Origin of the sequence: Flavobacterium restrictum (assembly GCF_007097245.1) — a bacterium.
Taxonomy (GTDB): Bacteria; Bacteroidota; Bacteroidia; order Flavobacteriales; family Flavobacteriaceae; genus Flavobacterium; species Flavobacterium restrictum.
On sequence record NZ_VJZT01000002.1, the window covers coordinates 348544 to 406214 of the forward strand.

37 protein-coding genes (2 of these 37 only partly in view) are annotated in these 57671 nt (G+C 36.3%); 9 read left to right on the forward strand and 28 right to left on the reverse strand.

Annotated elements, in window-relative coordinates:
- Window positions 1–1211, forward strand: partial view of a PorV/PorQ family protein gene (locus tag FNW21_RS03675; RefSeq protein ID WP_144255377.1) — the 3' portion only. 25 nt of this gene lie to the left of the window's left edge; the window shows 1211 of its 1236 coding nt (coding positions 26–1236); the start codon falls outside the window, past its left edge; it ends in the stop codon at window positions 1209–1211.
- A 2-nt stretch (window positions 1212–1213) separates the two neighbouring features.
- Here the strand turns inward: FNW21_RS03675 and murI are convergent, their stop codons facing one another.
- The 27 genes from murI to FNW21_RS03810 form a co-directional block, all read right to left on the reverse strand.
- Window positions 1214–1993: a glutamate racemase gene (gene murI / locus FNW21_RS03680; RefSeq protein ID WP_144255378.1), complete on the reverse strand. Its 780-nt coding sequence runs from the start codon at window positions 1991–1993 to the stop codon at window positions 1214–1216.
- A gap of 97 nt (window positions 1994–2090) precedes the next feature.
- Window positions 2091–2366, reverse strand: coding sequence for a hypothetical protein (locus FNW21_RS03685; RefSeq protein ID WP_394344684.1), 276 nt, complete (start codon window positions 2364–2366; stop codon window positions 2091–2093).
- Window positions 2367–2376: 10 nt separating this feature from the next.
- Complete coding sequence (locus tag FNW21_RS03690) at window positions 2377–2922, reverse strand: DUF420 domain-containing protein (RefSeq protein ID WP_144255379.1); 546 nt, start codon at window positions 2920–2922, stop codon at window positions 2377–2379.
- Between the two features lie 2 nt (window positions 2923–2924).
- A complete protein-coding gene (locus tag FNW21_RS03695; protein ID WP_144255427.1) occupies window positions 2925–3611 on the reverse strand; it encodes an SCO family protein in 687 nt (228 codons plus the stop codon).
- Window positions 3612–3621: 10 nt separating this feature from the next.
- A complete protein-coding gene (locus FNW21_RS03700; RefSeq protein WP_144255380.1) occupies window positions 3622–4263 on the reverse strand; it encodes a hypothetical protein in 642 nt (213 codons plus the stop codon).
- A gap of 76 nt (window positions 4264–4339) precedes the next feature.
- The gene (locus tag FNW21_RS03705; RefSeq protein ID WP_144255381.1) at window positions 4340–4690 is read right to left on the reverse strand and encodes a cytochrome C oxidase subunit IV family protein; all 351 of its coding nucleotides are present in this window, start codon (window positions 4688–4690) and stop codon (window positions 4340–4342) included.
- Window positions 4691–4708: 18 nt separating this feature from the next.
- On the reverse strand, window positions 4709–5686 hold the full coding sequence (locus FNW21_RS03710) for a cytochrome c oxidase subunit 3 (protein ID WP_144255382.1): 978 nt from the start codon (window positions 5684–5686) through the stop codon (window positions 4709–4711).
- Window positions 5687–5728: 42 nt separating this feature from the next.
- Window positions 5729–6316, reverse strand: a complete 588-nt coding sequence (locus tag FNW21_RS03715; RefSeq protein WP_144255383.1) for a cytochrome c oxidase subunit 3 — start codon at window positions 6314–6316, stop codon at window positions 5729–5731.
- A gap of 2 nt (window positions 6317–6318) precedes the next feature.
- Complete coding sequence (gene cyoE / locus FNW21_RS03720; protein ID WP_144255384.1) at window positions 6319–7221, reverse strand: heme o synthase; 903 nt, start codon at window positions 7219–7221, stop codon at window positions 6319–6321.
- A gap of 217 nt (window positions 7222–7438) precedes the next feature.
- Entirely contained in the window at window positions 7439–9559 is a 2121-nt protein-coding gene (locus FNW21_RS03725; protein ID WP_144255385.1) for an energy transducer TonB, read from the reverse strand.
- Window positions 9560–9792: 233 nt separating this feature from the next.
- On the reverse strand, window positions 9793–10176 hold the full coding sequence (locus FNW21_RS03730) for a VanZ family protein (protein WP_144255386.1): 384 nt from the start codon (window positions 10174–10176) through the stop codon (window positions 9793–9795).
- Entirely contained in the window at window positions 10169–10549 is a 381-nt protein-coding gene (gcvH, locus tag FNW21_RS03735) for a glycine cleavage system protein GcvH (RefSeq protein ID WP_144255387.1), read from the reverse strand. Before gcvH ends, FNW21_RS03730 begins: the two co-directional genes overlap by 8 nt.
- 78 nt (window positions 10550–10627) lie before the next feature.
- Window positions 10628–17794, reverse strand: a complete 7167-nt coding sequence (gene sov / locus FNW21_RS03740) for a T9SS outer membrane translocon Sov/SprA (protein ID WP_144255388.1) — start codon at window positions 17792–17794, stop codon at window positions 10628–10630.
- A 25-nt stretch (window positions 17795–17819) separates the two neighbouring features.
- Window positions 17820–18401, reverse strand: coding sequence for a Holliday junction branch migration protein RuvA (gene ruvA / locus FNW21_RS03745; RefSeq protein WP_144255389.1), 582 nt, complete (start codon window positions 18399–18401; stop codon window positions 17820–17822).
- 78 nt (window positions 18402–18479) lie between these two features.
- Entirely contained in the window at window positions 18480–20771 is a 2292-nt protein-coding gene (locus FNW21_RS03750) for an NADP-dependent malic enzyme (protein WP_144255390.1), read from the reverse strand.
- 128 nt (window positions 20772–20899) lie between these two features.
- Window positions 20900–21325, reverse strand: coding sequence for a CBS domain-containing protein (locus FNW21_RS03755; protein ID WP_144255391.1), 426 nt, complete (start codon window positions 21323–21325; stop codon window positions 20900–20902).
- 74 nt (window positions 21326–21399) lie between these two features.
- Entirely contained in the window at window positions 21400–23265 is a 1866-nt protein-coding gene (locus FNW21_RS03760) for a trehalase family glycosidase (RefSeq protein WP_144255392.1), read from the reverse strand.
- Window positions 23262–24476: an MFS transporter gene (locus tag FNW21_RS03765; protein WP_144255393.1), complete on the reverse strand. Its 1215-nt coding sequence runs from the start codon at window positions 24474–24476 to the stop codon at window positions 23262–23264. The genes FNW21_RS03760 and FNW21_RS03765 overlap by 4 nt, the downstream gene beginning before the upstream one ends.
- A 27-nt stretch (window positions 24477–24503) precedes the next feature.
- Window positions 24504–25442 carry a carbohydrate kinase family protein gene (locus FNW21_RS03770; RefSeq protein ID WP_144255394.1) on the reverse strand — a complete coding sequence of 313 codons (939 nt, stop codon included), beginning with the start codon at window positions 25440–25442 and terminating at the stop codon, window positions 24504–24506.
- Between the two features lies 1 nt (window position 25443).
- The gene (locus tag FNW21_RS03775; RefSeq protein WP_144255395.1) at window positions 25444–26619 is read right to left on the reverse strand and encodes a glycoside hydrolase 100 family protein; all 1176 of its coding nucleotides are present in this window, start codon (window positions 26617–26619) and stop codon (window positions 25444–25446) included.
- On the reverse strand, window positions 26612–27916 hold the full coding sequence (locus FNW21_RS03780; protein ID WP_144255396.1) for an MFS transporter: 1305 nt from the start codon (window positions 27914–27916) through the stop codon (window positions 26612–26614). Before FNW21_RS03780 ends, FNW21_RS03775 begins: the two co-directional genes overlap by 8 nt.
- Window positions 27917–28054: 138 nt before the next feature.
- Window positions 28055–28972 carry a hypothetical protein gene (locus FNW21_RS03785; RefSeq protein ID WP_144255397.1) on the reverse strand — a complete coding sequence of 306 codons (918 nt, stop codon included), beginning with the start codon at window positions 28970–28972 and terminating at the stop codon, window positions 28055–28057.
- Entirely contained in the window at window positions 28972–30327 is a 1356-nt protein-coding gene (locus FNW21_RS03790; RefSeq protein ID WP_144255398.1) for a vanadium-dependent haloperoxidase, read from the reverse strand. Before FNW21_RS03790 ends, FNW21_RS03785 begins: the two co-directional genes overlap by 1 nt.
- Before the next feature lie 51 nt (window positions 30328–30378).
- Entirely contained in the window at window positions 30379–33630 is a 3252-nt protein-coding gene (locus FNW21_RS03795; RefSeq protein WP_144255399.1) for a VCBS repeat-containing protein, read from the reverse strand.
- Complete coding sequence (locus FNW21_RS03800) at window positions 33623–36940, reverse strand: FG-GAP-like repeat-containing protein (RefSeq protein WP_144255400.1); 3318 nt, start codon at window positions 36938–36940, stop codon at window positions 33623–33625. Before FNW21_RS03800 ends, FNW21_RS03795 begins: the two co-directional genes overlap by 8 nt.
- 168 nt (window positions 36941–37108) lie before the next feature.
- Window positions 37109–38548: a RagB/SusD family nutrient uptake outer membrane protein gene (locus tag FNW21_RS03805; RefSeq protein WP_235889583.1), complete on the reverse strand. Its 1440-nt coding sequence runs from the start codon at window positions 38546–38548 to the stop codon at window positions 37109–37111.
- Between the two features lie 107 nt (window positions 38549–38655).
- A complete protein-coding gene (locus tag FNW21_RS03810; RefSeq protein ID WP_235889584.1) occupies window positions 38656–41628 on the reverse strand; it encodes a SusC/RagA family TonB-linked outer membrane protein in 2973 nt (990 codons plus the stop codon).
- A gap of 618 nt (window positions 41629–42246) precedes the next feature.
- On the opposite strand from FNW21_RS03810, the gene FNW21_RS03815 reads away from it, so the two are divergent.
- Both FNW21_RS03815 and FNW21_RS03820 read left to right on the forward strand, forming a co-directional pair.
- Window positions 42247–45423, forward strand: coding sequence for a SusC/RagA family TonB-linked outer membrane protein (locus tag FNW21_RS03815; protein ID WP_144255402.1), 3177 nt, complete (start codon window positions 42247–42249; stop codon window positions 45421–45423).
- 13 nt (window positions 45424–45436) lie between these two features.
- A complete protein-coding gene (locus tag FNW21_RS03820) occupies window positions 45437–46981 on the forward strand; it encodes a RagB/SusD family nutrient uptake outer membrane protein (protein WP_144255403.1) in 1545 nt (514 codons plus the stop codon).
- Window positions 46982–47052: 71 nt separating this feature from the next.
- Here the strand turns inward: FNW21_RS03820 and FNW21_RS03825 are convergent, their stop codons facing one another.
- Entirely contained in the window at window positions 47053–49059 is a 2007-nt protein-coding gene (locus FNW21_RS03825; protein WP_144255404.1) for a glycosyl hydrolase family 95 catalytic domain-containing protein, read from the reverse strand.
- A gap of 190 nt (window positions 49060–49249) precedes the next feature.
- Here FNW21_RS03825 and FNW21_RS03830 point away from each other — a divergent pair, with 190 nt between their 5' ends.
- From FNW21_RS03830 to FNW21_RS03855, 6 genes are all read left to right on the forward strand, one after another.
- Complete coding sequence (locus tag FNW21_RS03830) at window positions 49250–50845, forward strand: glycoside hydrolase family 32 protein (RefSeq protein WP_144255405.1); 1596 nt, start codon at window positions 49250–49252, stop codon at window positions 50843–50845.
- 38 nt (window positions 50846–50883) lie between these two features.
- Window positions 50884–52212, forward strand: coding sequence for a sugar porter family MFS transporter (locus FNW21_RS03835; RefSeq protein WP_144255406.1), 1329 nt, complete (start codon window positions 50884–50886; stop codon window positions 52210–52212).
- Window positions 52209–53108, forward strand: a complete 900-nt coding sequence (locus FNW21_RS03840; protein WP_144255407.1) for a carbohydrate kinase family protein — start codon at window positions 52209–52211, stop codon at window positions 53106–53108. Before FNW21_RS03835 ends, FNW21_RS03840 begins: the two co-directional genes overlap by 4 nt.
- Before the next feature lie 311 nt (window positions 53109–53419).
- Window positions 53420–55069, forward strand: a complete 1650-nt coding sequence (locus FNW21_RS03845; RefSeq protein WP_144255408.1) for a DUF6377 domain-containing protein — start codon at window positions 53420–53422, stop codon at window positions 55067–55069.
- Window positions 55070–55305: 236 nt separating this feature from the next.
- A complete protein-coding gene (locus tag FNW21_RS03850; RefSeq protein ID WP_317129292.1) occupies window positions 55306–57078 on the forward strand; it encodes a glycoside hydrolase family 13 protein in 1773 nt (590 codons plus the stop codon).
- Between the two features lie 152 nt (window positions 57079–57230).
- Window positions 57231–57671, forward strand: the start of a protein-coding gene (locus FNW21_RS03855) for a glycoside hydrolase family 13 protein (RefSeq protein ID WP_144255409.1). 1308 nt of this gene lie beyond the right edge of the window; only the first 441 of its 1749 coding nucleotides appear in the window; the start codon lies at window positions 57231–57233; its stop codon lies beyond the right edge, outside the window.

Sequence of the window (57671 nt, forward strand, 5' to 3'; positions counted from 1 at the left end):
GCTTGTTTTTTTGCGTCATTTCGACTTCTTTTTCGCAAAGTATTTCGAGTTCTCCCTATTCGATATATGGATTAGGAACCTTGTACGACGCGGATTTGGGAACTATTCCTTCTATTGGTGGTTCTGGAATTGCGTTGCCTTCGACACAATTTATCAATAATTTGAATCCTGCGTCATTGGCCTTTATGTACCACAATCATTTCTTGTTTGATGTAGGCGGGAAATCCATATTTTCGACTTATCAAAATAGTGACAAAAAAGAAAGCCGCAACAACATCCAGTTTTCGCACATCGCTTTTGCATTTCCTATCACTTCAAAATCGGCCTTTAGTGCTACTTTGAAACCCTATTCGAGTACGGCTTACAAAATTTCAAATTTAACACTACCCATTTTAAACAGTGTCGAGAATTATAATTTAAGCGTTACTGGAACAGGCGGGTTGAATAATTTTGATTTATCCTATGGGTATTTAGTGAGTAAAAAACTAGCTCTTGGCCTTACTACCTCACTCCTTTTTGGGAATGCAACAGACAATCGCAGTTATACTATTGCCAATGCCGTTAGTTACATCAATAAAAAAACAAATTACAATGGTGTAAGAGCCACCTTGGGAGCACAATTTCAAGCCGATTCGACTTTGACAATAGGAATAATTGCCAAAACACCAACACGAATTAATGCTTCCAAAATACAAACCGTTGCCAGCACGAATAGCTCCTCAACAATTACTTTGGAATCTGATTTGGCTTCGAATGTGGATGATTTTTATATGCCTTTGGAGGCCGGAATAGGTTTTAGCAAAGCTTTCAAAAACAAATTGAATGTGACCTTGGATTATGAAAGAGGTTTTTGGCAAAGCACAAAACAATCTGATATTTACGGTAGCTTTGTAGATCGAGATAAAATTTCCCTGGGATTTACATACAAAAGACCCAAACTATTTGGTAGTTATTTCAACCGAATTCAATATGCAGCAGGATTGAATTACGATACCGGTTATTTAGAAGTCGACAGCCATAGGGTGATTAACAAATCCTTTTCGGTGGGGGTGTCGCTTCCTATAGACAATACTTTTTCGGCATTGAATATCTCATATTCCTATGGTCAAAAAGCCAAAATAAGCGATGGTCTCATCAAAGAGAATTACCATAAAATATCCATTAACTTGTGTTTAGATGGGATTTGGTTTGTCAAAAGAAAATTCGAATAAGACTAAAAATCTTTTGTAATAACAGGATACTTATTTTCTAAAATCTCCGAAAGTACTTTGGCATTGGCATTGGAATAAAAAATAGGAGAACTTTTGGTAACAGCTGTTGTGAGCCCTACTTTGTTTATCAAAACCTGAAGTGTTTGTTTGGCCACCGCTTCTCCAGAATCGATAATGTGAATGTGGTCGGGAAGTATTTTTTTTATTTGAGGAATTAAATAAGGGTAATGACTGCATCCTAAAACCAAATAATCAATATTGGCGGCAATCATTGGGGTGAGATACGAAAGTAACAATTGCGTCATTTCGGGAGAATTAATATTCCCGCTTTCTATCAATGGCACCAATCCGTGACCTACTTGCTCGATGATAGTGGTATCTTGAAACATTTCGAGCGTTTTATTAAAAAGTTCGCTGTTCAAAGTTCCCTGCGTAGCAAGAATGCCAATGGTTTGTGTTCTAGAATTGGTCGCAGCCGGTTTAATTGCAGGTTCAATACCTATAAAAGGAATGCTGTACTTGGCTCTTAATTCTCTAATTGCATTGGTCGTTGCGGTATTACAAGCAACAACTATGAGCTTGCACTGCTGTTGCAACAAGAAATCCGTATTTTTCATGCTTAAAGCAATGATTTCTTCTTTGGATTTTTGTCCATAAGGAGCGTTTTTGCTGTCGGCTAAATAAATCGTTTGTTCGTTAGGTAGTAACTGATGAATAGCACTCCAAATGGAAGTTCCTCCTATTCCTGAATCAAAAATTCCTATGGGTTTGTCGTTGCTCATAGCAACAAAGTTACGAGTTTTTATATTTTAAAATCAACTAAAAAAAAAAGGATTATCGTTTTAATATGAAATAATCCCCTCGTAAAACCAAGCTGAATTAATTTTTATTTTTTTTCATTCGATAAATATAATAACCCAATACTCCCACCAAAAGATAGGGGATGACCATTAAATAAACAATACCATCGTTTACAGCCGCTGCTTTGACTTGATTGTCTTTACCTGATAAAGCGGCACGACACATGGCACATTGCGCATTCGAAGAAAGGGTAAAGAACATAAAACATAAAATATAGAAAGCAATAAATGCTTTGTTAGCTTTCCATTTTTTACTTCTCACTTCCCACTCCCCTCTTTTTATTTCTAACTTCACTCTTCTCACTTTATTTGACATAATAAGGAGCAATCATAAAATATACAATTACGCCTGTAACGGCTACATACAACCAAATAGGAAATGTTATTTTGGCAATTTTTTTATGTTTGTCAAATTTCTCTGCCAATGCCCTAACGTACGTAATCAAAACCAAAGGAATAACGGCGATTGACAAAATGATATGGGTAATGAGTATAAAAAAGTACGTGCCCCTAATAATACCTTCTCCGCCAAATTTTGTAGAATCGGTTGTCATGTGATACGCCACATACATGACCAAGAAACCAACCGAAAGTACTATTGCAGTAGTCATTAATTGTTCGTGGCGTTTTCGATTTCCACTTTTTATTGCTAATACTGCAGCAATAAGAACCAAAGCGGTAATCCCGTTTATAGTAGCATATATTGGCGGCAAAAAATGCAAAGGGGTTACTGGAATACCAAAATCTTTAAGTTTAATACTAAAAAGTAGCGCAACAACAACCGGAATCAGTATTGAAATAGCTATTATAGGTTTACTGAATTTTTGTTCGAGTGAATTAGTTTGTTCCATTTTTATTCTTTTAATAGGATTTTAATATCTTGCTGAATGTCTCTTACACCTTTTTTATACAAACCATCATAATACAAAATTGGGTTTCCAAAATCGTCTTTTCGACAGCGAATAAATCCTTTTTTATCAATCAAAGCAAAGAGTCCAGAATGTTCAAAACCACCACTTACTTTCTTATTCTCGGCAGCATACAAATTGAATCCTTTATTGGCTAAATCCATAATAACCGCTGTATCGCCCGTCAAAAAATTCCAACTTGTAGATTTTACACCCAATAACTTGGCATGATCTTTCAAAACTTTTGGGGTGTCGTGTGCAGGATCGATTGAAATAGAAACAATTCCAAAGTTCGGATTCCCAAAAAAAGCATTCTCGATAGACAACATGCTGATATTCATTTTTGGACAAATTGAAGGGCAGGTTGTAAAAAAGAATTCTAACACATAGACTTTGCCAGCATAGGAAGCATTGTTTATTTTGATATTATCTTGATTCGTCAATTCAAATTTAGGTGCTTGACCAATTTTGACTAAATTCTTGTCTTCGCTAGTTTGCGCTGCTACTTTATCCAGACTACTGCCATTAACTACTTCGTTGTTTTGAATTCTATCAATGATTTTTGGAACGGCATAGATTCCAAAAATTAAAACAATAAACGAGATTCCGATATAGGATTTATTTTTAAACATACTCAAAAAATTAAAGTTCTTTGGTGGCATTATGATTTTTTTTAAGTGCAGCACGGTATTCATACAAAATCACTTTAAAATCATCTAACATTTCGTTACTCAATTCCGATGGGTGAAAGGTATCATACCCTTCTTTGTATCCTTTCTTTGCTTTTCGTCCTCGAAGATTTCTTTCTTTGTCAACAATATATACATCCGAAGTTCCTGCATATTGGTCTAATTTCCCCTTGAGTTGCAACTGGCTATAATAGGCATTAATTTGGTCTGGGGTTGCAAATACAAAATACCATTTAGAAACATCCGTAAATTGCGTAAAAGCATCTATAATCGCTTTAGCATCATTCTCGGTACCAATGGGGCAAATTACTACAAACTGTAAATCTTTAAAGTCGTGGTATTGTTGGTAAATTTTTTGATTCAAATTAAAAAAATTTCCTCTATTTTTTAAAAGATTCGAACCAGAAAACCCCAAAATAGTGATTTTATTATTCAAACTTACTTTTTCGTTTTTCAAGGATTTCCAATTTCCTAAATCAGCAACTTTATGAGTAATAATGGGCAACTTGGTAAAACTATTGATTCCTGATGCGAAAAAAAGATAGGCAACAATGGGCAATATAAATAGAATAAAAAGAACGATATTTTTTTTCATCGGAGTGGCGATATTTAGGGTACAAAAATAAAAAAAGCTCCGATATATCGGAGCTCTTTTTTGAATTAATATTTAGTTAAAAATTCCATTTAATAGTAGAATTTTTAAAAACCCCAAAAATATAATGCCCTTCGGTCAAAAGAATGAAAAGCAAATACAATACTAAAAATATAACTGGTGCAACAACAGCAGAACGTAAAGTAGATTTTTCACCTTCCATGTGCATAAAAGCCCAAACTATATAATACGCTTTATAGATAGTAAGCGAATAAAATATCCAGTTCAGCAAATTCATCCCTAGAAAATAGTTCATGTGCAAAAATTCTGGTTTGATAATTCCAAGAAAAACTTCAACTGTAGTTACAGCTGATAACAATCCAAAAACAAACCAAATTCTTTTAGTATTAGAAACGTGTTCGTGTGACATAATAATAACTTTAAAAAATTAAACTAGATAGAAAACTGTAAATACGAAAACCCAAACTAAATCTACAAAGTGCCAATACAATCCCACTTTTTCGACCATTTCATAACTTTTTCTTTTTTCGTAAGTACCCATTAAAACATTAAAAAAGATAATGATATTGATGATAATTCCAGAAAAAACGTGGAATCCGTGGAATCCAGTTATGAAGAAAAAGAAATCAGCAAACAATTTACTTCCATATTCATTGTGAGTTAAGTTAGCACCTTCTACTACTAAACTAGCTTGGGTCAATCTCAATTCCGATTCAGCTCTAGAAAGGACAGTTTTTTTCTTTTCGGCAGTGATTACTTCTGTACGAATTAAAAGATCTGGATGTGATTTGAATCCCGCTTGTACTTCGGCTACAGAGTAACTTGGCAAAGTAGGTTCATCCATAAACCATCTCCCTTTATTTCTAGTTAATTGCTCTCTTTCTTCTGGCAAAGTAGCTGCAAAATCAGCAAGTGCAACACGTTTACCATCTTTGTCTACAAATTGCAGTAAGCTACCACCTTTGGTTTCGATAGCACCGTACTCTCCTTTGATGAAGTTTTTCCACTCCCAAGCTTGAGAACCTACGAATATCATTCCTCCAATAATGGTTAGGAACATATAAATAGCGACTTTGTCTTTTTTCATTTGATGTCCAGCATCAACAGCCAAAACCATTGTCACCGATGAAAAAATCAAAATAAAAGTCATTAATGCCACATAATACATAGGCGCCGAAACCCCGTGCATGAACGGAAAGTGAGTAAATACCTCCTCGGCTAATGGCCATGTTTCAATAAATTTAAATCTAGAAAAACCATACGCGGCTAGAAATCCAGAGAATGTTAAAGCATCTGATACGATAAAAAACCACATCATCATTTTACCATAACTTGCTCCCATTGGCTCATTTCCGCCTCCCCAAGTTTTTGTTTCGTTATTTGCAGTAGTAACTGTCGCTCCCATAAAAGTTATTCGTTAAAAAGTTCCCAAATTTACATTTTTTTCTTATTTAAAGAAATATAAAAATAAAAATAAATAAACCCACAGAAAATCAAGAAAGTGCCAATACATTGCACCTAGTTCAATTCCAAGAGTTTGAGTTGAATTGTATTTGTGTTTAAAATGATTATAAATAATAATTAAAAGAGAAATCAATCCCCCAGCAAGGTGCAATAAGTGAACTACGGTCACAATGTACAAAAATGTTGTGGTAATAGAGCTTGATGCACCAGTAAAATAATACCCATTTGCTACTATTTGTCCAAACCCAACAAACTGTAAAATAACGAATAAAATCCCAAGTACTAAAGTAGCTAAAAGAAATTGAGTTGTCGCATTTTGATGGTTCTTTTGAATGGCTTTTTTAGCCAAATGAAAAGTGACGCTACAGCCTATGATAGCAAGTGTACTATAATAAAAAGCGGTTGGTAATTGAAAATCTTTCAACCAATCGACTCTTGATTTACTCACTACAAATGCACTTGTAAGTCCGGCAAACATCATAGTCATGCTGACCATTGCGAACAACAAAATCAATTTGTAAGACCGAGCCGTTCTTAATTTATTCTCTTCGGCGTTCATTGTTATTTCCATAATTATCTTAAAAATTTATCTACTATATAAACCAATTGCAATAACGTAATGTACGAAACGCTCACTAACATCAATGTTCTGGCGGCTTTTGCACTTCGTATTTGATACAACTTTACAGCATAAAGCAACATCCAAAGCCCCAATAAAAAAACCAAAACTGCCGCAACAGGTGATAAAAACAAGCGTCCTGTAAACCCAAACATAGGCAAAAGCGACGCAATGATAAGCCAAACGGTATATAAAATAATTTGCAAGGCGGTTCCTTTGTCTTTTTGACCCGTTGGAAGCATAAAAAAACCAGCTTTTTCATAATCTTCAAATAAGAACCAACCAATGGCCCAAAAATGAGGAAATTGCCAAAAAAACTGTATTAAAAACAACGTTCCTGCTTCGATACCAAAATTTCCCGTTGCCGCAACCCATCCTAACATAAACGGAATAGCACCGGGAAATGCACCCACAAAAACAGATAACGAGGTCATCGTTTTTAGTGGCGTGTAAACACTCGTATATAAAAATATAGAAATCGCACCAAACATAGCCGTTTTAGGATTGATGGTGTACAACAAAACGATTCCTATTATGGTAAGAACACTCGCAATAAGTAATGCTGTAGTGACGCTCATTCGTCCCGCAGGTACAGGACGGTTTTTGGTTCTATCCATCAAAGCGTCCAAATCTTTTTCGATAACTTGATTGAAAGCATTGGATGCGCCCACCATGCAATAGCCGCCAATAGCCAATTTAAACAAAACCATCCATTGAAAAGAATGCCAGTCGACAACGCCAAGCATAAATCCCGCCAAAGACGAAAAAACAACACTTATGGCTAAACCAGCCTTGGTAATTGCTTTAAAGTCGCCATAAAGTGACTGAAACGAAATAGTATTGGTCGATGTATTCAAGCTACTCTTTAAATTTGTTTTCTAAAACTTGTGCAAAAGTAGCGTATCAAAAGGGATTTGACAAAAAACAAGTCATAAAAAAACAAGAACGTTTTAAACCAATTCAAGGTTTATTAGATCTTCTAAATAAAAAAGTAAAGCGATGATTGAATTTGAGTTTGAGTTTGATTTGGATTATTTTTATAATAAATCAAGAAATTATGATTAAAATTTATTCTTAATAATCAAAATACCAATTAAACACATCGGAGCGAATTCCTATAGAAAACCAAGTCGTGCTTTCTTTGAAAGTGGTAGCAGTGTTTTGATTTGGATCAAAATTTCTAAAAATAAAACTTCCAAAAAGTTTCAAATTAGTCGATGGATTAACCAAATATCCCCCTTGAAGATCAGCTATAAAAACAGCCGTTTTGTTCCCCTGTCCTACTTTTACTCCCGTATCGTAGGGTCTATTTAAATCATAATCTTTATAAATATTACCTCCATAATTATAAGTATTGTCAAGCGTATCAAAATCCAAACCACGTGTGCCAATGGTAATTTTACCATCCGCATAATACCTGCCTTTGTGGTATCGGGCGATGGCGATCAACTCCTTGAAATTCCCACCCCATTGATGACCAATGCTTTGATTATTGTGCGCATAATTGGTAATGGGATCACTGTGCGAATACACATACGGACGAACGTGATTGTATTCTAGCTGCAACAATAGATTTTCGACGTGAAACGCATTGTAATACTTGGCACCAACTTGGTATCCAAATTTATTTTTCCAACTATTATCCCCTTTTTTAACATCGCCAAGTGAAAATTCATCCAACAGAAATTGCCCGTATAAATTAACTTGATTGTTCCATTTGTATTTGGAAGAAAAACCCAAAAGCGCATTTCCGCTTCGTCCCGAAGAAGCAAATTCCACCGACCGATAAAATATAATTGGGTTTACAAAATTCACATCGAATCCTCTGTTATTCGTATCCGTCCAAACCACCGATTCGAAAAAACCAAGATTCAATTTATTAGAAACATTCCAACTCAAATAATGATTTGCCATGAATTTTGTGGCATACGTTCTGTCTACTGTAACTTCTGGACGAACATCTTTGAGCCACATATAGGTGTTGGTGTATTTAATTTTCCAAAAACTAGTATTGATTTTAAAATACGGATACGGACTCGCTCCATCACTTTCAAAAAGAGAACGGTACCCATCCCCAATAAAATTGCGTCCATAACCCAATTGCAAATCAAAAAATTTACTCGGTGCAAAAGTAATGTTGGCTTCGGCCAAAGGAAAATCGTAGGCATCGGTTTTAAAATCTTTGGCAATTCCCATTCCAGGAATGATTGCTGGATTGCCACCTGCGGGCTTGATTGACTGGGCGTAGCGGTTAAAATAATCCGCAAAACGACCTTGACTTTCGTAAATAGTTGTCGTAAAATTCAATTGGCTGCCTAAACCACCTCTAAAATTAAGTCCTCTCGTATTGACAAAAGTACTTTTTGCAACACTAGGACTTGATTTTCCTGCTTGCAAATCCAGAATAGGATTCAATGTAAACCAATAGCCTTCGCCTTGAATCTCGACTGTATTTTCGTTCCATAATTTCCTTGCCCACCATCCGGAAGCATTCTTTTTTAACTTCTCATTTTCGGCATTCAAATTGTAATATTTAGCAACTTCTGCATAAGTATAGGGCTTTGAGGCAGTATGATTGTTGCTTCCCACTTGATTTAACGAGGCGTCAAATTGGGCATAGTAACTGTGTGAAAAAGGAATGTTCAAGTGACTTTCAAATTCTGGGTTATTGTATTTTTTATAAACCATACTGTCCAATTCCGATAATTTTGGTGTTGCTACCGGAAGCAATACGGTTTTAGCAGCAGCTTCGGAAACCATTTGTTCCGAACTTTTTAAGGGAATGGCAATGGTCAATGTATATTTGGCATATACTGGTTTTCCGTTGTAGGTTGAAGGCTGTATTTTTGGAAATTTGCCAAAAACTCTTTTGGTTTCTTGCATTAACGTAGCATCAACAGCGTCTACATAAATCAATTTGAAAGTTCCTGTAGCATCCACTTCAAAGAGAACTTTTACTTCTCCTTTAAAATTATTTTGTTTTATATTTTCTGGAACTTGAAAGTTTTGGAACACAAAATCTTGCACTTCGGTATAAAAACATTTTTTCAAATCGATGGCTTGTACAGTATCGCATTTTGAAAAAACTGGAAACCGTTCTGGCGAAACTAAACCTCCATTTACGGCAGTTTGAGCATTAGAATAGAAAGAGAGAGATGCAACTATTAAAGTAAAAAAGCTTTTTGTGATATTCATTTTAATTATGTTTTTGGTATTGAATTCGGTTGATTGCTTCCTGTTTGATTTCATTTTAAAAACCTATTACCACATCCAATCAACATTTCAACTTGTGAAGTTATCAATGGCAAAAATACATTTTAAATTAACATAAGTTTAGTATAAAAGTGTCTTTTTGAGTTAAGCAACAACTTTTTTTGAACCGGTATATTTCATAAAAAAATCCCACCAAAGTGGGATTTCATTTTAAATTATAGTTGTGCTTTGTACTTCCTTTTATTCCAAATATAAAACACAATAACAGCTAAAGTTGCTCCAGTTGTATTGGCCAAAACGTCAAACACATCAGCACTTCTGGTTGTGGTGCAAAACTCTTGCAATAACTCAATTGTTATTCCAAAAACAACTGACAAGCCAAATGAAAATAGTAGTATTTTATGGAATGAAGTCGCCGCAAATTGCTTTTTAAAAAAGAAAACCCAAAGAGTAGTAAAAACAAAATGCAAAAATGCGTGCACTACTTTATCTAGATTTTCAATAGGCACTACTGGAATACTTTTGGCTTTTATTAAACACAAAAAAAGAATCAGAAGTGTCCAAGCAAAAGCCAACAATAACGATACTTGTTTATGCACCAATAAGTTCTTTATAGGCAACATCAGAAAGTAAGCTGTCAATTTCCGAAAGGTCTGCAATTTTTATTTTAATCATCCACCCTGCACCATAAGGATCCGAATTTACGCTTTCGGGAGTGTTTTCTAAAGCATCGTTGAACGCAATAATTTCGCCTGATAAAGGTAAAAATAAATCCGAAACCGTTTTTACGGCTTCAACAGTTCCAAAAACTTCGTCTTTTGCTAGTGTTTGATCTAGTGTTTCCACCTCAACATATACAATATCTCCTAGTTCTTTTTGTGCAAAATGAGTAATTCCCACAGTTGCTATATCGCCATCGATGCTAACCCATTCGTGATCTTTTGTGTACTTTAAATTTGCTGGTATGCTCATATTACTAAATTATTTATTATTATTTTCTGGGTACAAATGTAACTATCTTCTATTAAAATTGAGTTTAGAATTCCAAAATTAATTTCCAAAATTATAGCGAATCGTAAATCCAGATCGAATGTTAGTTAACGGGAAAGCGGTTGATATTACTGCTTTGGAAAAAGAATGATCGTAATAGAATATCGCTGTTAGATTTTTGCTAAACGAATAATCCGCTGTCATTCGTAACGACCAAATGTTTTGTCCTGCCGCCAATTGATTGTTGTTGTAATCTAAATAGCGAACAATAGTTTGGTTGTTTCGATACGACAAATCGGCCTTGATGTTGATATCACTTTTGATAATTCCCGTAGGACTATCCGCCAAGGTCGAGGAGAAAATAACATCTTTTATGCGGTATCCAAGTCCTACAATATATTCTACTCCTTTTACTTCGGTCAATAAATTATTATCGAAACTCATAGACAAGGCACGGTCTTTTTTGATTTCGGTCAATACTTTCAAGGAACCTTTCAACTCAAAATCCACTCTAATCAGCGGACTAAATTGCTCCACCAAGTTGATATTTGACATAATGGTTTTGTTGAAAAAGTTTCCGCTGGCATCTACTCCATTAGGATCTTTGTCGTATTCGAAATTAGATCTAAATGAATTTACAGTATAGGAAGCTCTGTAATTGTGTTGTAAGGAAATGCGTTTGAAATTTTTTTTGAAAAAATTGTATCGCATTAATCCATTGTATTTTATGGACCAGTTTGGCACTGGAAAATTTCTAAAAATTCCGAGAGAAACTCCTCCAGCATCACTTCCAGTATAGGCTGCCAAAAAAGCGGGAAGCAAAACGGCTTGGTTGTTTTTTCCGTATCCTAGCGGAAAGCCTTCGGCATCTATATTAGCTGGATTGTTAATGTCTATTCCGCGTTGGGTTGCCAATCGATTGGCAACTGTTAGGCGGTTGGTTCTAAAATCATCAAATGCTGCCGAAGCATTCTCATTGCTACCCGAAAAGGACGTTTTTATCAAGACCGTTGAAACAGAGAAAATACCGTAACTATAGGGAGATCTTCGATGATAATTCAAAACCCCATTAAGATTCCCTTTATCATCTTTATCCGTCACATCATATTGTTCCGAGAAATTTTCGGAATAGGATCGATCAGCGGCTAAATCTATTTTTAAATCGGGCAACAAATCAATGTTAGCAGTTCCTTTGAACATTTTATTGGTCACTTGGGAAAAGTTTTGATTGAAATCTTGATAATTAGTCAACCATCCTTGCTTGGCCGCTTCGTAACGCACATCATCTTGACTACCAAAAATAAATCCTAATGAAGGTCTTGAGGAACCCAGAAAACCTACACTTGGCGTGTATCCTGGCAAAACGGTACCACTGTTACGAGTGAAATTCATTTGGACATTTTTTACACTCGTCAAAATACCTTTGAGCCCATCTAAAAATGGATTTGCTTTTGCGGCAGCTTGAAATGTAGTATTAACTACTTTTTCGCCCGGTTTAGGAGCGGCAGTTTTGGGTTTTATTGGTGCTTTGATACCGCTTTTGGTCAATCCCAAATATTTATACAACATATCCATATTGAAAGTTGCGTTCAAAGTACTTGAATTTGCGTTTTGAACCGTGTTTCCTAAATTGTAACTATTTCCGTCAATTTCTACTTGAGACAAAGCCTCGGAGGAACGCTGCCAGCTGTAGTCGCCTGTATAGGAATAGTTTGCTTTTACAAAACTAAAAACAGGAATCTTATTAATTGGAATTTCATAATTCAAAACCAACTGTTGCATGTGTTGGTTTGGCGTACCAATATTCCAGTAACTGTCCCAAATGGTAAAACTATCTATGGGTTTATTATCCTCATTCAAATAATTTTTTACAATATTACTCGATGATGCCGTGTAGTTTAATTTTAATGATTTTGTCAAATTAAAATTAAACCCATATTGATAATTGAACGCAAAATTACGTCTATACATAGGATCCAATCCTATTCCATCCACATCTACTTGTCGAAATTGTTGGCGATTGTATTGCCTGATGATATTTGTATTGAAAGTTACATTTGAGGGCAAATAATCAAAATTAAAGTCACTTAATAGTTTCCAATAACTACTTTTTTTCATGAATTTAGTTTGCTTAAAAGGCTCGACACTTTTGGGCTGAAAACTATAGGCATAATTTACAGTCGTATTACTGGTTTGATCCGTATAACTTTCTATTTCATAATCGTGGCGTAAAACTTCGTTGTAGGATTGCGAAAAAGTAAAGTTTTCCACATCGTAAATATGCGGCTTTTGGGTCGCACTACGTTCTTTTCGAACGCCTATAAAATTGATACTTTTACGTTTTGTGTAATCAATAGCTCTGTTTTTAAGATTGTCTTTCTCTGCCTGATCGGTTGTTTCTGCTAGCAGTTGGTCTAGTTTTATATCTTGATTAAAAGGATCGTATTGCGGCGTGATGGTTTCCTCACCTATAGCATAATTAAAAGGCAAGTTTACCCCCCATTTTTTAGGCAATAATTTTCCTAAATTCAAATTGGTGACAATATTATATTGCTGTACATCCTCACGATCTCTCTCGTTAGGGCCTTGTTCTAATGCGCCAAAACCAATGGTACTCTTTTTTCCAGTAGCCGAAACGGTAGCAAAATCAGCCATATTAGAATCTACATTCAACAATGCTGCCATACCGCCTTTGTTATCCATTCCTGCCAATCGAAGTTCGTTAAACCAAACTTCTCCAAAGGTATCAAACCGAGTTTCATTGCTTTTTACCCCAGTCATCAAGGTGCGTACGTAGCCAAAATTAGGATTCCCTTTAATCCCTATTCGTAATTTATTGGTTTTTCCCGAAAGGGACGGATCCAGTTCATCTTCGTTTTGATAATAAATTCCGTCAGCTGGCAAAGTGGTTGGGTCTATACTCATGGCTTGAATTTTCAGCTTGGTCAATAATGCCAAGGATAAATCCATTTCGTTTTCTTCTGGCCAAACCTCGGCCGCGGTCATTTTACAGTCGCCTGCGGGCTTGCTGACTTTTAATGGAATTTCTATTTGATAAAAATTTTGTGTAAAGTCATTTCCAAAACGAATAAAACCAACCATTTGATTGTCTTGCAAAACAACTTCGTTAGGAAGCGATTCCGCGTGCAAGAACATTTTTAGTTTGTTGTATTGACGCATATCAATGCTCACGTTTTTGAAAACGGCACGCGCATCATTAGGCTCTAAACCACCACCCGAAACTCTTAACGCTAGTGATTGCTCGTTCTGGTTGATAACCGTGTTGTTGTTATACAATTGTTCTCTCACCACTCCAGGAGGTGTTACGTAATTGATAGGGCATCGTTCGTTATTTTCTTGAATATTAACAGCTAGAACATCCAAATCGGTTTTATCATCGGTAACGTTCGTGTCATTTGGATCCAAAGTATTTGTGTACCGTCTCCATTCGCCTCGAACTAAATCCAAAGCACCAAAACGAACCGTAACTGCATCGTTAAAACCAGTCATGAACATTCGCATAAACCGAATGGATCTAAAATCCGAAATGTTTCCTATTACATTTTGAGGTTGAGAAACTGGGATTTTAAACTGAATCCATCGAGCATCAGTCGTAGCGCCATTTGGCAATGTTACTTGGGTGTTTCTAATATCGGTAATGTAGTTTTGACCAATAGCCATATTGGGTTGTACATCAATACTGTATTCATAATACGCATTAATAGTGTTCATGGTATTGTCACGATTAATGTCCTCCACATCGGGAACTGTTGTAGACCCTCTATTTGCATCACTTACATTAACGGCTGAATTGCCATCGACTCCATTAAATTTTTTGTAGCGTTCTAAAACATTTCCTGATGAATTCAAATAATACGTGTAATCATCGGCAGCGGGGTCGGTTTCGGAAGCGTAATTGGTATATACTTGTGCTTCTTGGTCGTTTTTTAATCCATCCAAACCAATATCTTGATTCCCTCGGTTTTCGACATTGGTATCAAAGGCGTATATTAAGGATTGCGAGGCGGGAACATCGCCCCAAATGGGTTTAGGAGTAACCAATATTTGATCTGGTCCTAAACCATTCTCATATTGTTTTCTTCCATCTTTCAACACATCCTCTGAAACTTCTCCTAAATTGAAATAAATTTTTCCTGAATTATCCAAATTGGTTTTTCCATTACCCACATAAGGATCTAAAACCCAAAACTGAATGTATTCTACGTTTCCTTGTTCAAAATTAGTAGAACTTATAGAACGCATAATTCCCCCAAAATTATCTTTGGGATTTGAAGCAAAATTAGAACCATTGTTATACGGCCCTCTTTCTGATGGATAGTAACTCAAATCCAAGGTACTAACCACTTGCGTTTGTCCTTGGGCAATATCTGTATTGGGGTACAATTCTTGACTATAAATTCTTCGAGTACTGTTTAATGACAAATCATCATTAGAAATTCCAGTAGGTTTTTGAACATAAAAAACAGGATCAATAGCGTACCAAGCGAGTTTTGCTCTTTTGAATCCGTAGCTTAAATCATTAGCACTTTCGTTAAAGTTATAGATGCTTTCGGCATCATTTACGGGCGTTGAAGCCAAACTCCACGAATATGGCGAACGCATATCGATGGTAGATTGCGAGCCTTCAAAATCATCTACATAAATAGTAGATTCGCCTTGAAACTGATCTGCTTTTGGAGAATCTGGTCTCAAAAAAGCAATTTCACCTCGCACCGAAAGATTTGATGGCACATCGGTATCGATATTAGGCAATTTATTGGCTAGGCGAGTCAAGAACGGTACTTCGGTAGCGAAGTTGGTATTGAATCCAAAAATAGTATTGTTTACAGATTCTTGTCCAAAACTTGATTTTTGTGTAAACGGTTTTTCGGTCATTTTCAAGAAAGTAGCGCCAACAACAAATTTTTCAGAAATTTGATGTTCCACGTTTACTCCCATAAATCGACGGGTTTGCTGCCCAAACACCGAATTATTTTCTAAAGAAACCTCAATTGGCGTGTTTGATGCTTGTAGTGAAGCGTCCAAAATTTGAACTCTACCTAATTGATAATTCACGCTATAATCAATCCCCTCTACTAATTTTCGCCCTCCTGCGGTAACTACAACTGAACCTTGTGGCACGTTGAAAGCCCCAATTGGGATTCCGTCCCCACTTGAGGATTTGTATTTTCCACGCAATAAAAACTTATTTTTGTCACTGTCTTGTAACGCACCTGATTGGGTACTTTTGTACATGCTTCTAAACACATATTTTTTTTGATTGGCATTGTAAGTGGTAGGATCGCTGTAGGTTTCTCCTGAATTTTGGTTCTTTAGTTTAGAAAAAAGAAGTTCCCCAAAAGGCTCTTTGGTCGTAAATATAATTCTTCCGTTTTGCGCATCGATAGTGAGTCCAGGCATAAAATCAAAAAAACCATCCCCGCCAGCCTGTGGATCGTTATTATAATTAAGTTTGTCTAAATTGAATACTTTGAGCAAAGGCGTTTCGGCTACTTTATTAGCATCTGTGGGATTGGAAGGAAAAGGTGTTCCAGAAACTTCTGTGATATAATTTAAAGGAGACGGATCTGTGTATAAAATATTGAATCTAAAATCTTCTTGTTTTAATTGATATCCGCCGGGTATTTGATAAATGTTTTTCATCATCAAATTCCAAATTGGGTTATTGACATTTGTCAGATTACTCTTCAACATTTTCAACACCAAACTTTGTGTAATAATCGCTTGCGTCGAATTGTTGCTTCCGCCAACAACCGTTGTGGCATCCACTCCATCATTACCAAATTCCCCTACTTGATACACTTTATCGCCTATGGTGTATTGATAAGCTACAGCAAGAACCTCATCATTAGACAACCGTTGTTGCAAGGAAATATATCCTAATTGCGCATTGTAAGTGTACTCGTTAGCGTTTAATTTTCGGGCATTCTCGAGTTTCGAATAATCTTGTCCTTCGCTAACTGTTGCGTTAAAACCTGAATTAGCAGTTGCAATTTCTCGTATTTTACTGTTCAACAAACCCGTTCCAGCAGTTATTTGTGCAGGATCATAATCATTGTTGGTATTGTCCGAAGGCGAATCGGCTGGGTTGTTAAAAATCCCAGTCGAAGGATTCAGAACTACAATTTCACTATCCGCAAGACCGTTCAATTGCGACTCTCCTAAATCCTGAAGTGCGATGATATTACGCAAGTTATTGGAGGTGGTGCTTACTCTATTTTGCTTATTGGTTACCCAAACTTCGATTCTAGAAATTTGAACCCTACTGTCAATAAAAGGATAATTTTTTATCGAAGCATCGTATTTATTTCTAAAATATTGGGATAGAAAAAAGTGGCGGTCATTGTCATAATCCAAAGCAAAAATATCAAAATTCTGAACTGTTCCACCGCCTTCAGCAACGACGCTTTTGGTTTTGGATTTTTGTTCAGAAAAAATGCCTGTAACTGTAGTTTTACCAAATTGCAATTTTGTTTTTACCCCAAATAAGCTTTGCGCACCCCGAATCAAAGTACTGTTCAAGGGCATACTTACGTTTCCAACTTCGATTTTTTGAATAATATCATCTTCGGTAGGGGCGTATTCTAACTTAATTAAATTTTGAAATGCAAATGTGGATTGGGTGTCATAATTAGCATTTACATTGAGTCGAGTCCCAAGTTTTCCCATCAAACTCATGCTAATTCTTTGATTAAAATCAAAAGATGTGCTGGCTCGATTTCTAGGTGATAAAGAAGGATTATCTTGTTTAGTGTACCGCATTCCCAGATCCATTTCTACGGAACCCGTTGGTTTTACATCGATGGTATTGCTTCCAAAAATAGATTCGAACAAACCTGATTTTATGTAATATCTTGGTAACAAATCCTTTTTGGCAACCTCGCTTCCTTCTTTTTTGCCATCAATTGCATCGCTTTTCTTCTTGAAATAATCCCGTCTAGCCTCTTTCAAAACTAAATTCTCGTATTCTTTTGGCGTTAAAATAATAGGATAATTAATAGACAAACCATCAACGGTATTAGTATACACATACCGATCCGTAACGGGATCATAGGTGTAACTAGATAGGATACTTTGTGGGTCTTTTATTTGGATTTTCCCAACGGAATAACCCGTTTTAATAGTATCCTGAACCTCTTGTTTTACTTGTGCTTGCGATACAAAACCGCCAAATAAAACCAGAAAAAAAATACAAATTTTACGCATACAATTCGTGTTTCTTGAGTGTTTTTTATAAGCTTTTCAATGCCTTTTTTATGATAGATTCCACCGTGGCTTCCGGATCTTCTTTGACAATTTTATCAATGACTTTTTCGGAAGTTTTTCGAACAAAACCTAAAACCTCCAAGGCAGATAACGCCTCATCTCTATTTGTATTGCTTTGAGACATAGAAACTTCGTCCAGATCATACAATTTTAAGACTTTATCTTTTAAATCAAGAATGACCCGTTGGGCAGTTTTAGTCCCAATTCCTTTAATGGATTGAATGGTAACCACATCGCCAGAAGCAATAGCATTGATAATTTGTTTGGGATCTAATGAAGAAAGCATTGTTCGTGCAATGCTCGCTCCAATCCCCGAAACAGATAACAATAATCTAAAAATTTCCCGCTCTGATTTTTCTATAAAACCAAATAACGTATGCGAATCCTCCTTGATTTGCAGGTGCGTAAATAATTTTATAAAATCAGTATTGGGAAGTAAAGAGTAGGTGTGCAACGAAATATTGACGTGATAGCCTACGCCACCGCAGTCAATGGTGACGTGCGTTGGTGTTTTTTCGGCTAATTTCCCTTGTAAATGTGCTATCATTTATTTTTTAATGTTTCAAATATACCCTAATTCGTATGAAATGGCGTTGCCTATTATAAAGCTATCGTTATCCTTTTCTTAAGTAATGGTATTGTTTTTTCTTTTCTCTTTTTCTTGTGCATCAATTACTGCAATTGCTGCCATATTGACCATTTCTTCGACACTAGCTCCCAATTGAAAAATGTGTACTGGTTTACCCATTCCTAACATTATTGGGCCAATCGAATCTACTTTATTCAATTCTTTCAACAATTTATAAGTAATATTTGCCGATTCTAAATTAGGAAAAATCAAGGTATTTACTTTTTTGCCCGCTAGTTTAGAAAACGGAAATTTAGCTTTGAGCATCTCTGGATTTAATGCAAAATCAGCTTGAATTTCACCATCAATCACCATATCAGGATGGTGTTCATGCAAATAAGCAACTGCATCCCTAACTTTGGCCGCACTTGCATTAGTAGAAGAGCCAAAATTAGAAAACGAAATCATCGCAATTACTGGCTCAACACCAAACATTCTGGCGGTTTTGGCGGTCATAATGGCAATTTTAGCCAAATCATCGACAGTTGGGTTGATGTTTATAGCAGTATCCGACAAAAACATAGGCCCACGAGCCGTCATCATAATATTAGTAGTAGCCACAATCGAAGCGCCTGCTGCTTTATCAATTAATTGCAACATGGGTTTCACCACAGAGGGATAACTTCTGGAATGTCCCGTTACTAGAGCATCGGCTTCAGACTCATTGACCATCATGGCGGCAAAATAATTTCTTTCGCGCATTAGTTTTTGAGCATCCAATAGGGAGATTCCTCTTCGTTTTCGGGTTTGCCAATAGGTAGTGGCAAATCTATTTCGTCTTGCTTCCTCTTCTTTTTCTTTGGGATCAATTATGGGTACTAGGGCATCAAAACCAATTTCGGCTTTTAACTCTAAAATTATCTCTTTGTTTCCTAATAAGATGGGATGACCTATGCCTTCCTCGAATACAATTTGTGCTGCTTTGAGCACGTCTAAATGATCGGCTTCGGCAAAAACGATTGTTTTAGGATCCATTTTGGCACGATTGGTTATCAATCGAACCATTTTGTTATCATTACCCAATCTATCTAATAATTCCTCTTCGTATTTTTTCCAATCAGTAATGGGATACAAAGCCACGCCAGAATCCATAGCCGCTTTGGCAACAGCCGGAGCAACAATAGTAATTAAGCGGGGATCAAATGGTTTTGGGATTATATAATCACGTCCAAAAGTCAATTTGGTAGCACCATAAGCCACATTTACTTGCTCTGGCACAGATTCTTTGGCCAATAAAGCGAGTGCTCTAACCGCTGCCATTTTCATAGCTTCATTAATTTTGGTGGCTCTAACATCCAAAGCGCCTCTAAAAATATACGGAAACCCAAGCACATTGTTGACTTGATTAGGATGATCCGATCGTCCCGTTGCCATAATAACATCTTTACGGGTTGCTATGGCCAAATTATAATCAATTTCAGGATCTGGATTTGCCATCGCAAAAACAATAGGATTATCAGCCATTGCCAATAACATTTGGGGCGACATAATATCGCCTGTAGACAATCCTAAAAATATATCTGCTCCAGTCAAGGCTTCTTCAAGGGACATTGACGGAATATCTTGGGCATATTTCAACTGCATTTGGGAGAGCGCAGGATTGTTTTTGGTCAACATCCCCTTGCTATTAAACATCAAAATATTTTCGGTTTTCACTCCTAATAAAACATATAAATCAGCACAAGCAATTGCTGCCGATCCCGCTCCAGAAACGACCATTTTTACGTCTTCGGCTTTCTTACCCGCTAATTCTAACGCATTGATCAAAGCAGCCGAAGATATAATTGCCGTTCCGTGTTGATCATCGTGCATAACTGGGATGTTCAACTCTTCGACCAATCGTCGTTCGATTTCAAATGATTCTGGGGCTTTTATATCTTCCAGATTAATTCCGCCAAAAGTAGGTGCGATATTTTTAACGGTTTGAATAAATTCTTCGATATCCTTGGTGCCAATTTCGATATCAAAAACATCAATATCGGCAAAAATTTTGAACAACAATCCTTTGCCTTCCATTACTGGTTTTGATGCTTCGGGACCAATATCACCAAGTCCCAAAACAGCGGTACCATTAGTAATTACAGCCACAAGATTGCCTTTGGCCGTATATTTATAAACATTATTGATGTCTTTTGCAATTTCCAAACAAGGCTCTGCAACACCCGGAGAGTAGGCCAATGACAAGTCTCTTTGGGTGGCATATTTTTTGGTTGGAACTACCTGAATTTTTCCTGGAGTTGGTTTTGCGTGGTATAGTAAGGCTTCTCTTCTTTTGCTATTCTTATCCATTTTTTTATGATTTATTCTGACTCACAAAGATATAAGTCTTGATTTAAAAAGGAAGCTTTTATACTATTCTTTTGTAAAAATGAAAATAGCCGCATAAAAGCAGCTATTTTTATAAAACTCTAAACTATTTATTGCGAGATGTAGGTATTGAGATGGTGTATGGTATCCTTTTGCATGGCCATAATGGCTTTTACCACATCACTTATAGAAATAATCCCAATGACAATATCGTTTTCTATTACTGGTAAATGGCGTACTCGCTTGCTGTTCATGACCTCCATACAATAGTCAAAAGTATCCGATGGTTTGACTGTGACCAACTCGCTTTCCATAATTTCGTGAACAAAAGTCTCCTTGGAAGACTTATCTTTCAAAACGATTTTACGGGCGTAATCTCTTTCAGACAAAATGCCTTTCAAAACAGTCTCTTCGATGACCAGAATGGCACCAATATTTTTCTCACTCATTACAGTTAACGCTTCGAATACGGTGTTCGTAGAAAGTACTGAAAAAACATCCTTCCCTTTTGTGCTTAATATTTGATTTACAGTCATGTTACACTAAATTAAATTTATATAAAGTTAAAAAAAATAGCATACAAAAAACAAAAATCAGTATAATTTTGCTTTTAAAAAATCGTACCTGGCGAAGTGTCCTTGTTTAGGGCCTCTTTTAGAGTGTCATCCAAAATTTGCAATCCATATTGATAGGAAGCATTCATCCAACCAAAACCCTCTTTGGCAATGTAATCAAACTCGGTTCCTACATTCCCATATTCGGCAAAAACTTTATGAGAACTGGTTTCTAAATCAAATTTCTCCGGAATGGTTCCGTTGTATTCTACCGCATTTTTGGTAATGAGCCACAACCATCTGTAGACCATTTCCTGCGCTTTTTGATGGTAACCATACTTCAAGAGTCCTTCCCAAAGTAACATTTGATGGGGTGCCCATCCAAAAGGATAATCCCATTGTCGATGTGGTGCGTCTGGAGAAACTCCGGCAACACTTGCGGCCGTACTTCCTGTAATTCCTCCCATTTTTACAAATTGTGGCAAGGCAATTTCCACCAATTTTTTGGCTTGATTCTCGTTACACAAACCAGCCCAAAGCGGAAAGAACATAGTGGCCGCCTCAAATGGGAACTGCTTTTGGTTTACAAAATCATAATCAAAATACATTCCTGCGGTTTCATTCCAGCAGAGTTCGTTTATTTTTGCTTGTCTAGCCTGCGCCTTCAGTTCCCATTCTTGGGCAGTATAATGTACCGAGTTGGACTCAAAGCTGCCGTTAAAATATTCCTTAATCAGGTAAGCAATGTCTTTTTCGTATTTAAACAAAAAGCTATTGATATCAACCGAATTCAAATTGGCACACGTATTAATCAATCTATCCGTAGTGTCGTGACCACTTTCTCGTAAACTCCTATCGTGAACAAAATAAGCATCAAGATCAGTATCCACAAGCGTTCTATTCAAATACTGCTTTTCGAATTCACGAACAGAAAGATTGTATTTCTGGGCATAAGGTGCTAAAACATCATCAAAATGACCCGGCTCTACCTCAAACGGCATTCCCACACCATCTGATTTATAGCGGTTCAAACCCGTAGGAGTCAATCTATTCCCTGAAACCATCCAAACCGTATTATACTCTAAAATAACCGTTTCAAGGTGGCTTTGCAACCAGTCCTGACCCAGTTTTTTTTGTTTTAAAATATCAATTAACAAGGACGAATACAACGGCGGTTGCGTTCTGGTGAGGTAATAACTCCTATTGGCATTGAGAATTTTGCCGTAATGAATGATTTGGTATTTAAAATTTTCGGCAATAGCCATTGCTTTTTCCAACTGATTGTCTAGTAGCAATCCAACTGCAATAAAATAACTATCCCAGCCATACATTTCGTTAAAACGACCACCAGGTACCACAAACGGAACGCCTTGTAGACTGTATATTTTTTGTTCCAAAGCCAAAGCCAAAATGCCCGGTTTTGTATTTAACGTTTCGACATATTCCATCGAAAAATCTTCGGGGAGAATTGCCACTTCAAAACCTCCTACTTCTTGCTCTAATTCCTGAAAGTAAGCCACTCCTTTTTTGTCCTTGGCAGAAACATAAAGCGTAGGAATCGCATTGGTAGTTTTCTCGTCGTTAAGAATTTGCGCCAACCCTTTTTTATCAATCGTTCGGGTGAGTTCATTCCAATAATCTGTTTTGATTTTTCTCGAAATGCGCTCCACAGGATTTTCTTGAATAAAGTCCAAATCAATTTCGCCAAGGGCTACATTTTGCTCTTTAAGCACGGCTAATTCTTGTAGCAAATTCGATAAAAAATACGTTCCTTCTATTGCTACTTCTTGCTTGGTGGTTTCATCAACCAAAACGAATTTTTTGGGTCCCGTATCGTCTTTGGTGATTTTTTTATCATTATCGGTATCTTCTTGTAGCAATAAATCGCTGAAGGTTTGGTCTATATTAAGTAAGAGTTTCATGATTTAGCAGTAAGTTTTTTTAGAATGAAAAAAGAGATTAACAACAACGACATTGGAATTAAAGTATAAAAAAAAGCATTTTCAGGCCCTTCATTTTTAAACAAATATCCAATAATTCTGGAACCTAGCGTGCCTCCAAGTGCCGAAAATACAACAATTAAACCTGTCATTGAACTGTGCATTTTTTTGGGCAAAGCACTTAAAACAACTGAATTCAAAAGCGGATAAATAGGAGCGATAAAAAGTCCAACCAATGGAAATGCAAACCCTATCAAAGGAATATCACCAAGTGATTTTATTTCCTTTACCTCTAACCCAACTGCTTTGGGAAGAACAAAAATCACAATAAGCATTGCCATAATAATACAAAAACTCAATACCCAAATCCAGTTTATTTTTTTAGTAATTACCCCAGCCAAAAGTCGTCCTACCGCTAAAGTAATTGCCAAGATACTCGCCATCATAATACTAATATTTTGAGGCAAATGCAGTACTTTGCTATTAAATGTAGGCAACCAAGACATAATTCCTTGTTCAATCATGACAAACAAGAAAGCACTAATAACAAAAACTATCGTTAATAATTGAGCAAACAATTTGAACATTTGTGCAAAATCATCTGCTAAATTTACCCCAGGAATTTCGGTTTGCTTTTCGAATTTTGCAAAAAACAAAAAACAAAAAGAAAGTAGTGCCATTCCTGCCAAAAGCCAATATACGTTGAGCCAAGCATCTGGATTAGTATCCGAATTAAAGGCTGGAAACAAGAAATAAGCGAGTGCAATTCCTAACATAAAAACACCTTCTATACTACTCATCATACTGTTGTGTTCCTGTTGATTCTCCGTAATTGTTCCAATTAAGGAATATACCGAAACTTTTATCAAGGCAAATGAAACCCCAACCGTTGCAAAAAGAATTTTTGCGGTACCAAAGGAATTGCCAAAATACATACCAACACAAGCCACCGAAACCAAAGCAAGCCCAATTAACATAGCTCTTTTATAGCCAATTCGGGGTAAAAAAGAGGCTACCAAAAAAGACACTATAGCAATTGGCAAATCCTTAAAAGCCTCTAGAATACTCGCTTGTAATTCATCTACTCCATAATTTGCTTGTGATTTTAGAATTACAATTCCTACGCTATTTAGCAGAATTGCGAAAACAAAATAATTAAGATACATGGCAATCTTGACAGTGTTTTTTTGCATTATTTCTTGGTTTATTACTAGTTATACTTACGAATCCGCGTTCAAATATTCTTTAAAATTAATTCCTTCTGGAAGTCTGCCTACGTTTTGAAGTTTTAAAACGGCTAGTTTTTGGGCAATTGTTAAGGTTTCTTCCCAATTTTTATTTTCTAATTGAGCGTATAAAAATCCCGTCCAAAAAGCATCTCCAGCTCCAGTTGTATCTTTTATTTCATCGATGTGAGTGGCTTTCTGATGCACAAGTCCAAACTCTTTATCGGACAAAACCACACCACCTTTGCCTTTTGTCAGGCAAATCGTAGAAGCACCCAAGTCGTGAAAATAGTCAAATATATAATCTTCGGTTTTTGATTCGGCAAAAAGGCGGTAACAATCATCTTCGCTTAATTTCACTAATGGATTTGTGGCTAAATATTCTGCTAGAACCCGTTTGGCTTCTTCCCGATCAGGCCAAATTCGTTCCGAAAAATTAATATCAATACTCGTTTGCAATCCCAATGCTTTGGCTTTCTTGGCACTTTCTATCAACGTGGTTCTGGCTGGATTTTTGCTCAAAGCAAAACAAGTGGTATGAAAAATTTTGGCACTTTGGAGCAATTCATCGGTTATTTGAGTTGCATTTATTTGGTAATCTGCTTCCCGATACGGAATAAAATCTGGTGTTCCAGTAGATTTAGATACAAATATCACCGAAGTGGGCTCCGTATCCGATTTACGGACTTGGGAAGTAATGACGTTATTTGCCTTTAATTTCCTAACGATATATTCCCCCAAACCGTCTTGTCCACAAGTTGCCACCAGAACGGATTGCAGTCCTAATCGAGCGGCATTTACGGCAACATTTGTTGGTGATCCGCCTAGAAAACGGTGGTAATCTTTGGTTCTATTGATGGATGTATTTACTTCGTGACCTATAAAATCTATGAGTACTTCACCAGCACATACGATGTCTATTGTTTTTTCCAATTTAAATAAAAAATTTAAAATTTGTATAGATACTTTGATGCAACATTACGGTTGCTGCGGCACTCCAGGCACATAAAGGAACTCCGTTAGGCGCTTTGGTTTGAGAGTTGAAGTTTTCATAAAAACTAAAATCCTCCCTTGCATTGGCTTCGTTTATAGCATCCAAGAGTTGATTTGCTTCCTGATTTTGCCCTTTGGTAAGTAATGCTAAACCATAAAAACCATTAACCATAGCCCAACTTCCACCGTTATGAAATTCGTTTGGGTAATTCCTGAATTCGTATTTGCAATTGTTTTTTAGCAAATTCCAATCTAAATCTGATTCTAGAATTGGTGGCCAAAAAGCGGGTAATAATTGCATCGGCATTTCAGCTTTTAACGAAAGTGAATAGGATAGTATAATTTCTTGAAATTCTAGAGAACCTATATTTAGACACAATGCCAATGAGTTAGCAAAAGCATCAAATTGGGTTTTGTACCCCGCTGGCGAGAACGAGCACGGCATATAGTTTTGAATATTGGCCTCTTGATACGCTCGCTCGTGGTACTTTTCGCCTGTAGCATTTGGTGTGAAATTAATTTCGAGTTGGGTCGTTATTGTATTAATTTTGGCTGTAATAATTTCGCTTTTGGCAAAATAATTATAGCTTTTTAGAGCCCAAACCCGTAGCAATTGGTCGTACAAAACATAGCCATCCGTAATGTATTCATCGGCCCAGTTTCCTGATAGGGGCACATACAAAAGTCCTTTGTTATTAAACTCCCAAGCTTCTAGTAATTGCAAGCATTTTTGGATATTGCTATCGTATTTTTTGACAAAACCAGTATCTTTTGTAAACAAAGCATACTGACAAATCCCAATAACAAACCAGGTTACAGCATCGACTCTTCCTGCCAAACCGCCATAACTCACCTCGACAACTGCCCCATTGGTCATCACATTTGAAGGAATTGTTCCGTTATGGTGCTGGTTGCGAGCTAGCGTTTCTAGTGTCGTTCGAAAAGTAGCAATCAAATCGGTATCGCCTGATGCTAATGCCGCCAAGCCGCAAATAACGCCGTCGCGAGCCCAAACTCTTTTGTAATTAGAAATGTTTTGAGCACTTGCAAAAAACCCTTGGGATGAAGAAACAGTTTTGAGTAATTCTAGTGCTTTATTGTATGGTAAATTATTCACTTACGGTCTCTTTTTTAGTTGTAATAAATAATGTAAAAACGGCACTAATAACAAGTAAAACACCTGCAAAAGTAATCGCTGATCTTGGATCATTATTTAAAAAATGCTTTAGAATATAACCAAAAGTGATTGTTTGAATAAACATTGGAATAACAATCATCATGTTGATTATTCCCATGTAAACACCGTATCGTTCCTTTGGAATTTGTGAAACCACCATCAAATAAGGGATTCCCATCATACTAGCCCATCCAATCCCAAAACCAGTAATTGCGGGAAACAATAAGTATTTATTCTCGATATGAGGAAAAAGTAAAAATCCAATTGCAGCCAAAATCAAACACGTAAAATGAACGTATCGAGCCGAATATTTTCTTGCAAAATAAACCAAACTAAAAGCCACAAGAAAGGTTACAATATTATACCATCCATTGACCAAGCCCGTCCAACTTACGGCTTCGCTATATAAATTCATATCTTTTTGAGGAGTTGTATGCCAAACCGAAAGCGCTATACTTTTGGATGAATTTTGCCAATAACAAAAAAGGGCATACCATTGAAACAAATACACCAAGGCCAATTGCCACATCACTTTTGGCATGTGTTGTATGGCTTTTGCAATATCAATAAATGGAGTAAAAATTGTTGAAGGTTCTGATTTCATTGCTTCCAACTCCTCGGGAGTAGGTGGAATTTCTTTGGTTGTATGCGAACTCCACCAAACCGATCCTATCGAACAAACGGCACCCAAAAAAAAGGAAGCGAAAACCCATGTTGGTAATTTTCCTGTGGTGCCAATAAAAATCATTGGAAAAATAAATAAAGAGACATTTGCTAATGTTTGTCCAAATCCTGTGAAAAAACTCTGCGCCTGAAAACCTACCGGTTGTTGCGCAGCATCAAGTTTATCCGCAATAAAGGCACGATAAGGTTCCATAGCGGTATTGTTACCAACATCTAATAACCAAAGTAAGCCAGCGGCCATCCATAACGAACTACTAAACGGAAATAAAAACAAGGCGATACTGCACACTAATGCTCCTATAAAAAAATAGGGTTTTCTTCTACCTCCTAATCTCGGCGACCATGTTTTATCACTCATAGCACCAATTATGGGTTGAATTAGCAAACCCGTTAATGGCCCAGCAAGATTCAGCAAAGGCAGTTGATCTGGGCTTGCACCAAGAAAATCATAAATAGGATTTACGGCACTTTGCTGTAAACCAAAACTATACTGAATCCCAAAAAAACCAACATTCATATTGATTATTTGCCAAAAACTTAATTTTAATTTCATACTCCTTTTTTATATTTACGTGTACAACCTTTAAAATTAATTTTAAAAACAACAATGGCGCCTTATTTAAAATAAAAAACGTTTTCGGAACAAGCGAAAACGTTTTCGATACGTATAAATAAAGTTACTTTTTTGGGTTTATTTTGTTTCAAATGGGATAATGATTTTGGTTTCCCACGAAAGTTCTTCTCCGCCGTTGAATGGATTGGCTAAAAACTGCTCTAAAGGAAGGAGTTTTAACTTGATATCGTGCTTTTTGGCATAATCCAATAAAGCAAACCAGGCTCTATCCGATGTTCTAAAATTACCATAATAAGTGGCTTTTAGTCCTTTCATTGCTGGTATGGTTTTAAATTTAACCAAATCATTTGGAATGATTTTAGTGTTTTTAGCAATAGGGAAACAGTAATTAAAATCGATTGTTTCCTTATCTAAATCCCAATTGGTTATTTCTACATACGGTTTGTCGATTATAGCAATTTTATTTTGATACAAAAAACCCGTAATATCAGAGTCAGTCATAATCATATTTTGTGCTTTTTCCTGCAAAACACTTTTTAAAGGAAGGTAAGCTACAAAAACCTCTTTAGAAACACCTTCGCCTTCGATTTTTACTTTAAATTTCTTAAGGTGCTCCTCCAAACCACTTTTTAAATCCTTTACTTTTTTTAGCTGTTCCACTTTAAAATTGGTGCTAAAAAAAGGAGCCGTAATCCTATTGTACAAACTATGACTTGTCTCTTTGATCCCCACATTTACCTTGGTTACCGAATCATTGATAGCATTTAATTCCCAAGTATATTCAAATTCTGAATTGGCGGTTTTCATTTCTTGTTTAATTAAATCAAAATTCCTTTTTTCAATAATGGTATAGTGTTCGTTGTTGCTTTTTGATTGCGTAGCAGACCATTCTTGAATTCCTTGAAAAACCGTTCCAGTGGCTGTTTTTGCTTTAAAAGAAATACAATAATCCGCCTCTTTTACAAATAAATACCACACCAAAAATACCGACAACGAAATGCTTAACCCAATTATAATTTTCTTTCTAATTTTCATTATTTTTTTAACATCTTTAATTTATTATTAATATAATTCCCAATATTTTTGCCTTGTTCTGCACCATTATCAATGGCAGCACGGTAATGAATACCACCATACAAACGACTAATTGACGCTTCAGCAGCGGCTTGTTTAAAAGACTTAAAAGACCTTTTTGGGATTCCAAAAGGAATTTCGGAATCATCTACATACGCAAAATTATCTCCAAAAATAACAGTCAAAATCACCGACGAACAATTAGAAATTACTGAATGTCCGCTGGTATATTCTGGAAACGGAGGCGTTTGTAATTGTGGTCGCCATGTTGGATCTATATTTTGATTGATATACGTTTCTGGGCGAACGACATTGGTTCTAAATTTTTCGTTCCAGCAACTAATAATGCTTTCAAAAACACCAATCGAGGTTTTGGTATATACAAAAACTGCGGTTTCAAAATCGGCATTTGTTTTCTTACACGCAATTTTGGTAATATTCATCCAGTGTGCATCTGGCGAATTTTTCTTCTTGGCAAACATCATGTGTCCTTGTGTAATAGTTGCGTACGGATTGCAATCCCAAAAAGTAGCAATTACGGACTCCTCTGGAACAACATCACTTTTGGCATTCTCCATGGCTATTAATTTTTTGGAAATCATATTTCCAACGTCATAGGTTTCCTTTGCTTCTTTGTAAAAAGGCGAATTTTTATCGGTTGAAAAAGCATAGGGTGCTTTTGGTTTAAATTGCGAAGCCGAATCAGCTACCAAAGTTCTAATTTCGCCCCAATGTGGTTCGACTGCGTCCATATAAGCAGGCGGTGTAGGTTGCCAACGACCCAGTTGATTGGCATAAACCGAATATTTAGAAAAAGTTCTCGTTTGCTTGTAATTATCTTTCCCCATCCATTTCTTGATTCTTTCGACCACTTTCAAGGCATATTCTTTTGAAACATCAAATTCTTTTTGATTCTCTGAACCCCATTTTTGATACAAACTATCTCTGTATTTTGCTAATGCATCTTCGGAAAAAATCAATTGTTTACTCACTTCCATGTGTGCAATAAGTGCTGCTAATTTTTGGTTTACCCCACTTTTAGGATCTAGTTTAGGTATGGAATCCAATCCTTTTAACTGTCCTTGCAAACTCTGATATTTGGCACTATTTTGAGCCAAGATTTCATAAGCTGCAATATTAGGATACACATAAATTCGACTCGCAACAGGTGGCGAAAAAATATCATGTACCATAATGGCACTCACCGTATCTACAGCGGCACAGTAATCGCTTGTTGTTACGCTAATTGAGGCTTCTTTTTTACAGGAAATAAAAAGAAGACTCAAAGCAACTATTATACTAATTTTAAGTTTCATTTTGATGGTTTTTTGGGTATTTTGATTTTAAATCTTTAGAAATTAATCGGTTTAATTTTTTGCCGTTGGTAATTCGTAAATTTCGATTTTTTTATTATTGATGGAAATGAGCAGGTATTTTTTGCCTTTAAAATTTACGATATCCAAATGTCTTACCGCTTTTTGAGTCAAGTCAATCCCAACTTGATTTCCCAAAAATATAGTTTTATCACTTTTAATCAATGCTCCCGAAAAACCATCAAAACGACTGTGATACGGCGAAACACCAAAATAATTCCCTGCGGCAAAAACTTCTTCTTTGGCATCTGCATCAAAATTGGCTTTTACAAAACAAGTAATGGGAGCCACTTGCATTTTATTCGCAAAAGGTACGAACGTAAACTTGCCTTTGTCGTTTCTTAAATAACCAGATTTCAGGTTGTGAACTTCATACAATTTGGCACTTTCGAGCATTTTGGGATCAAAAACTTCTTCTAAAGTTTTTCCTGCAAAGGATTTGTAGCTATTGAATTTTTTCTTGAGCATCCCGCTAAATTCCTCGGTAAGTTCATCAAGTCCCATTGTGGTAAAATAGTTTCCTCCTTTTTCGATGGCGACAATAGTTTCAAAAGTTTCATTTTTATCAAAATCATCGTAATACATTTTCATTGGGAACTCTTGAGAAGCTTTAAACTTCGAATTCATTCCCCAGTTTCCAATTAAATAATCTTGATCTCCATCCTGATCTACGTCAAATGCGATGATGGATTGCCATAAACCGTTGCACTTTTCGGGCAAAAGACTTTCGGTAACATCCTTAAACAGCCCTTTTGTATTGGCAAAAAATGTTGGTTTCATCCATTCACCCACAACAATCAAATCGGTTTTTCCATCATTATTGAAATCAGTAAAAATAGCATCCGTAACCATTCCAATTCCTTCGAATGTTTTGTTTTGAACAACCGAGAATTTCCCTTTGTTGTTGTTCAACAAATAACAATCTGGCGCACTTCCAAAACGATTAAATTTTGAATTATTACCAATAAACAAATCTAAATCGCCATCGCCATCATAATCAAATGCTTTGACAACCGAGGCATTTTGACGCAATACTGGTAAAACTGCATTCGTTAGTTGATTCCCCAAATACAAGCGATCTTGCAAATTTTGTGCGTTTTCGCCATTCCCAGATGCAACATATAAATCATTATTTTTATCTTGATTAAAATCTCCAATTACGGCAGAAGCATCCTCAAAAATAGAGTCTTTTTCTAGCGTTGGATAGGCTTTTTTAGCAAATCCATTGGTAGTTTGAAGGTAAATTTCCGAAGCTCTTCCGGAGGCTGCACCAAAGAAAATGTCGTCTTTTCCATCGCCATTCAAGTCACCAACAGCTGTTGCTGCACCACGATCCGACCGTTGGTAAGGGATTAGTTTTTGAGCCGTGAAATCAACATAATGATTTTCTTGATGTATAAAATCAATGCCTAGATTCGTTACTTGCTTGAAAACAGGCAAAACTGTGGGATGCAAACGAGTGTAATTAAATGGTTTTCGGTTGGCATTTGCCTTAATAATAAGCATTTGATTGGTTTTTACCTGTTTTAAAGTCTGATACGTTTTGTCAGGCCAAATCACCACAAGCGAATCAACGATTGCTGTTTTCCCATATCCAAAATGAATTATTGGCTCGGAGGAGGATTGAAAACCTCTGGTAGTTTGCAACTCTTTGTATTGCTTCACTCCTTTTACATACGAGATTACTTTTGTTCCAATCCCAAAGGTGTTTTTACCCTCAAATTGCAGTTTAAGCTTCAAATAATTAGACTTTGCATTGGTTAGATTGATGTAAATAGAGGCAGCACTATTCAAATTATTAGTCACCACATCCAAATCGCCATCGTTATCCAAATCCGCATAACCTGTTCCATTAGAGATAATCGAATCATTTTCTATCCAATCACTAGACCTGTTTTTGAATTGCAAATCGGCTGCTCCTTGAAAAACATAATTGGTTACATTGCCTTTTGGCATTTTTTTCAAGGCTTGTTTGTCTAATAATTTTGTGGTGTTTATTTTGCTTTTTATCTGCTCATTCGAAAAATATTTGACATAATCCAAATCATTGGGACGTTTTGGAATTCCGTTAGAAACAAAAATATCCTGCTCGCCATCTTGATCATAATCTGCAAATAAAGCACTCCAACTCCAATCTGTAGCGGCAACGCCACTTAACAAAGCGGTTTCGGTAAAGTGATTTCCCGCTTGGTTTATTTGCAACATATTGCGGGTGTATTGGTAATGATAGCCTAGTTTTTCGGTTCTTAATTTTAGCATTTGCACATTATCATCACCCAAGGATGATTTGAGCACTTTTTCGTTTTCGGGAAGCATGTCCAGCGTCATCAAATCTGGAAATCCGTCATGATTAATATCGGCAGCATCCACTCCCATAGAAAACCGACTCGTATGCCCAAAGTGATTTTTCAAACTCTCGGTAAACGTCCCATTACCATTATTCAGGTAATAGTAATCGTCCTCGTGAAAGTCATTACAAATATAAATATCGGGATACCCATCTAGGTTAAAATCCGAAATTGCAATCCCCAATCCGTAGCCATTAGGCCCGCCAAAAATGCCTGCTTGTTGACTTATATCTACAAACTTCCCGTTATCGTTTCTAAATAATTTATCGCCACTTTCAAAACTTCTATTATTTCTAATGTTGGCATTTCCAAATGAAGCTTCAGAATGTACGGCTTGATTCAAAAGGTACATATCTAAATCTCCGTCACCATCAAAATCAAAAAAGGCTGCAGAAGTACTGTAATTGTCTAAATCCAAACCATATTCAGCAGCACTTTCTGTAAACGTATTGTCCTTATTATTGATAAATAATTCATTATGCCCTTCAAAACCATTGATTCCTACAACGGCGCAAACGTAAATATCGAGATAGCCATCGCCATTTACATCGGCCATGATGGTTCCCGTTTTCCAGTCGCTTTCGCCCGCTACACCTGCTTTTTGGGTAATATCCTCGTATTTGTTATTTCCTTTGTTCAAATACAATTTGTTTTTGCCTTGATTAGACGAAAAATAAATATCGACCAAGCCATCATTATTAATATCGCCAAGTGCCACACCGCCACCATTGTAATAGTAGAGGTAATCTAAAATCGAAATATTTTTGGATGGATCTAAATCGTTTTTGAAAGTAACACCACTCTCCTCCGAAGGTAATTTTACAAATAATTGATCTTGTTTTTTGGCACAACTAGCAAATACAAGGGACAAGAGGAGTATTTTAAAAAAATTATTCATTACGTCTAAAGAGTTTAGGAGTATCATTATTCATGGCCGCAATAATAGCAACCCCATTATTTTTATTTTTAATTGTTGCGATGTGTTTGGCTTCGCCTTTTATCATAAACCCAGATTTATCATAGGCTGTCCAGGTAAAAGTTCCGTTCTTGTTGCCTAACAAAACACTACCATAGTTAGCGTCTAATCGAGCAAATTGTGGCTTGAATTCATACTGATTTCCTCCCAAAATAATATCCAAAAATCCATCTTTATTAATATCCAAAGTACAAATGGTATTCACACAAGAAAACTGTACTTCTCTTGGCAAGGCTCTCATTTCAAATTTTCCGCCGCCTTTGTTGATAGCAATAACGCTCTCTTGAATCACAGCCGTTTTTTGAATGGAATTATCCAAAACTTCTTGTGGAAATAATTCCTGGAATGATTTTTTGGCATAATCGGCAAAACTCAAATTCTTCTTTTTGACCATTGGGATTTGTGCTGTCAACTCTTTTTTGAGAGAAACGGGCATATCCTTACCTCCAATTGATTGCGTAGCAATTTGTTCGATAGTACCATTATTATCAAAATCATTGATAAACAATCGCATTGGGTTTGTTGCGCTGGCTTTGTAAGGAGTATTAGTTCCTTTGTTGCCTAAAATCAAATCTTTTTTGCCATCATTATTAACATCAACACAACTTATTGCATTCCAAAAACCGGTATAACTGGTTATATTTGATTTAAAAACAGTTAATCGTCTTCCCGTATTTTTGAAAATTTGTGGAGCCATCCAATCGCCTACTACGATTAAATCTTTCTTACCATCCCCATCAATATCTTCCCAAACGGCAGCGGTAATCATTCCTGATTCATTGAGTTTAAAAGCTTTTTTATTGGTAACATCTGCAAAGTTACCTTTGCCATCATTTTCTAACAATAACTGTTTTGGGTCAATACCATAAACACCAGGAACACTCCTGCTGCCAATAAATACATCTGTATCGCCATCATTATCAAAATCGCAAGGAGCAATTACGGATACATTGTTATTGGTTGTTGGGATATTAGTTTTACTTTTTGCAAAAATTCCTTTACCATTATTCAGGTACAAACGATTTTTATAATTGGATTGATCGGCTTTTTCGTTCCCTCCTGATCCAACTAATAAATCTAAATCGCCATCGCCGTCAGCATCAAGGAAACTAGCTGCAGTATCTTCGTAATTAGCGTCTAAATCCAAATCAGATTGTTTGGTTGCTGTAAAATTAGTAGTACCCGTATTCAAATATATTTTCCCTGCTGCGCCTTTGGCTCCGCCAATAAAAACATCCTCATTCCCGTCGCCATTAACATCGGCAACTGCTAGAGAAGGTCCTTCTTGCGAAAGCATTTTGGAAATTAAACCTTCATAATCAAAATCGATATAATCATTTTCTTTATGTGCTAGGAAAGGGGTTTTGGTCTCTACAAAAAACGGTTTTGGTTTAGCTGTTTTAACAACATACTTTGATTTTGCATCAGCAATAGTCAACGTATAAGTGGTATTGCCAGTAATTTTTTTAATTGTTTGACAGGTAGCATTAGGCCAAATAACTTGTAGGGAATCAATTTTTTTTGTGCCAATACCAAAAGTCATTGCATATTCTACCGAAGATTGAAACCCTCGAGAAGGGATTAATTCTTGTCTAATTATTTCTTTGCCCGAGAACAATTGCACCACACTTCCTATGGCAAACTGGTTTAGTCCATCGCCTTTTAGTTTTACTTTTATGTACTTATTGGTTTTCTTTTTCTCCGAATTATTTTGATAGACGAAAGCTTCCATATTTACATTATTCACGACTAGATCTAAATCGCCATCGTTGTCTAAATCGCCATAAGCAGCACCATTAGAAAAACTAGGAGTATCCAATCCCCAATTTTGGGCTTGATTGGTAAACGTTAAATTTTTATTGTTTTGATAGGCGTAATTGGGTATGGGTGTGGTTGGCATTTTGGCAATTATATTTTGCATTTCTTCTTTTTTGCCCGTTACAGCCATGCGCTGAATAAAGGTGTTTGCAAAAAAGTCCATGAAATCTTGATTGGTTAAATCATTATAAATCCCGTTGCAAACATAAATATCTTTGTACCCATCGTTATCCATATCAAATAATAAGGCGCCCCAACTCCAATCCGTTTTGGCTACACCTGCATAATTGGCAATCTCGTTAAACTGGTTGTTTCCATTATTTACTTGCAAGGTATTTTGCATGTATTGGTAATAAAAATCAAGGTTTAATTTTCGGGTAAACAAATCGTAATTGTCAAAACTGGTCACGTTTTTGGTGCGTTCGTCCCCTTCGGGTAACATATCGGTCACAAAAACATCTGCTTTTCCGTCGTTATTAATATCAGCCATATCAGCACCCATCGAGGATTGACTTGTATGTGATGCCCAGCTTTGTATTTGTTCTGTAAAAGTGCCGTTTTGATTGTTGATGTACAAATAATCACGTTCAAAAAAATCATTTGAAATGTAAATATCCGGATACAAATCCCCGTTTACATCGCCTACGGTAACGCCCAGACCAAAACCAATTAAGCTACCATAAATTCCTGCAGCTTCGCTTACATCAGTAAACTTCCCACTGTCATTACGAAGTAATTTATCACCTCCACCTTTTAGTATGTCGGGAACATTCCAGTCTTTATCTCGTAACTCTCTTTGGTTTGAATAATTAAGACTGCTTACAGGAATGAAACTATTGTTGAGGATATAACAATCTAAATCACCATCCTTATCATAATCAAAAAAGGCAGCATGAGTAGTGATACCAGTATCAGCCAGATTATAAGCATCGGCTTTATCTGTAAAAGTGCCATTTTTATTATTGATAAAAAGTTCATTTTTTTGATTTAGTCCTTTTGTATTACCAGCATTACAAACGTAAATATCAAGAAAACCATCGGCGTTGATATCGACCATTACCACTCCTGTTGACCAAGATTTGGTTCCCTCGACACCTGCTTTTTTAGAAATATCTTCAAATTTAAAATTCCCTTTATTGAGGTACAATTTATTTTGTCCTTGGTTAGAGGTAAAATAAACATCAGACAAACCGTCATTATTAATATCCCCAATGGCTACTCCGCCACCGTTGTAAAAATTTCTATATTTAAAGAGATTCATTTCCGGACCGTTTTTCACGGTATTAACAAATGTAACACCTGTTAATGAAGATTCTAGCTTGGAGAATAAGCCATCTTTTTTCTCTGAAGTATCATTGGAACAACTGGAAAAAATTAGTATAAAGAGAAGAAATAAAGTAAAACGATAAAACATATTATATGCAGTGTTTGTTAGGTAATTACAAAGATTAGAACTGCCTAAATTATATAATATTAAGTAATAAAAAAAAGAATTTTGGGAATTGTTTAAAAAAATAAAGAGGGTAATAAATTACCCTCTTTATAACTAACTCAAAACATAATAATAGTAAACAAATTTTTATTAGTACCCTGGATTTTGCGATAAGTTTGCATTAAACAAAGCATCTGCTGGTATAGGGAACAAAATGTATTTAGCATCAGAAACGTATGGTTTTAATTCTCTTGCTTCCAAGAATTTACCAAAACGAACCATGTCATTTCTTCTCCATCCTTCTAACCATAATTCTTTACCCCTTTCAAGGTAAACACCATCAAGGGTAGCTGGTGAAGCAGCTTGACCAGTTCTAGCAGCTATATCAGTCATGATAGTACCTACACTTCCTGAACCACCTCTTAATACAGCTTCAGCTTTCATCAACAAAGCATCAGAATAACGCATAAATACAAAATCATTTTCTGGAGTACCTATGTTAGCAGCATCTGGAATGTATTTTTGCATTCTAATACCTGCAGACTCTAAAGTTGCACCACTTGTGATAAGTGTTACAGCAGGAGTATAAATTAATGGTTGTCCTAGAGGGTTAGCTGTCGTTTTAATTCTATCACGAGCTATTTCAACTCCACCTGGCTTGTATATTTGACCAATTTGCAATCCAACTGGATTACCAAAAGCAGCAATAATTTCTGGAGTAGAATATTTAATACGCTTGTCATTTGCATTAAATTTATTGTAATATTCAGCTACAGTAGAAAAACCATTCCATCCATCAGGAGTTTGGTTGTAGTGCATAGACATTCTCCAGTGATACTGAATTCCTCCACCTGCTCCACCTCTAACATTTTTAGAAGAGAATAAAATCTCTGGAGACGTGTTGTTTTCTGGTTTAAAGTTATCCCAATAGTTACTAGCTAAACTACTGTTTATTGCATTAACGTTTTCAATAACTTTATTCATATCCCCAGCTTCAAAAGTATAAGGCCCTGCTGCTGCAGCAGCAGTAAACACCCCTTTATTCAAGTATATTTTTGCTAATAAAAAGTGAGCTGCATCTGCATTTGCCATACTGGCATCTCCAGCAGTTCTTGCAGGCAATTGAGAAACTACTGCTTCTAATTCACTAATTATAAAGCCAGTAGCTTCTGCTCTTGTCCATACTTTTGGATCATCCGTTAAAGCTGAACCAGCTTCTCTATAAGGTGCTTGACCAAATAAATCGACAACATTGTAATAGTAAAATGCTCTTAAAAAACGAGCTTGTGCTACTTCTGCAGGGGTCCCATTTTCAATAACTAAATTACAATTGTACACTTGAGACAACAAAGCATTCCAAGCATTTTTCACTTCATTGTGGTCTGGTGCCCAAGTATGAACGTGAATTTGTCGCCATGTAGCATTATCATCCCAGTCACCACCACGAGTTGGCCCAACCAAAGCATCTGTAGACATTTCATCCAAGGCAAACATTTGTCCTTGTGTTTGAAATCCTCTTAAACCTTCGTAAGAACTTGTCAATAATGATGCCGCATTAACCGGTCCACTACTTCCTCCTCCTATAACCACACCATCTAAAACTTCCTCATCTAAATTAGTACAACTAACACTAAAAACAAGTGTACTTGCAAATAAGATGGATTTTATAATATTATTTCTTTTCATTGTTTTTTTAATTAAAATGTTACGTTAAGTCCAACAGCAAAACTTTTTTCTCTAGGATATGATAAAAATTCCATTCCTGCAGAAGGTACTCCATTCAATTGTTTATCGGTATCAACCTCTGGATCAAATCCTGAATAAGGAGTGATTACGAATAAATTATTTCCATTTACATATAAACGAGCTGATTTAATTTTGAATTTCTCTAATGCATCACCTTTAAAAGTATATCCTAAAGTCAAGTTACCCATTCTTAAGAAATCGCCTTTTTCTAAATATTTAGTTGATGGTGAGTTAGGATCTCCCTGTGCTTGAGGAGAAGTTGCAGCTTCTTCAGTAGTGTTTCTTCCTCCAAGGAAAGCACCTTTAAAGAAATAAGCATTAGAAGTATTATTATAAATGTATTGTCCAAAAGCACCATAGAAAGAGGCACTAGCATCAAATCCTTTGTAAGTAAAGTTAGTAGAGAAACCAACGTTTACTTTAGGTAATGGCTGTTTGTCTAATATTTTTTTAGCAGCAGTACCTAATCCTGTGTCATTTCCAGCAGCATCTGCATAAACTGACATTCCATTAGCGTCATATCCTCTCCATTCGTATAAGAAATAACTATAAATTGGCTTGTCATTGGTGATAACTTGCGCATATGCTCCAGATAAACCTTGACCATTAATTCCTCCTGTAGCAATAAATCCAGCAAAATTAGTCATTTTGTTACTCAAGAAAGAAGCATTCCCCGAAACATCCCATGTGAAATCTTCATTTGAAATTACCTTATAATTTAAAGACACCTCAACACCTTTATTAATTAAGTTTCCAGGTAAGTTTTTGAAACGTGGAGACGGTGGCCCTGGTTGTGTAGCAGCAGCAGGAACTGGGAAAATCAAATCTTTAGTATCTCTTTGGAAATAATCAACAGAACCTGTCAATTTATTGTTAAGAAATTCAAAATCTGCACCCACACCATATGATTTAGTAGTTTCCCACTTCAAATCAGCATTAGCATTTGTATCAACATTCAAAGAACCATTCAATCCGTAAGACCCTCTTGCAATAGCAGAGTTAGGAGCAAATTCTTGATTTCCTGTGATACCATAGTTCCCTCTAATTTTGAAACTATTCAACAAACCTTCTTTATCTTCGATTACTTTATACCCAAGACCTACAGATGGGAAATAATCGTATTTGTTATTAGCTCCTAATTTAGTAGAACCATCAGCACGTAATGTAGCAGTTAACAATAACTTTTTGTAAATTGTTGCGTTTATTCTTGCAAAATAAGATTGTAATTCCACTCTGTTTCTGTAAGAATAAGCTCTGTATTCATTTTGTAAACCACCTTCGATATTGTCTATTAAATTTGTTTGTGCAATATCATATCCTTTACCTGTTACAAGATTTCCGTCTGCGGTATAATCGTAGTATGAATAGCCAAGTAAACCATCAATATTTAAATTATCACCAAAATCATTATTATAATTCAAAGTATGTTCAAATGTTCTATTGAATTTATTTTGATTGTTAATAGCTGCTTGACCATGTTTAACTGTGGTAGAACCTGGAACTGTTGCTTGAGCTACGTTCTGAATATCCATAGTTGGCAACAATTGACTTTTTCTACTTGAATTAGAAGTTTCAATACCGAAAACAAATTTGTAATTCCAGTGGTTACTAATTTTCCAGGTTGCAGAAATACTTCCTAATAATTTATTAGTGTTTGTATAATCTTTGTACGAATCTAACAATTGTACTGGATTCAAATAAGTGTTACTTATCACATTGTAACTTCCATCTGTATTGTAAGTTGGCAAAGTTGGATTCCAATACAAAGCAGTTCCTATTACATTTCCAATAAAACCAGAGTCATTAGTAATTAATGTTGTTTTATCTTTCAATGCAGCATAAATAATTCTTGACTCAATTTTTAATGCACCGCCAAAGAAATCGTTAGAATTGTACAGTGACGCAGTATATTTGTCTATACCTGTATTTTTAACAATACCGTCTGTAGTTGTTGCACCAAATGACAATCTTGTATTAGAGTTATCAGTTGATTTACTAAATGACAAATCATGATTCATTGAAAAACCATCTTGCAAAACAGCGTCTTCCCAATTGTACGATCTAGATTTTTTGTCATCACCACCAGCGGCAGCAAATTGATCGCCATTCATTACATTAAAATTACCCGCTTTTTTGCTAAATTGTACAGAAGTACTATAAGAAATTTGAGGCTCTTTAGATTTTCCTTTTTTAGTAGTAATAACAATTACACCATTGGCTCCACGAGATCCGTATATAGCTGTTGAAGAAGCATCTTTCAAAACAGACATACTTTCGATATCGTTTTGGTTAACAAAGTTTAATGGGTTTCTGGCAGAAGAAGCTCCTAGCAAATTATCCCCACCAGCAGAAACATTCCCACCATCCAAAGGCACACCATCAATTACAATTAATGGTCCATTCCCAGAACGGATAGATGAATTACCCCTAACTCTAATAGAAACAGCACCACCTGGCTCTCCACTTGACTGTGTTACTTGAACACCTGCTACTTTACCTCTCAACAATTGAGCAGGCGAAGGAGAAGCAACGTTGTCAAAGTTTTTAGAGCTAAGCTGATCAACAGCTCCAGTAGCGTCTTTCTTTTTAACAGTACCGTAACCGATAACGATTACTTCTTTTAACTCTGCAGAGTCATCTTTTAGTACAACTTTAATTGTACTCTTACCTGCAGCACTAACTTCTTGTGATTTTAGTCCAATGTAACTAAAAACCAAAACCGCGTTTGAGCCCACGTTTTTGATTGTAAATTTTCCATCGAGATCAGTTTGTGCTGAATTGTTGGTTCCTTTTACCAATACATTGGCCCCTGGAAGCGGACCACTTGCATCAGACACTGTACCTGACACATCTTGCGAATAAGCCAAACCTGTACATAGCATCGTTAGAAACACCATCAAGCCTTTTAGTAGACTATTTTTCATACGTAATAAATAAGTTGGTTAATAAATTGTTTTAATTGGTTATTGTTTTAAATAATGAAGTCAAACATAGTGAATAATTTAAGATAATATTATGAAAAAAGCAAACTATAACGTTTTCGTTACACCGAAAACGTTTTCGATTCGAAAATTAATACTTCAATTTTTTAATATTAAAATTATATTAAATATAAAAAAACGGGACTAAAAAAACACATTGCATAAATTATAGGTTTTATCTATTAATTATAGACTCTAAAATGATCTTAAATCTTGAATTTACCTTAAAAAGCTCAATAACGACGCCATTATCTTCAAATAAGGTCATAAACACCTCTGATATGAGTTTATACCGCTTCCTAAAAATAATTTTTACATAAAATAAGTACTATTTTACATATAAAAGTTAAATTATGGTCAATTTGACTTCAAAAAAGTGGAAATAATACTATCAAACGACAAAATTGTATTAACATTCTGTTAAAAGAGTTAATACTTTTGAAAATGTATAAAATATGACATTTTAAAATAAATATTAAATAAAAAAAAGCAAGGATTTTTATTGATATTGTTTTTATCAAAAGTGCCATAATCATTTAAATAATCAACTAAAAACGAATTATGAAAAACTATTTATTTAGAAATTTACTCCTCTTTGGAGCTTTTATGATGTGCAGCTTCATTCAGGCGCAAAGTATTTCTGGAACAATATCTGATGCTACTGGCCCATTACCCGGAGCAAACGTTGTTGTAAAAGGAACCAGCAATGGAACTACAACTGATTTTGACGGTAATTACAAGCTAAACAACATTGGTACTAATGCTACTTTAATAGTATCCTACCTTGGTTACATCACACAAGAAATTAAAGCTGAAGGAAAATCAGTTGTAAATCTTAAACTAGAATCCAGCTCTGCAAAGTTGGATGAAGTGGTTGTGGTTGCTTATGGAACTAGCAAAAAGAAAGACTTAACTGGTGCTGTAGGTATCATTAGTGGCGATAAATTAAACAAAATTCCTGTTTCCTCTATTGATCAAGCCCTACAAGGAAAAGTAAGTGGTGTTCAGGTTACGAACAACTCTGGAGCACCTGGATCATCTATGCAAGTGAACATTCGTGGAATTGGTACTTTTGGTAGTTCTACTCCTTTATACATAGTAGATGGTTTCCCAACTCAAGATATAGCCTACCTTAATGCTAATGATGTGAGCTCTATATCGGTATTGAAAGATGCATCAGCAACCGCTTTATATGGCATGAGAGCTAGTAATGGTGTTGTGATTATAGAAACTAAAAGTGGTAAAAACGGAGAAGTAACCGTAGAAATCAACTCTTGGTTAAGCTCTAACAATGCACCTAAAGCAATAAAAATGCTGACCGCACAAGAATACGTAGGTTTTGCAAATGAAATCAAAGGTACTGCCGATATTGATGCTAGTACGGGTACTAACTTTTTTCCATCACAATTAAAGAACCCAAATTCACTAACCAATGTCGATTGGCAAGATGCAGCATTTAACAATGCTATTCGCTACGGACACAATTTTAGTATTAGAGGCGGTAACGACAAAGCTAAATTAGCTTTCACTGCAGGTATGTTAAATGAAGAAGGTACCGTAGTGGGTTCCTCAGCCAAAAAATATACTACTGGTTTGAAGGGTGATTTTGTAATCACTAGTAAATTAAGAGCCAAAGCAAACTTAAAATACGGATACCAAGAAGCTTACCAAACATTAGCTCCGGGATTTAATGGGATTGCTAAATTATACACAAACCTTCCCTTCTTGACAGATGCTACTGCGTCTAACTATTCAGGAACTAGTCTTGCACAAAGTAATGGTTTATACGGAGCGTTTGAGGACAGCAACGAAGCTAGTACGAGTGTAAACGTGATAGGACAAGCATTACGACAATCAAATGACAATGCTAGAAACACAATTCAAGGTGGATTAGGATTGGATTATGATTTATTGAAAGGATTGACTTTAAAAACAAATCTTGGTTTTACAACTAGAAATTATGCTGGATCTAATTTTTCTCCAACTTATTTCCTTTCTGCAAAAAGTAATGACCAAACTACAAAAGCACAATACTCATTGAGTCAAAACACTTCGAAAGAATGGTTGGCAGAAGCTTTCCTGAATTATACAAAATCTTTTGGCAAACATAAAATTGAAGCACTTACTGGGTATACTGCCTCAAAATCAGCCTATACAGCTATGTCTACAACTGGCCTTGGATTCTTGTCTAATGATTTAAGAGACATGTCACAAGCACAAAAAATAACAGACACAAGAGGTTTTGCCAGCACCGAAACACTAGTAGGTGCCTTGGGACGATTGAATTACAACTACGACAGTAAGTATTACGTTACTGCTACCTGGAGAAACGATGGTATTGGTAACCGTTTTCTTATTGACAAATCAAGAGAAAATTTTTACTCTGTAGCAGGTGGTTGGAATATTGACGAAGAAAGCTTTATGGATGGTAGCATCTTTGATGTCTTAAAATTAAGAGCTTCTTGGGGACAAACAGGAAATGCATACGGAGTAAGCTCCTTTCAATATCTTGCAAACTATAGTAATGGGACAAGTGGAACGGATGATTCGGGTTACATCTTTGGGACAAATCCAACCGCTTCTCAAGGGTTGTCACCAAACAACTTGGCAAATCCTAATTTAACTTGGGAGAAACAAGTACAAACAAACGTAGGTTTAGAAGGGGAATTATTCAATAACTATTTGTTTTTTACAGTAGATTATTTCAAAAAAACATCTTCTGATTTCTTATTTAACAAAGTTATTCCAGCCCAAAGTGGATTTACAACACAAGCCGTAAATGCGGGACAAGTAACTAATAAAGGATTAGAAGTTTTGGTTGGATACAGACAAACCAAAGGCGAACTTACTTGGGATGCATCAGTAAACTTTACCACTATCGACAATAACATCGATAAATTGGCTGGAGATGCTGAATATACCCTATTAGAAGAAAGCTTCATGCCTACATGGGCAACAAACTGGACGGATATCACTAGATCGTATGTTGGTGGCAACGTAGGTACTTTTTACGGATACAAATCAGACGGTATTTTTCAAACCAAAGCCGAAGTAGATGCTTTAAACGCAAAAGCCCCTGGTGGAGCCTATCAAAACGCAAAAACAACTGCTGGTGACCGTAAATTTCAAGATTTGAATGGCGATGGTGTAATTACTGATGCTGATAGAACGGTTATAGGTAGCCCAATCCCAAAAGTGTATGGTAACTTTAACTTCAATGCCAAATACAAAGCCTTCGATTTAGGAATTGACATCTATGGTTCTTTTGGAAACGACATCCTTAACTATGCACGTGTAGAACAAGAAACAGCAGGTGGTTTCAATTTAGGAAACGCTTACACTAACGTGAGCAAAGATTACTACAACAACCATTGGACAACTACAAACCCATCAAACGAGTATGCAAGAGCACTTGTAAATGATGTAGACACCAAAAACAATAGAGTATCAGATCATTTTGTTGAAGATGGATCATACGTACGCTTAAGAAACGTAAAATTTGGATATACTTTGCCTAGCGATCTTATCAAAAAAATTGGTATGACAAATTGTAACTTGTACATGAGTTTTCAAAACTTATTGACAATAACTAAATACAGTGGTATTGATCCAGAAATTGGTCAAATAGGCTCAAATATAAACGGTGGTAGTGTGAATACCGTTCAAGCAACAGGAATTGACGCAGGAGCTTACCCAGTCTCTAAAGCGGTAACTTTTGGAGTTAATTTACAATTTTAAATAAATTATAGTCATGTATAAAAAAACAAATAAAAAAAATCTAGTACGAATCACAGCAGGATTTGCGATATTATTAGCATTAGGCTGCTCTAATGAATTCTTACAAGACAAAAAAACGGATGGTCTTAATGACATCACCGCATTTAGCTCGGACGCAACAGCTACAGCAGTTGTAAGTGGTATTTACGATGCCCTACAAGCAGAATCGGACGGTAGAGAATACAATACCAAGTCACTTTGGGTACCTTCTAACTACCCAACACTTGACTTTGAGGATTCAGGTGCCGATACGCAATTCTCTACTTTTACCGTAAAAAGTGATGACGGAAGATGGAAAAATCTTTGGGTACTTAATTACCAAGGAATTGGCAGAGCCAATGCTGCTATAGCAAAATTAAAACCAGCAATCGAAGCTGGGAAAGTAACCAAAGCATTGGGAAACAGATTACTTGGAGAAAGTTTGTTTCTTCGTGGATTCTTGTACACTTCTATGGCACAAAATTTTGGAGGTTTACCAATCGTAACCGAAGAAACCACGGATTATACTTTAGGAAGAAATACGCAAGACGAAGTATTTACTCAAATCGTAAAGGACATGGAAGCTGCAATCCCTTTGCTAGTATGGACCTACGATAGCGACAACAAAGGTAGAGCTACAAAAGCTGCTGCTTACCACTATTTAGGAAATGCTTATATGTGGTTAAAACAATACGATAAAGCTGCTGCCGCTTTTGAAGCACTACAAGGTCATGCCGAATTAGAAGCTAATTATGTCAATATTCACGCTGCTGCTAATAGAAACGGTAAAGAATCCTTATTCGAAATTCAATTATCTAGTGCGGCATCTGATATGGGCTGGGGTCGTAATGACAACGTAACCTACCTACAATCAATGTGTATGCCACAAGAATTAAGCGGTTGGGGTGGTTATATCAATGCTACAAAAGTATTGTACGACTCGTTCGAAGCTGGAGACAAAAGAAAATTATGTACCGTATTAGGCCCTGGTGATGCACATCCAGATCCATTAATGCAAATAAAAGACCATCCAGAAGTTAAAAAAGCAGTTGTTGGAGATAAATTATACGGTCTAAACACGTGTGGTACTCTAGCAAAACCATGGCTACAACAAAGTAATGCAGGTTATTTTTGTGTGAAAACTTGGAGAGACCCACAATTACAAGGAAACAGCTACGGAACAATATTTGGCGGTCAAAACCAAATACTAGCGCGTTATGGAGAATCTTTGTTGAGTTTAGCTGAATGTTACTTACAATTAGGTCAAGGTGCAAAAGCGGCAACTACTCTTAATATCATTAGAACTAGAGCAGGTTTAGCGTCAAAAGCTACCATCACAATAACTGATATTTTAGACGAATACCGTCACGAATTAGCGGGCGAATTCACACAATGGTTTTTATACAGAAGATCCGGAAAAGCTACACAATACATGCTATTGAGAACTGGAAAAACGGTTCCAGCAGGAAGAGAATTAATGCCGTTGCCAAAATCACAATTGGATGCAAATCCAAATTTGGTTCAGAATCCAACCTATTAAGTTAGTGGTTTACTTGTTTATATTGGTGAAAGAGGCTGTCGCAATGACAGCCTCTTTTTTTTTATAAAAAATTACTCAATCGTAATGGTTTTATTATCAATTCCAATACCTATAATTTTTAGTGATTTCCATTTTTTTGGCAAAATACCTTTATTATATTTTAATCCAAAATCCGTTTGCTCAACACCACCAAAACCGTAAATAACGGCCTGTAACATTGCTCCAGCTCCAGTAGCAAAATAAGGATTATTGCTATTTGCCGATTCCGAAAAAACACCAAAAGGCGGACGACTATTAGGCAAATACGATTTTACAAAATACGCATACGCTTTATCGCTGTTGCCCATTCGAGCATACAAAACAGATAACACACCTGAAGCCATTGCAGGCCCGTCTTTTTTGTCAATTTTTTCGGTGTAATAATCCAAATCTTTTTCGATTTGAGCTTTGTCCGTAATAATATGCAACGGATAGGCTAATAAATTGACATCAGCTTGCTTGATTGTTTGCCCATCATAGCCTTTGTAATTTTGAGTTATGCCATTTTTGGTATGAATAACTAATTTTTCGGAAACGGCAATCCATTTGGGATCAATTGGTTCGTTTAGAATTGTTGCTGCTTTGATGGTGTTTTTCAAGGCCTCCTTTGCTGACGCATTGGTAAAAGCATTATCATCCACATGTTGCGCATACTCATCGGCTCCCACAACATTTAGAATAGAAAAACTTTCATCGTCATTTTTCACCACACGGCTTACCCAGAAATCCGCCGTTTCTTTCAGTACTTTATACTCACTTTTTAACCACGCTTTATCTTGAGTTAATGCGTAATAATTCCAAAAAGCTATCGATACATCGGCTGTAATATGCTGTTCAAAAATCCCTGTCAAAGCCCAAGTAGGTGTTGCTTCCTCCCCTGTATCATCGGATTCCCAGGGAAACATAGCTCCTTTGTACCCGTAAATGGTCGCTTTTTGCTTGGCTTTATTCAAACGATCCGAGCGGTAATCGAGACACGATTTGGCCATATCAGGTTGCAAGACCAGAAGTGTTGGCACCATCCAAAGCTCACTATCCCAAAAAATATGTCCATTGTAACCTTGCGATGACAATCCCATAGGCGCAATACTTTGTCTTGTTTCTGGTCTAATGTAGGAATACAAATTATACAACGCAAAACGAACCCGCTGTTGCGCATCAAGATCACCTTCGATTTGAATATCACCGGTGTTCCATAGTTCCGCCCAAGCTTGTTTGTGACGATTGACTAAATTATCGATTCCTTGTTGCAAAGCATAAATAGGTTGCCTTTCGGATTCGTTCAAAGGATCTGTAATATCTTTTGAGGTGCAAATTCCTCCAGCTATTGCAAAACGGTATTTTTGCCCTTTCATTAATTTTTTTGTAAAACCAACTTCACTACCTGTTTGTTTCAAAGCTTCATTTTGCCCATCAAAAAGGAAAGTAGTCGATGCCGAAATCGTATATTTCCCCGTTAAGGTTTTGGCAGTTGTCCCAAAAACGGGCATCATGTATTGGTTATCCTTCAATACTCGAAACTGACTTTTAGCCTCTTTCAACTCACTAGGAACAATCATATAATTATTAGCAACTATTTCAATATCCGCAAGTGGGGTGATTTCTACAATTGCCATCGCCGAGTAGGGAACCGCTCGATTTGCCAAAATCGTATAATTAATTGAAGCTGATTTGTTGAATGAAAACGAAGTGGTACTCATCCCCTCTTTCATAGAAATCACTTGACTCCAATTTGTAATATTGTCCGATTTTATTTCTTGACCATTAATACTCAAATGCAGATTTAAAAACTCGATACCGCGCACAATGCGACTAATTCCGTTTTCGGGGCTGCCGTCATAAACGCCATTTAGGATAATTTCTTTTGTTTTTAATGGCGTATCATCCGTTACAATCCCAATTTGACCGTTCGCCATCGCCACACCAAAATAATTCTCCCTAGAATTAGCAACCAAATGCCATTCATCTGATTTTGCTTGTCCAAAAACAATTGGCCCCGCCAAAAGCAACATTAACAATACTTTAAAATTTGAAATCATGATTTTTGTTTTAAAAATAGTTTTCAAACTTAAATTATTTATTCCTTAAAAACGGACTATTTAGAACAAGACCTCTATATTTAGCACCGATAACGTTTTCGGAGTTTCGAAAACGATTTCGTTTTCTGAATTCTTAAAATTTCCTTAATATATTCTATTTTTATAGTTCTAACAATCAAAACTATATTGCGTGAAAGTGTTTCAAAACAAATTAATACTACTTCTTTACCTCGGAATCACAATCGTCTTTTTTTCCTGTAAAAAAGAAGAAAACGCCACCATTACTATTCCATCAAAAGGAGCTTTAGTTCCCAATTCGGCTTCACTTTATCAAGAACCGTTTCGACCACAATTTCATTTCACACCCCAAAAAAACTGGATGAATGACCCAAACGGAATGTTATATTACAAAGGAATTTACCATTTATTTTACCAATATTTTCCGGGAGCTACCGTTTGGGGCCCTATGCACTGGGGACATGCCACTAGTACGGATTTAATACATTGGAAACACCAAAAAATAGCGTTGTATCCCGATAAATTAGGACTCATTTTCTCTGGAAGTGCGGTCATGGACAGTAGTAATTCTTCCGGGTTAGGCACTACGGCAAATCTGCCCATGATTGCAATTTTTACCTACCACAACCTCGAAATCGAAAAGGCCAAAGGCATAAAAATGCAGTCCCAAGGTTTGGCTTACAGCCTAGACGAAGGAACTACTTGGACAAAATACACCCAAAATCCAATAATTGCCAACCCAAACCTGAAAGATTTTAGAGATCCAAAAGTCTTTTGGAATCCCGAAACAAAGCTTTGGAATTTGGTTTTGGTAGCTGGAGATCATGCACAATTTTATAATTCTACCAACTTACTCAACTGGAAACTTACGGGCGAATTTGGCAAAAAGAATGGTGCCCATGGTGGCGTTTGGGAATGTCCGGATCTTTTTAAATTAAAAGTAGCCAACTCAACCCAAGAAAAATGGGTTTTGCTCATTAGCATCAATCCTGGCGCACCCAATGGTGGTTCAGGAACGCAATATTTCATAGGTGATTATGACGGTAAAACTTTTACTACAACCCAAAAAGAAACCCGATGGATTGACTATGGCACCGATAATTATGCGGGTGTAACTTACAACAATGCCCCTGACAACAAACGCATTTTTGTGGGCTGGATGAGCAATTGGAGCTATGCCATAAAAACACCAACCAAAAACTGGAGAAGCGCTATGACACTGCCACGAGAGCTCTCATTAGAAAAAATAAATGGGCATTTTATTTTGAAAAACACGCCTATTCCAGCTATAAAAAATCAATTTCAAGTTGCTTTTTCTAAAAATTCCTTACCGATAAAAGCCAACCAAAAAATAACTTTTGAATACCAAAATTTCAACCAATCTCAAATCCAGTTTAATGCCGAAGCAAAAAAATTAAAATTGGTTTATTCGAATGCTGCATCGGATTCGTTGGTTTTAAATTACGATACAACTTCAAAGGTATTTTCAATCGATAGAACGCATTCAGGAATGACCACTTTCGAAAAAAGTTTTGGAGAAAAAGTCCATACCACTCCTATTTCGGGGCGAAACAGTACAAATTGTAACTATCAAATAATTTTGGACTGGTCGTCAATCGAAATTTGCTTGGATGGTGGTTTGTATAGTTTTACCGAACAAATTTTTCCAAAACAACCCTACACGAAACTAACCCTCTCTTCAGATGAAAATATAGCACTCAAAGATTTTAAAATCAATGCTATAAAAGGAATCTGGGACAAAAAATAAGCTTTAACAAAAACAACCAAACCAAATAACCAAAAAAAATGAATAACGTTAGAAATTGGTCTCTTACCGTAGCTGTTGCGGGATTTTTATTCGGATTTGACACAGTTGTCATATCGGGTGCCAACTTACCCATCAAGGAATTATGGCACACAACACCCTTGTTCCACGGGCTTTTTATCATGTCAATGGCATTATGGGGTACCGTTTTGGGTTCCTTACTCGGTGGCATTCCTTGTGACAAATGGGGACGCAAGAAAACGTTGTTCTGGATTGGGATTCTATTTTTAATATCCGCTTTGGGCTCCGCATTGGCACCTAATCCGTACGTTTTTTCGTTTTTTAGATTCATTGGTGGTATTGGAGTTGGAGCCTCATCGGTAGCGGCACCCATATATATTTCGGAAATTTCAACACCTGCTAACAGAGGTAAATTGGGTACTTTGTTTCAATTCAATATTGTTTTCGGAATCCTGATTGCCTTTTTCTCCAATTATTTATTTGAAGGCATTGGAGGTGCCAACGACTGGCGATGGATGATAGGCATTGTAGCAATTCCAGCATTAATTTACAGTATAATCGTCATGCAAATCCCAGACAGTCCGCGCTGGTTAATTCTTAAAAAAAGAGATGATGCTGCTGGAATGCAAGTACTTGAAATGATTTACAGCAAAAAAGAAGCTTTAGAAAATTTTAATGAAATCAAAAAAGATGTAGTAGCAACAACTGTAAAAGAAACTATTTTTTCAAAAAAATACCAATTACCAGTTATATTAGCGTTTTTATTGGCCTTTTTCAACCAACTTTCGGGAATTAATTTCATTTTGTATTATGCTCCCGAAATTTTAGAAATGGCAGGATTGGGTTCCAAAGAGTCTTTATTGAATTCGATTTTAATTGGGGTTACCAATCTCGTTTTTACCCTTGCAGGAATGCGATTAATTGATGTTTTAGGGCGTAAACAATTGATGCTCATTGGCTCCATTGGTTATATTTTGAGTTTAGGAATGGTGGCTTTGGCTTTTCACAATAATTTAGGTTCCATTGTATTAATGGTGTCGATAATGGTTTTTATTGCCTCGCATGCCATTGGACAAGGAGCTGTAATTTGGGTTTTTATTTCGGAAATATTTCCAAATAATGTTCGTGCCAATGGGCAATCCTTTGGAACGGGAATTCACTGGATTTTTGCGGCATTAATCACTTTGGCTGGCCCAGTTGTGATTGACATTTTTAAAGAAAATCCGTGGCCAATATTTGCTTTCTTTGCTTTTATGATGGTATTGCAATTGCTATTTGTATTATTTATGATGCCAGAAACCAAAGGATTATCGCTAGAAGAATTAGAACATAAAATGCTTAAAAAATGAGTTCAACAACAAAAACCGCAACAGTAGTATGCTTTGGAGAAGTATTATTTGATGTTTTTCCATCACACCAAAAAATTGGCGGAGCACCCCTAAATGTTGGGCTACGCCTATCATCACTCGGCTTAAAGGTACAAATCATTAGCCGAGTTGGGAACGACGCCCTGGGAAACGAGTTGCTAGAATATGTCGCCCAAAACGGTGTTGATACCGCAGCCATACAACTAGACGAAACGCATTCAACTGGAGAAGTTATGGTGCTGTTAAACGACAAAGGTTCCGCTTCCTACACCATCAATTATCCCGTAGCTTGGGACAAAATTGTTTGCAATCCTGAAAATGAAATTACCGTAAAACAGGCGGATGCATTTGTGTTTGGTAGTTTGGTTTGTAGGGATACTGTTTCCCATGACGCCTTGTTTGAATTGATTAATTATGCCAAATACAAGATATTTGATGTGAATTTGAGAGCCCCATTTTACTCCAAAGAACTACTAATTAGCCTAATGATGCAATCTGATTTTATAAAATTCAATGATGACGAATTATATGAAATAAGTGCCTTTATGAACTCGCCCTACAACTCACTGGAACAAAACATTCTTTTTATAGCAGCACAAACCAATACCAAGCATATATGTGTAACCAAGGGAAGTCACGGCGCCGTTTTATACTATGACGAAAAACTCTATTACAACAGCGGTTACAAAATTACAGTTGCAGATACCGTAGGGGCTGGCGACTCTTTTTTGGCAGGATTATTAAGCAAGTTACTCACCCAAAACGACCCTCAAAGTGCCATCGATTTTGCTTGTGCTCTGGGCGGACTTGTGGCGCAAAACGAAGGTGCCAATCCCAAAATAACCAACCAAGAGATAAAAGAATTTATGAATCTATAATTTTTTTTTCGAAAAAACAAAATGATTCTTCGCCTAAAACAGTGGAATTTTAAGAAGGCATTTGTTTCAGGTATCAAAAGAATCTGCTGAATCTGCTAAATCTGCGTGAAAAATGGAACGCAGATTTTGCAGATTTATCAAATGAGTTGGTTATCGAAATTTGATTTTCCACTAGTTATGGCGAAGAGCCAATAAAATCAAATGGATGTTAAAAAAAACATTCTCTTTGATAAAATACCATAGTAAAAGCAACATCCAACAGGCTTTTACTATGGATTTTTAGTTATTTAAACCCGTTACTTTTCATTGCAATGAATAAATTTTTGTCCTTACTAGCACTATTACTATTCCCGATTTTTGTCGTTGGGCAAACTAGTTTTGACGCTTTATTGCAGGAATTAGACCAGACTGTAAGCGATTACCACCAGTTTTTAGAGCAGAAAGAAACCAAAATTGGAAAACTAAAAAAACATTTAAACCAATCCAATACTGATGCGCAAAGCTATCATTTGTATGGCAATTTGTACAGCGAATACAAAGCCTACCAGTCAGACTCCGCATTAGTCTACGCCCGAAAAGAAGTAGCCATAGCGAACAAAATAAATGATTTTGAAAAAACAAATGAAGCAAAGCTAAATTATGCCTCCATAATGGGAACTTTAGGGATGTATAAAGAAGCAATTGACATTCTTGATGGAGTAAAAATAGAAACCTCACCCAATTTAAAAGGCGCTTACCTCTGGACACATCGAATTATTTATGGCGCGCTTTCGGATTATACCACCTCCATTCAGGAAAAAAACAAATACCTCGTTTTGACAAAAAAATACCGAGATTCGTCTTTGTTATATTATCCCAAAAACGCGCCTCAAATCACTATCGTCAAAGCCGAAAAAAGTATTGATTTAGGTAATTATGACCAAACATTAAAGCTACTACTGCCCTACTTTCCTAGCATTGCGACTAACAATCCAGATAGAGCCGTTATCGCCTATATTATTTCGGAGGTGTATCATTTGAAAAAAAACAGCAGCGCGGAAGAAAAATGGCTGGCTATCTCGGCAATATCCGATTTGCAATTGGTCAAAAAAGAAAATATTTCATTACGAAAATTAGCAATAATTCGCTACAATCAAGGCGATATCGACCGTGCCTATACGTACACCAAGCGTTCCCTTGAAGATGCCCTTTTTTGTAGTGCGCGGTTAAGAACTTACGAAATATCCAAAATGTTGCCCATTATAAACGACGCCTACGAGCATAAAAACGAAACCAATAGATGGCAGCTTACGGTATTTTTAATCAGCGTAAGTGTCTTATCGTTATTTTTATTGGGCGTTTTGATATTGCTTTTTAAGCAAATGAAAAAATTAGGAAAAGCTCAAAAAAGCATTCATTTGGCCAATGCCCAACTTTCTATATTAAACAAAGAGCTCAATGAATTTAATAAAAAACTAAACCAAAGCAACATTTCACTCGCCGAAACGAATCTTGTTAAAGAAATCTACATTGGTCGCTACATGGATCAATGCTCGGATTATATAGGAAAACTAGAGGAATACAGTAGCAAACTAAAAGTCATGGCCACGGCTGGGAAAATGAATGATTTGGTTCATACCGTAAAATCAAATGCTTTTATTGAGGGCGAATTAAAGGAATTTTACACTAATTTTGACCAAACGTTTTTAAAACTTTTCCCAAATTTCATTGAAGAATTCACAGCTTTATTAGGTGAAAAAGAAGCCACACAACCCAAAGAAGGAGAGCTCTTAAATACGGAATTGCGCATTTTTGCACTCATACGGTTAGGAATCAAAGACAGTACAAAAATTGCTGGATTTTTGCGCTATTCTGTTTCTACGATTTACAATTATAGGTCGCAACTAAAAAACAAATCGCTTGGTCCACGAGATCAATTTGAAAACAGCGTGATGGCAATAGGCACAGCAAACAAAGAATAATCCCATTTAGTCGTATTTTTGAGTTTTAATTTACCACTTTTTTTGAATAAAAAAAATAGTCATTTAATTGATTTTTAGTATTTTATAAAAAAATAAATTTACTTTTTTTAAACAAATAAAATTTAGTGAAGGAAAAGCATCTAATTTTACCAAACGCAATCTCAAGTAAGCAATTGCTTATTTGAATATATCGATTTCGTCCTAATTTATAAAACCAACAAATTAATCCATTAAAAATGAAAGTAACACTCAAAAAGCTAACCTCCATAGCGCTATTAAGCCTAGGAATTATAACCGGAAATCAAACTATGGCGCAAGATATCAAAGTGGCAAATGAAAAAAAATGGTGGAAAGAAGCAGTAGTGTACCAGATTTATCCCCGCAGTTTCAAGGATACGGATGGCGATGGTGTGGGCGATTTAAAAGGAATTATTTCAAAACTGGATTACATCAAAAGTTTGGGTGTAGATGTCGTGTGGCTTAACCCAATTTACGGCTCACCAAACGCTGATAATGGCTACGACATTTCGGATTATCAAGCCATCATGAAAGAATTTGGAACGATGGCGGATTTTGATGCTTTGCTAAAAGGCATGCATGAAAGAGGCTTGAAATTAGTGATGGATTTAGTTGTCAATCACAGTTCAGACGAACACAAATGGTTTCAAGAAAGTCGCAAATCTAGAGACAATCCTTACAGAGATTATTACCACTGGTGGCCAGCCGAAAAAGGAAAACCTGCCTTTAGACCAGGTGCTTTTGAAGCCGATGGAAGCGGTTGGAGGTACGACAAAACCACAGATTCTTACTATTTACATTATTTCAATTACAAACAACCCGATTTGAATTGGGAAAACCCAAAATTACGCCAAGAAATATATACCATGATGCGTTGGTGGTTAGACAAAGGTATTGATGGTTTCCGTATGGATGTGATTCCGTTTATTTCAAAGGATCCTGAATTTCCAGTAATCACACAAGCCGAATTAGACAAAAACTACCACGGTCGCTGGGATGTCTACATGGGTAGCGGGCCTCATTTACACGAGTATCTTCAGGAAATGAATAGAGAAGTTTTGAGCAAATACGACTGTATGTCCTTGGCCGAAGGGGCTGGAATGTTGACTTCTACAGCATTAAATTTTGTAGATGCCGATAGAAAAGAGTTAAATATGGGTTATCATTTTGAAGGCACCAATCTGGGCTATGTTCCCGGTTATTTCAAGAAATCTGGCCCTTATTCGCTAGTTGATTTCAAAAAAATCTATTCGGATTGGGACAAAGTATACGAGACCAAAGGCTGGGGAACCATTTATCTAGGCAACCACGATCAACCTCGTATGGCAACACGTTGGGGAAATGATGCACCTGAATTTCATGATTATTCCTCAAAACTTTTGACTACATTTTTACTCTCCATGAGAGGAACGCCGTATTATTACAACGGGGACGAAATAGGAATGGTTAATGCCAAATTTGATAAAATAGAGGACTATCGCGATATTGAAACTTTGGCACAATACCAACATTTAAAAAATGAAGGTGGCGATTTGAAAGAATTTATCGAATACCAAAAAACAGGCGGTGCAAGAGATAATGGTAGAACACCATTTCAATGGAACGCTACTGAAAATGCAGGTTTTACAACAGGAACACCTTGGCTAAAAGTAAACGACAACCACCTAACCTTGAATGCCGAAGCACAGGAAAAAGACCCAAAATCAGTGTTGAATTATTTTAAAAAAATGGTGCACTTGCGCAAAACAAACCCAGTTTTGGTTTACGGAAAATACACCCTTTTAGACAAAGAAAATCCTGCCGTTTATGCCTACACCCGAGAATTAGACGGCAAAAAAGTATTGGTTTTATTGAATTTTTCGACCAAAAATGCAACTGCTAATACGGGTATCAACCTCAAAAAAGCCAAAGTTTTGATTACTAATTACGCAAACCCATTCAAAAACGGAATCTTACGCCCTTATGAAGCAGTAATTTTAGAGCTGCCGTAAATGGATTTAAAAATCAACCCAATCATTAAAAAACAAACCACAGTGAATTTTAGGCTGACTTAAAGTCTTCAAGCTTAACCATATTAATCCGTGAGCAATAAACGGCTCACAATAGACAATCAAAAAAAACAATTCCTATAATTTAACTACCCATGAAACCTATCCGCTCTTTATGCTTAAGCGCCATTTTGCTCTTGTTGTTCAGCAATAGCATCCATGCACAAACCGAAAAAACGTTAATTACACCTGCTCAAGATGCCAAATGGTGGAAAAAAGCCGTGGTTTATCAAATATATCCTCGGAGTTTTAAGGATAGCGACGGGGACGGGATAGGTGATATCAAAGGAATCATTTCAAAACTAGATTATGTAAAAAGTCTCGGAATCGATGCCGTTTGGCTCAATCCCATTTATGCGTCGCCAAACGATGATAACGGCTATGACATTAGCAATTATCGGGAGATTATGAAGGATTTTGGCACAATGGCTGACTTTGACCTTTTATTGAAAGAAATGCACAAACGAGGCATTAAACTAATCATGGATTTAGTTGTAAATCACAGCAGCGATGAGCACGAATGGTTCCAGCAAGCC

Coding starts and splice junctions, on each gene's coding strand:
- FNW21_RS03780 (WP_144255396.1), bottom strand. CDS start 27,916: ATGAAATTAAAATTAAGTTTTTGGCAAATAATCAATATGAATGTTGGT.
- FNW21_RS03695 (WP_144255427.1), bottom strand. CDS start 3,611: ATGTTTAAAAATAAATCCTATATCGGAATCTCGTTTATTGTTTTAATT.
- murI (WP_144255378.1), bottom strand. CDS start 1,993: ATGAGCAACGACAAACCCATAGGAATTTTTGATTCAGGAATAGGAGGA.
- FNW21_RS03795 (WP_144255399.1), bottom strand. CDS start 33,630: ATGAATAATTTTTTTAAAATACTCCTCTTGTCCCTTGTATTTGCTAGT.
- gcvH (WP_144255387.1), bottom strand. CDS start 10,549: ATGAGCATACCAGCAAATTTAAAGTACACAAAAGATCACGAATGGGTT.
- FNW21_RS03800 (WP_144255400.1), bottom strand. CDS start 36,940: ATGTTTTATCGTTTTACTTTATTTCTTCTCTTTATACTAATTTTTTCC.
- FNW21_RS03790 (WP_144255398.1), bottom strand. CDS start 30,327: ATGAAACTTAAAATTAGTATAATAGTTGCTTTGAGTCTTCTTTTTATT.
- FNW21_RS03785 (WP_144255397.1), bottom strand. CDS start 28,972: ATGAAAATTAGAAAGAAAATTATAATTGGGTTAAGCATTTCGTTGTCG.
- FNW21_RS03765 (WP_144255393.1), bottom strand. CDS start 24,476: ATGCAAAAAAACACTGTCAAGATTGCCATGTATCTTAATTATTTTGTT.
- FNW21_RS03725 (WP_144255385.1), bottom strand. CDS start 9,559: ATGAATATCACAAAAAGCTTTTTTACTTTAATAGTTGCATCTCTCTCT.
- FNW21_RS03815 (WP_144255402.1), top strand. CDS start 42,247: ATGAAAAACTATTTATTTAGAAATTTACTCCTCTTTGGAGCTTTTATG.
- FNW21_RS03810 (WP_235889584.1), bottom strand. CDS start 41,628: ATGAAAAATAGTCTACTAAAAGGCTTGATGGTGTTTCTAACGATGCTA.
- sov (WP_144255388.1), bottom strand. CDS start 17,794: ATGCGTAAAATTTGTATTTTTTTTCTGGTTTTATTTGGCGGTTTTGTA.
- FNW21_RS03850 (WP_317129292.1), top strand. CDS start 55,306: ATGAAAGTAACACTCAAAAAGCTAACCTCCATAGCGCTATTAAGCCTA.
- FNW21_RS03820 (WP_144255403.1), top strand. CDS start 45,437: ATGTATAAAAAAACAAATAAAAAAAATCTAGTACGAATCACAGCAGGA.
- FNW21_RS03705 (WP_144255381.1), bottom strand. CDS start 4,690: ATGTCACACGAACACGTTTCTAATACTAAAAGAATTTGGTTTGTTTTT.
- FNW21_RS03710 (WP_144255382.1), bottom strand. CDS start 5,686: ATGGGAGCGACAGTTACTACTGCAAATAACGAAACAAAAACTTGGGGA.
- FNW21_RS03690 (WP_144255379.1), bottom strand. CDS start 2,922: ATGGAACAAACTAATTCACTCGAACAAAAATTCAGTAAACCTATAATA.
- FNW21_RS03760 (WP_144255392.1), bottom strand. CDS start 23,265: ATGAAACTCTTACTTAATATAGACCAAACCTTCAGCGATTTATTGCTA.
- FNW21_RS03715 (WP_144255383.1), bottom strand. CDS start 6,316: ATGGAAATAACAATGAACGCCGAAGAGAATAAATTAAGAACGGCTCGG.
- FNW21_RS03835 (WP_144255406.1), top strand. CDS start 50,884: ATGAATAACGTTAGAAATTGGTCTCTTACCGTAGCTGTTGCGGGATTT.
- FNW21_RS03700 (WP_144255380.1), bottom strand. CDS start 4,263: ATGAAAAAAAATATCGTTCTTTTTATTCTATTTATATTGCCCATTGTT.
- FNW21_RS03825 (WP_144255404.1), bottom strand. CDS start 49,059: ATGATTTCAAATTTTAAAGTATTGTTAATGTTGCTTTTGGCGGGGCCA.
- FNW21_RS03840 (WP_144255407.1), top strand. CDS start 52,209: ATGAGTTCAACAACAAAAACCGCAACAGTAGTATGCTTTGGAGAAGTA.
- FNW21_RS03755 (WP_144255391.1), bottom strand. CDS start 21,325: ATGACTGTAAATCAAATATTAAGCACAAAAGGGAAGGATGTTTTTTCA.
- ruvA (WP_144255389.1), bottom strand. CDS start 18,401: ATGATAGCACATTTACAAGGGAAATTAGCCGAAAAAACACCAACGCAC.
- FNW21_RS03845 (WP_144255408.1), top strand. CDS start 53,420: ATGAATAAATTTTTGTCCTTACTAGCACTATTACTATTCCCGATTTTT.
- FNW21_RS03750 (WP_144255390.1), bottom strand. CDS start 20,771: ATGGATAAGAATAGCAAAAGAAGAGAAGCCTTACTATACCACGCAAAA.